Origin of the sequence: Algoriphagus ratkowskyi, from assembly GCF_002150505.1 — a bacterium.
Classification (GTDB): domain Bacteria; phylum Bacteroidota; class Bacteroidia; order Cytophagales; family Cyclobacteriaceae; genus Algoriphagus; species Algoriphagus ratkowskyi.
Genome location: NZ_MSSV01000028.1, coordinates 1 through 51347 on the forward strand (window position 1 = coordinate 1; position 51347 = coordinate 51347).

Genomic DNA, 51347 nt, shown 5'->3' on the forward strand with positions numbered 1-51347 from the left:
TCCAGTACACTTCTTACAACTGATCCCTTGCTGGATTCTTTGCTCCTTGATGAATTCAACACAGGAAACTTCGTCTGGGAACCGATTATTGAAATTGATAATATTCATGGTCAAAACCGTCTATTTTGACCTAATTTAAGCCGAGTTCAGAGCCTAAGAAAGCAATTGTCACCAACTGTCTGTTAGAACTTATTTGGCTACTGGTGTCATTGCGGATATACATAAAAAATATTAATAATTAGTTGCAATATTACCCCCCCCCACCTATATTGCTAGTGATCTTTTGGCCAAGTGATTAGGAAAACGAATCCGCCTACTCATAGGGATTTTTTCAGGTAAATTTTATTTAAGATGAAAAAGTTAAAGTTAATTGCATTAGGTGCTGGTATTATAGGACTAAGTGTTTTCGGAATGGCATATTCTGGTTCTTCAAATGCAGATGCTCAAGGGATTGCTAAATGTAATTGGAACGGCAGTGATTGTTTCGATCCTATTTCAGATGCCATGTGTGTATGTGAAGGAGGTCCAGTAGAGGATTAAATTACATCAAGTATCTAATTATTGAAGGAGATTAGATTTTAGTAGATTCAAGGCATTTGAAATGCTACTTAAAACGATCTCTTTCATTTTTAAAAATAAGAATGACAAAGCTTTATAACTTATTATTTATTGTTACCATAATCTCCTGTGACCCTAAGAATGTTACGAATGAAATAAACGCCTATACTTTTGAAACTTTAAAAATTCCTATTGAAGAAAACTTTGTTCCCAGTATAACCAGAAATCAATACATAGATAGTGATTCTGGAGAGTATTTGGCTCTGTACAGCAAAACTAGTCAGAGCTTGGAATTTTTTAATTTGGATACCAAACAAGCTACAAAAAGTATAAAAATAAATAGAGAAGGTCCCAATGGTGTCGGATCTTTCAATGGATTTACCATTGCCTCATTAGATTGTTTACTTCTTGCCTCAATACCTCCAAAAATTCAAGTACTTGACTTTAACGGTAATAAAAAAAGAAGTATACCTGTAACTGATCCTAAAAACAAAGTGAACTGGCTGGGGTCTACTAATTTAGTTCCATTTTTATTTAAAGGTGATACGCTGTTCGGTTCTCAACCATTTTTCTCAGATATTTTCAAAACATCAAAAGGCGATGCGAAACAATCTACGCCTTTTTTCCAATTGAATCTTTCATTAGGACAACCTGAAGTAGAATGGCTTGAAATTAGTCGACCAGAAGATGAATGGGATAAAGGGAAAAAAGACCCGAATCTATCTTGGGCTGATCGATATGATTCTATCATTGTTTCTCCTCTATCAGATCATAGACTATGGATTATTTCTAAAAACAAAGGAAAACTTCTTGGATACAAGGAAGCTAGATCATCCCATTTAAATCAGTTTAATATTTTGAAAGATTATCCAGTTGGGGATCAAGGAATGATTAAAGCATTAGAAGCGGGCAGATATGAAATTTTATTAAATGATCATTTCAGAGACGTGTTTTATCGTTTCTTCTTTGCAGGTATAGAATTGGAAAGCTACATTTTGACTCCTAGAGAATTATTCACCAACAAACCCAGAGTAGGTGTATTAATACTTAATAAAGATTTAGATGTAATAGGTGAACATGTATTTGAAGATCATTCCATAGAAAACTGGAACTCCTTCGTCGGCCGGAAAGGATTGTACGTCTCTACTAACAATCCAAATCGAGATGACTTTGATGAGAATTTTTTACGCTATGATATCATTAGATTTGAAGGATTAGAATATGAGGATTAAAGGAATTTTCTTCTTTTCTGCCTTCTTATTGACATTGGGATGTACTGGTAACAATAAAAATAGAGTTGCTGAGATTTTGGAAATTTCTCAACCAACAGATTGGATTTTAGTCATTCATCCAGAAGGCTGTAAAACATGTCTGGATCAACTCTATCAGGAATTGAGTGAATTTAAGACGACTAGAGGAGCAATAGTTATCGTGGCAAAAAATAATAAAATCATGCGATTCAATCCTTTGTTTGAGCAATCGTCTGTCCCTGTTTACTTGGATGAGGAAAAAAAATTGATTCAGAAAGGTATTGTTGATCTTCAAGATCAGATTCTTCTTTTTAAAGCCGACGGAGTTGAGACGTTTGAAATCTTGAATTATGAGTCACTATTCAACCGTATTGGCAACTTGTAAACCAAACCTTCCAGGTTTCAAAAACCTGGAAGGTTTCGTCTTTTAGTTCTGAGAAGTAAAATGGAATAATTCGGAATTCAATTCCGAATTATTCCATAAAAACCAAATCCCATAAGACCCTTTCATTCGCATCTCTTTCATCGACAGTTTTATCCTCTCAACTCTGCAGTTAAAATGCGTATAAATGCTGATTACTAAGTTCTTAAAAAAAATATTAATAATTAGTTGCAATATTACCCTCCCCCCACCTATATTGCTACTGATCTTTTGGCCAAGTGATTAGGAGAACGAATCCGCCTACTCAAAGGGATTTTCCATGCAAATTTTATTTAAGATGAAAAAATTGAAAATAGCTTCTGTACTTGCAATGGGACTAGTACTAAATTTTCTTTTGCCTTTCCAGTCAGGATATGGGCAAGATGCTTGTACAAGAACTGATTATTACAATGGATGTGGTGAATTATACTGGTCAACTGGAAGTTCAACATGTTCAAATGTTGTAATTGTATTTCTTGAAACTCAATGTGAGACCTAATTAAAATTCCAAGAAATTAAATTTGTGCATTCATTGAAACTTTTATACACAACCTAAACTCAAAATTAGGTTGTGTTTTACATTATTAAAACTTCAAAATCCTCAAATTGATTTTCCAAAATAAAAAGTTCCGATTCCGCGTTTGTGCTGTCACACTTGCTTGCATACTGATTTCTTTCTCTCCTACAAATGATCCTTTGGAGCGGATCATCACAGGATTTAAAAAATATATCACCGAGCTACCTCAGGAGAAAGTTTACCTGCACCTAGACAGAGCTCACTATGCCGCTGGGGAGACTATTTGGCTTAAAGCTTACCTGACCGCTGGCGCATACCACGAGCCTTCATTACTCAGTAATACGATTTATGTGGAACTGATTAATAGCACGGGTGAAATAATACAGCAGCATCAGCTTTTTTCTCCAGATGGTTTTGCCGCAGGTCAGCTAGAATTAGACGAATCACTTCCCTCAGGAAACTACCTAGTTCGATCCTACACCAACTGGATGCGGAATGCTGACGAAGCTTATTTTTTCCATAAGGATGTAAAAATCTGGAACACCCAAGACCCCGTCAATAATGTGCTGAGTGATGAAACTATAGCTCTACAGTTCTTTCCCGAAGGCGGGAATCTCGTCAACGGGATCATGAGCAAAGTAGGTTTCAAGGCTATCGGAACCAATGGCTTGGGCAAAGTGGTCAGCGGAAAAGTCTATGAAGAGGATAAGGAAGTTGCCACATTTGAAAGCAATCAATTTGGGATGGGTGTTTTTGGGTTGGTTCCCAAAGTAGGAATGCAATACACCGCGCTACTTGATAATAGCGATGAAATAGTTCAGCTGCCAAAAGCCCTTGATTCGGGGATAATTCTCTCTGTGACTAATTCGCCTTCTACAGCAGATATCCTCTTGAAGGTTCAAGCTTCAGAGAATTCCAACCTACAAACTGTCTATCTTTTGGCGCAAACACGTGGAATAGTCTGCGCTTCTAGCCAAGCTGATCTTTCTAAGAGAGTAAGCTTTACACGAATCTCAAAGAAAGAATTCCCCTCAGGGATCGCTCAAATCACTGTTTTGGATGAAAACGGAAATCCTCTGGCAGAGCGACTAGTTTTCATTGATCATCAAGATCAGGTAACTATCACAACTTCCATGAGCAAAACAGTTTTTGCACCAAGAGAACTAGTTCAACTTGATATCGAAGCAAAAGATAAAGAAGGGAATCCTGTAGTAGCCAATTTGTCTTTGACTGTTTTCGATGGCGGACAGGTTTCTTTAGACGAAAATAAGGAAACGATACATTCGTATCTTTTGCTTTCCTCAGAACTGAAAGGGCACATCGAATCACCAGGATATTATTTCAATCCCAACAATAAGAATCGGGAAAAAGACCTGGACATCCTGATGCTGACTCAAGGTTGGAGGAAATTCACCATCACGGAAGCCTTGAGCGAAAAGGTGTTAGATCCTGCGTATAGCGTTGAAAAAGGATTGACGATAAGAGGAGTGCTTACTGATGAGAAGAAAAATCAGCCAATAGAATCTGGCACGGTTTCCTACTTGTCATTATTTCCCTTTCCAGAATCTAAAACAACAATAACCAATTCAAGAGGTGAGTTTGAAATCCACGACCTCATCTTCTTCGACTCCACGAAAGTGATTCTTCAAGGGAAAACAAACAATGGTAGACCTGCTACTATATTGACAGATAAATCCTACAATTCACCTAGTCTTTTACAGCAACTCTCTAATGCTTTTACCCAGCCTATTGCTTTGGAGCAGAATTTCTTGAGCAAAGCTTTCGAGCGACAAGCGATTGAAAAAGCCTATAGTTTTGAGAACTCAGAACTGGAATTGGAGGGAATAGAGATTCGAGGAATTAGGATAGACGAGCCAACTCAGATCTCAAGTTCCTATGGTGCAGGAACTGTGCAGATGCAGGTATCTGGAAAGCCGGCACTGGAAAATCTGCTTCACCCACTAGACCTCCTGAGAGGCAGAGTGGCTGGTGTGCAAATAACGGGCTATGGAGCAAGTGCGAAGATTCTTATCCAAGGAGTGAATTCCATCGACAGCAGTATGGAACCTATGCTCATGGTGGATGACATTCAGGTCAGGTTAGAATCCTTGGTCACTATCCCCGTTCATGAAATCGAAGGCTACCGGGTGTGGAAGGGAGCCGACACGGCGATATTCGGTGCAAGAGGAACAAACGGAGTGATTGGATTTTACACTAGAAAAAACCTTGGTACTGATAAAAAACCAATCCAACAGGATGCCACATTGACCATGAAGGGCTATCAGGTGGAAGAGGAATTCTACTCACCCAAATATCCAGCAGATACCAGTTCACTTCCTAAACCAGATCGGCGTGCTACTCTTTTTTGGGCACCGAATATCCAGACAGATTCGTCGGGAAAGACCTCTGTATCCTTCTATAATTCTGATGCCGAGAATGTGATTTATGGAGAGATAGAAGGAATTAGTAAAGGTGGTAAACCTGGAACTTCAAGATTTAGCTACATTATTGAAAAGTAAGCGGATAAGTAAATAACCTTTTAGGTTTTTGAAACCTGGAAGGTTTCGACTTTTAATATTCTGAAGTAATGTGGAAAAGTCCGGAGTCCAATTCCGAATTTTTCAATAAAACCGAAACCCCTTAAGATTCCAGAAAAGACTTAGTCAGTTCAATCTCTTTCATCCTCAGTTTTATAAAGTTAATTCTGACGTTAAAATGCGTATAAATGCTGATTACTAAGTTCTTAAAAAAAATATTAATAATTAGTTGCAATATTACCCCCCCCCCCCACCTATATTGCTAGTGATCTTTTGGCCAAGTGATTAGGAAAACGAATCCGCCTATACAAAGGGGTTTTTTAATGCAAATTTTATTTAATATGAAAAAGTTAATTTTATTTTCAGGTGTATTAGCTATGAGCGCATTTGTATTTACTACCCCTTCAATGGCAGTTGAAGATTGTGTCAGATGCGACGAACAAACAATGACTTTATGTACTAGTGTTGTATATCAAGTATTTGAAAACGGAGAATGGCATGAAACAACAAAGTTTTTCTACGGTAACAAAAGTGAATGTGAAGTTTTGTAAAGTTTAATGAGAACCTCAGGCTGTCCTTTTTTTATAAAAGGATAGCCATTTTCAGTCATATTTACAACATACTCCATTATGAATAAAATATCATTATTTATTATCATTTCCCTTGTGATTTCCTGCACAAATAAGCAAAAAGAAGAGTTTATACAAACTCAGTTATTGAAAAATGGTAAATTTTTAAACAGTTCTCATCGCATTAATAGGTTACTGGATATTCATTTCATTGGCAACAAATACTTGATAAATGATCCTGACGGAAATTACCAGTTTAAAATTTTTGACATTAATAATCCAGAATATGAATTAAAAATAGCAAAAACTGGTGAAGGCCCTTGTGAATTTTCATTTCCAACGTTTTCGCAAATCTTGCCTAATGACACAAGTACAATTGGGCTGTACAATTCTAGACTATTTATGTATAGAGAAATTAAATTACTGGAAGACGACTACTACTGTACGAGTAAAGAAAAACAGAGAATCGCAAATAATTTCTATAGAGTTATAAAAGCAAATGACACAATCTTATTTGGCACTGGAATGTTTCAAAAAAAATATGCAGTAGAATATGAAAACCTAGCCGAATATCAACAGTTGGATATAAATTATCCCTTTACAGATCCAAGTTCAGAAGTTGAAAATTTTTCAATCACAATGAGCCAACAGGGACAATTATTTCTAAGACCAGATGGTAAATACATTTTAACGACTAGCCAATTCTCCCCAACTTTTGACATTCTTGAGATAACAAAGAAAGACATTAAATTAAAATATAGGTTTGAAGGTTGGCCTCCACAGTTTTCCGGCTCAGATAATCCCAACGTAATTACTGCATCCATGTCAGACAGTAATAAATTTGGATATATAAGTAGCTCTGTTTCAAACCAATATATTTATCTTCTGTTTTCTGGAAAAAATTTAAGTCAGAGCCCTTATTTAAGTGATATCATTCAAGTGCTTGATTGGAACGGAAACAAAATTAAAGAGCTAATTATCCCTATAAAAGTTAATCAAATTGCAGTTTCTCCAAATGATGATTTTCTAATAACCTATCATGATGATGGTAAACCTAATTTGACTCTCTACGAATTAGAATAGGTATCAAAAGTTATAAACCCTCCAGATTTTAAAATCTAGAGGGTTTTTTATCAAATATCCGAAGTAAAGTGAAACTCTATCTCAGGATAATTATCCATTACCATCTGAAGCCAAGCTTTTGATTCGGCCATAAAGACCAGCTTGCCGTCTTTATCATGGGCGATGTGACGGTTTTTGGAGCGTACAAATTCATCCAATTGCTTTTTGTCCTTGCTGGTGATCCAGCAGGCTTTGTACAGGTTCATCGGATGAAACTCTACCGTAGCATTGTATTCATTTTTCAATCGAAACTGGATTACTTCAAACTGAAGTTGACCAACTGTCCCGACTACTTTCCTAGAACCCATAGCAAAGGTGAACATCTGCGCGACACCTTCTTCCATGAGTTGCTTGAGACCTTTTTCCAGCTGCTTGGTTTTCATCGCATCCTTATTCACGACCTCACGGAAAATCTCCGGAGAGAAACTTGGAATTCCTACGAACTGCATGTCTTCGCCGTCAGTCAGCGTATCGCCGATCTTCAGGTTACCTGTATCATAGAGACCTACAATATCTCCTGGAAATGCCTCATCGATCATTTCCTTATCCTGCGCCATAAACTGTGTCACATTGGAAAAACGCAAAGGCTTTGGTCCGCGAACGTGATTGTAAGGCTTATTCCGTTCAAAAACACCTGAGCATATTCTCATGAATGCAATTCTATTTCGGTGATTCGGATCCATGTTTGCGTGGATCTTGAATACAAAACCAGAGAATTTCTTTTCGTCAGGCTTCACTTCCCGATCTTCCGTTCTACGGCTTTTCGGAGCTGGAGCGATTTTGATGAAAGTATCAAGCATCTCATTGATTCCGAAGTTGTTCACCGCGGAGCCAAAGAAAACCGGAGCTACTTTTCCAGCCAAATACTCCGTAGGATCAAACTCGGGATAAACACCCTCGATCAATTCTACATCCTCGCGAAGTTGCTTGGCATAGTTCGGCCCAATCAATCCATCCAATTCTGGATCATTCACATCTTCAAAGGACTTACGAACGTCAGATAGCTTTCGCTGAGATGGGGTGAAAAGATTGAGTTTATGATCAAAAAGATTGTATACGCCTTTGAAGCTTTTTCCCATACCAATAGGCCAGGAAAGCGGGTGACACTGAATGTTCAGTTTTTGCTCTACTTCTTCGATCAACTCGTACGGATCACGGCCTTCTCTATCCAGTTTATTGATAAAGCAGATCACGGGCGTATTTCTCATCCGGCAAACTTCCATGAGTTTTTCCGTCTGAATCTCCACTCCTTTCACGCAGTCAATCACCATAATTACCGAATCGACCGCTGTCAATGTTCGATAGGTATCTTCCGCGAAATCCTGGTGACCGGGCGTATCAAGCAAGTTGATTTTGATGTCTTTATATTCGAATCCCATGACAGAAGTCGCGACGGAGATACCTCTTTGCTTCTCTATCGCCATCCAATCCGACTTAGTTCCGGTGTCGATTTTATTCGATTTCACTGCGCCTGCCGTCTGTATCGCACCCCCAAAAAGTAACAACTTCTCAGTCAAAGTGGTCTTACCCGCATCAGGGTGAGCAATAATGGCAAAGGTTCTACGCTTCTGGATTTCTTCTTTCAAACTCATGGGAGACATCAAATTAAGGGTGCAAAGGTAGGGAAAAAATAGGTGGAAAGAATTTACGAATTACGATTTTGGATTTACGAGTTCAATTGGCACTTCGTTCTTTGCCTAAAAGTTTATCTTCTTTTATTTCTGAAAGTCTCTAAAAAGTCTCTGCAGATCGACACAGAAAAATAACGCAGATTCCCGCCAATCCTATCTGTCAATTAAGGTTGGCGGGAATTTGCATTTGTGAAGTTCTAATTTATGAATGTTTTATTTTAAGCTCAGAATTGTAATTGTCGCTCAGCTCTATCGAGGTTCTCGTAAATCGCATATCGTAATTCCTATATACCCAAAGTCAATACTCTAGAATTCCTTCCGTAATAAACTGCGACGCACCCTCCTGGCTTCCATGAAGTAAAATCCGGAAAGTAGTCCCTTTGCCTACTTCGGAATGTTTTACAAAGATCTTTCCTCCGTGGTATCCTTCCACGATGCGCTTCGCTAGCGTCAAACCTAGTCCCCAGCCTCGTTGACGGGTAGAGAATCCAGGGTTGAAAACACGTCGGTACATATTCTTCTCCATTCCTTTACCAGTATCCGTGATGTCAATAATTACAAACTTGTCACTGTCCTGAAGAATCTCAATGTCTATTTTACCTTTCCCTTTCATCGCATCGACGGCATTTTTGCAAATATTCTCAATTACCCATTCGAAAAGTGGCTTGTTCATCATAGCCTCCAGGTCCTTGGAATCTGCATAGATATTCATTTCTACTTTCGTAGAAATTCTAGGTCTCAGGTAATTGATCGTATCTTCTATCGTCTCATAGACATTCCCAGTCTGGATTACGGGCTTACTTCCTATGCTACTAAACCGCTCCGTCACCATCCGCAATTTCACTACGTCCTTATCCATCTCTAGAATGATTTCCTTGTTTTCATCCCAAACGGGAGAATTTCTCAGGTAATCAATCCATGCCATAAGTGAAGCTATAGGAGTTCCAAGCTGATGAGCAGTTTCTTTGGTCAGTCCCGCCCAAACTCTGTTTTGTTCGGCTATTTTACTTTGATTGAAAAGCGCATAGGCGAATGCTCCAAAAATCAATATAATCCCCAATTGCACATAAGGGTAGTATTTAAGATTTATGAGTAGCTCCGAATTCCTGTAGTAAACCAGAATATCAGCTTCAGGAAGCAAGATCGGCTCGTACTCAGCCCGCATCGTAGCAAGCTCTTTTGTAAGAGTCTTAGCAGAATCCTCAGCAGTAGCATCATTCCTAAAGATGATATTCCTAAATTCTATTGGATTTTCCGAATCATCCACCATGATGATAGGGATAGAATAATTTTGCTGGATAATCTCTTGATTTATGAATGTGAGATTTTCCATGGTGGTGGCAGCATATTCCAACGCACTGGAGAGCAGCTCTATCTGCCTTCTCTCTCGCTCGCGCAATTCCTCCACTAGACTGTTTGTGTACCAAATCGACCCTGCTCCTATGATTATAGAAGCAGCAACCACAATCCATTTAACCTGTTTCTTATTGGTATAAAACTCTAGGGAAGTAAGGTCTTGAAATTTTTTTTTCATTAATTAATGTTAATACGCTACCGATATTAACTTCCTAATCATATAGATAGTATGAGTTGGGTATAGATTTTATCAGTTGGGAAGGTAAAGCGCTAGTGAGTAAATTTAAACTTTAATTCAAGCAGAGAAAATTAAAGAACTGAAATATGAAATCGAGCATCTCTCTGGCATCACACACTTGGATGATCATTTTGCATGCAGGATTTCATATGACCATAGATTAACAAACAATATATATATGAAAATGAACGACATAGGATTAGAAATCAAAGAAAGTAAGGTTTTGGTGGAAAAGCTTAATGACCTACTTGCTAACTATCAGGTTTACTATCAGAATTTGAGGAATTTTCATTGGAATGTAACAGGTCCAAATTTCTTTGAGCTTCATGCCAAATTTGAAGAGCTTTATAATGCCGCTAATCTGGCCATAGATGAAACTGCAGAACGAATCTTGACTTTGGGGGCAAGACCTTTTTCCTCCTATCAAGAATATATCGAGACAGCTACTATCAAAGAAGCTAAAGAGATCTCCGATCCAACCAAAATGGTGGAGACTGTGAAAAGTAATCTAAATACCTTATTGCAACTGGAAAGAGAAACACTGGAAGCAGCTGCGGCATCTGGAGACGAAGGAACTGCCTCACTTATGAGTGATTACATCACTGCAAAAGAAAAAGTAGTGTGGATGCTATCAGCATACCTTCGATAGAAATCTCCTTGAAACCAATCAAAAATCCCGGCCATCTGACCGGGATTTTTTTTTAAAATTCGCTGTACTGCTTCTCATGAAGCCGTTCCTTTTTTTATAAAAGCTAATCTACCGGAATTGAGTAAATCATATGGAAAAGTAAAAGAGCTACTTGACTGAAGGAAAGAAATTAACTTGATGCCACTTCCCTCTCCAGTCTTGGATCTGCCAGAAGGTAAATCAAAGTAGTTCGAATTTAATAGCATCAAATAAATTCGAAACCGCTAATTATTCGTTCTTATCCACTTCCAAAGTGTTTTGTAGCTCGGCTTAGTACCATGCATCAAAATTCCAATTCGGTAGATTTTTCCTGCCACCCAAGTAGTTAATAGAAAACCTACGATCAAAAGCCCCATAGACAAGGCAAGTTCCCAGAAAGGAACACCATAACTCACCCTTCCCATCATTGCTATAGGCGAAGTCAGAGGAACAATAGAAAGCCAAAAAGAGGTGGTGCTATTCGGATCGTTTAGTATAAAAACAAACAGTCCCATATATGCTACGACCAGAGGAATAGTAACTGGCAACATAAATTGCTGTGCATCAGAAGGTGAATCTACTGCTGAACCAATTCCAGCGAATAAAGCTCCGTAAAGCAAATATCCTCCCAAGAAATAAAATACAAAACTGAGTGCAATCTGCACATAGTTAATTCCTGAGATCACCTGAAGAATCTCGCCCATGTCGGTATTTTGCATCAAACCTTGAGTCATTTCAGGATTAGCCATTTCCATTGCTTGCTGCTGCGGCATCTGCAACCCTAGAAAGCCTGTCACAATCGTTGTCAAGATACCAATGAGTAAAATCCAGATCAAAAGCTGGGTAAGCCCTACTCCCGCAATTCCTATGATTTTGCCAAGCATCAACTGGAAAGGCTTCAGTGAGGAAACTAAGATTTCAACAATTCTACTTGACTTTTCCTCAATCACACCCTGCATGATCTGATTGCCATAGATGAAAATGAACATGTAGATCATAATCCCTGCTACAAAACCAATCGCATAATTTACGGTAGCATCACTGACTGTCTCCGTGCCTTCTTCGTCAAGTGTGATAGATTTGATTGCAACTTGCGTACGAACATCATTAATGATTTGGGGGTCAATTCCACTTTCAAAAAGCCGTTGTTCTTCGATTTTCTTTCGTAGGTTATTTTCCAGGTAGCTAATCAAGTTCATACTTGGGTTCTTTTCCCCGTAGAATGAAATTCCCGTAGGTTCTGTAATATCAAACTTTGGAATATGCAGAAAACCATACCGATTACCTTCCTGAACGAGTTTTTTGGCTTCTTCTGGACTGGAGTCTGAAAACGAAAATGCGTATTGATCCGAGCTTTCTAAGAAGAATAATTTATTATCATCCACTACCTCTATTATCCGCAGTGATTGACCTCCTTCTTCTTCCATTGCTATCCACACAAAAACGCCCATAATAGCGGGGAATATCAGTGGCGTCAATAAGGTGACAAGTAAAAACGATTTCTTTTTGACGCGAGACACATACTCCCGCTGAATCACTAACCAGATCTTATCCATTTTCTGTTGACTTTACCTGGTGAATAAAAATTTCTTCCATACTCGGGATTAACTCTTGAAAGCGGTTTACCTGTCCGTATTGCATCAATTCATTAAGAAGTTCATTGGGATGCTTTCCACTCAATGGAAGCGTGAAGCTATAGCTACCTTCGTCTTCTTTCAATATCCATTCGGTGGGTAAATCTCTGGTCAATTGATCCAAAGTAATAGAATATACTTCTGGTCTATAAATGGACTTTACCTGTTTAATCGTGCCATCAAGGATTTTCTTTGAGCGATTAATCATCGCTACCTGATCACAAAGAAGTTCTACAGACTCCATTCTATGAGTACTAAGTATCACTGTAGTGCCTTTAGCTTTGAGTTCCAAAATCTCATCCTTGATAATTTCAGCATTCACTGGATCAAATCCTGAAAATGGCTCATCTAGGATCAAAAGTGGCGGATTATGAATCACGGTAGAAATAAACTGGACTTTTTGTGCCATCCCTTTAGACAGATCTTCGATTTTCTTATCTCTCCAAGTCTCCATTTCGAGTTTTTCCAGCCAGTATTTGATCTTAATTCTGGCGTCCGATGAGCTGAGCCCTTTGAGTCTGGCGAAATAAAGCATCTGATCCCAGACTTTCATTTTCTTATACAGTCCACGCTCTTCAGGCAAGTAGCCAATCAATTCAATATGCTTTGGAGCTAAAAGTTCTCCGCCGATGTAGACTTTACCACTATCTCCATCGATAATCTGGTTGATAATTCTGATTAAAGTTGTTTTTCCAGCGCCATTTGGGCCGAGAAGCCCAAAAACCAAACCTTCAGACACAGTCAAATCCACATCCGACAGCGCTTTATTGGCTCCATAGGATTTATTAAGCTTTTCAATTTTCAGCATATGGCAAAAAATAGTAATTATTCAACAGTTAATGAACCAACTCCGACATCCAGGATTAATTCCATCAATCTAGGATCTGCGGCATCATAGCCTTTTGTGATATATACACCCTTTTCCAAAGTTTTCAAATATTTTGGGAGAGATGTTTTGCACATCGCAGTTGTTCGCACTTTAATTTTTATGGGAAACGAGTCTGAAGGTAACCGTAAATAGATTGACCCTGCTCCCACAGCTGCGATCACATGACTTGCACTATGCATTCCATTAGAAAAGTTCAAATCAATTTTACCGTAATTGACCTCTAAAATCATCCGTTTAGCATTGGTGTAATTTGCATCATTTATTACCACAGTACCCATATTCAGCGTAACCAAAAGGGTATCCATTTGCACCTGATTTGGAGAATTGTCCCCATAGTGAATGAGTACGTCAGCACTCGCGCTTTTAACTTTCAGCTGATTGATGGTAAGATTTGCCAAGTCAAAATCTGACTTACCCATGCCCAAATTAAAATCTAAATGATACAGATAATTAGTGCTTAAAGCCACATTCCAGCTATGGTCAAAGCTATCTGAAGAGCTAGAAAAAAGTTTGGATGTGATGCTTTTGCCCAAGTTTTCAGATTCCACATTCTTATGAACTAAAGAGGTCTGAAGAATATTGTTTGAGATTTTCTGAGAAAATACTGGAAGGATATTCGTTTGATTAAGGTGTCCATGAATATAGACAGGGTCTGAAGATTTGGTTCGCTTAAGCTGAGTGCTACTTTTATAAGTAGTGAACTCAAGAGCAACCATATCGAAACCAGTTCTCTCTGTCGCTTTAAACTCCTTTACAAGTTGCGCCTTACTCACAGCTACCCATCCAATCATCATCACGAATAGTAGACACAAATTTCTAAGCATACGGTTAGGTTACGAGGCGACTTTGAAAAGGTTTTTTAAAAATATAAAAAAAGCCAGAATTGCTTCTGGCTTTTTTTATTAAAAGAACTCTTTCATCTTATCGAAGAATGATTTCTCACTGTTCCCTGGGTCGGGTTTGAAATTATCTGAATCCCGCAGAGCTTCTAAAGTTTCTTTTTCCTCTCGTGACAAATGGGTAGGAGTCCACACATTAACCATGATCAGCTGATCACCTTTAACATATCCATTAATATCCTTGATCCCCTTACCTTTTAAGCGTAGCATTTTACCACTTTGGGTTCCTTGATCAATCTTTATTTTGACTTTTCCCTCAATAGTAGGTACTTCAATGGATGCTCCAAGAGCCGCATCAATAAAGGAAACATATAAGTCATAGATAACATTGTTACCATCTCTCTGAAGAACTTTATCTTCTATTTCTTCTATTACAATAAGCAGATCCCCGGCGATTCCACCTGGTATTTCATTACCTTTTCCAGACATACTTAGCTGCATACCTTCAGCTACGCCCCCTGGAATATTTATAGAAATAACTTCTTCTTTCATTATAAGGCCTCTTGCATCTGCATCTGCAGGCTTTTTGTCAACGATCTGACCACTTCCACCACAGACTCCACACGTGCTAGCCGACACCATCTGTCCTAGCATAGTGTTAACCACCTTTTTCACCTGTCCAGATCCTTGGCAAGCAGAGCAAGGCTTGAAAGTAACCCCATCAGCGATTAAATGGCGTTTCACTTTAATCTTTTTCTCTACACCATTGGCAATTTCAGCAAGAGTCATTTTCATCTTCACGCGAAGATTTGTCCCTTTTTTGGTACGTCGGCCTCCGCCGCCGCCGCCGAAGAAAGAACCAAATCCTCCTCCTCCGCCTCCACCACCGAAGATATCGCCGAATTGGGAAAAGATGTCATCCATGTTCATCCCGCCTCCACCGTATCCTCCAGCACCGCCTACTCCTTGATGACCAAATTGGTCATACCGCTGCTTTTTCTCAGGATTACTTAATACCTCGTAAGCCTCTGCTGCTTCTTTGAATTTATCTTCAGCTTCAGGATTGTCAGGATTCTTATCTGGGTGATATTGAATCGCGAGTTTCCTGTACGCTTTCTTTATCTCATCCGCTGAGGCGGACTTGGTTATTCCTAAAACTTGGTAATAATCTCTTTTTGCCATAATACTATGCTCCTGTCACCACTTTTGCGTAGCGTACTACTTTATCTCCTAACACGTAACCATTCTCTATCACATCTACAACTTTCCCCTTCATCTTATCGCTTGATGCCGGAATCTGAGTAATAGCCTCCTGAGTATCTGCATCAAAAGGCTTCCCAACAAGATCAGTCATTGGTTTTAATCCCTTGCTTTCGAGTACTCTCAAAAAGATCTGGAAGATCAACTGATTTCCCTCTCTCACTTTAGAACCATCCTTTTCATTTTCGCTAGCTTTGAAAGCTCGCTCGAAATTATCCACAATAGGAATCAAATCTTTTAACACATCCTCTGATGCTGTGGAGATAAGATCCAATCGCTCCTTAGCAGTTCTTTTTCTATAGTTCTCAAAGTCTGAGTAAAGTCGAAGATATTTATCCTTCAAATCTGCTATTTCGAATTCTAACTTATTCTCTTCAGAAGAGACTTGATCTTCTACAGTTTCGGATGAAGTAGTATCAGTCATTTCTTGATTGAGATTCTCATCATTAAGATTCATTTCTTGACCGACTTGTTCTTTATTATTCATATTTGAAATAGATAATAGTTGGAGCTACAGGCTTATCAATATTGTTGCCATTGCACTTTATCTGACAAACTGACATCTTAACCCTCATGTATAGCCTGCCAGATTAGATCTTTGAGCCTGTCAAGATTGTATTGCGAGACGGAAGAGATGAAAACATGCGGAATTCCTTCTGGAACTTCCTTTTCCATTTCATTCACTAGCTCTTCGTCCAGCATATCCGTTTTAGAAATAGCCAAAAGTCTGCGCTTATCAAGTAGTTCTGGATTATATTTCTCTAATTCACCCAGCAAAATCCTGTATTGTTCTCCTATATCTGGCGCATCAGCAGGCACCATGAAAAGTAAAATTGAATTTCGTTCTATATGCCTCAGGAATCGAATCCCTAAACCTTTCCCTTCTGCTGCACCTTCAATGATCCCTGGAATGTCCGCCATAACAAAGGATTGATCTCCTCGATAGGCTACAACTCCTAGATTAGGAACTAGCGTAGTAAAAGGGTAGTCTCCTATCTCTGGTCTAGCTGCTGAAATAGAGGAAAGTAATGTTGATTTTCCGGCATTAGGAAATCCTACCAAACCAACATCAGCGAGAAGCTTAAGCTCTAAAATGATCCATTCTTCGATTCCCTCTTCACCAGGTTGCGAATAATGGGGTGCCTGATTAGTAGATGTTTTAAAGTGGTCATTTCCTAATCCACCTCTTCCTCCTTTTGTCAGTATTACTTCTTGTCCGATTTCTGTGATTTCAAAGCGTTTCTCCCCAGTCTCCGCATCTTTGGCGATAGTCCCTAGAGGCACTTCCAAAATCATATCTTTGCCGTCTGCACCAGTTCTCCTCCCGCCTTCTCCACTTTTACCAGCATCAGCGATTACGTGCTTTTTATATTTCAAGTGGAGCAAAGTCCACACTTGAGTAGTACCTCTTACTATAATGTGACCACCTCTTCCGCCATCTCCACCATCTGGACCACCTTTAGGTACATGCTTTTCTCTTCGAAAATGCGTTGATCCTGGTCCACCTGCCCCAGATCTGGAACAGAATTTTACGTAATCGATAAAGTTTGAATCAGCCATTTTTTATAAAGAAAAAAGGCTAAGCTTTAAAGCTTAGCCAAATATGAAATGCAAAATTAAGAAAATAAAGGCAATCAGTAGCTATCAATCACCGAAGTGATGTCTTTGAAAATTTGATCAATTTCACCTACACCGTTGATTTTCTGAAGCTTGCTCTGGGAGGCATAGTAATCTGCGACAGGAAGAGTTTCACCCAGGTACACCTTTATACGGGTATTGATTTTCTCATCATCTTGATCGTCCACACGATTGGAAGTCTTGCCTCTTTCTTTGATTCTAGTCCGCAATACATCCTCTGGAACGTCTAATGCGATCATGCCATTGATTTCAAGTTTATGATGTGAAAGCATTTTATCCAAAGCCTCCGCCTGAGCAGTAGTACGTGGAAATCCGTCAAAAATAAACCCATGAGCATCTTGGGTTTCATTAATTTTATCCTCAACCATCCCAATTACTACCTCATCTGGCACCAACCTTCCCTCATTCATATACTTTTTGGCAAGCTGGCCCAACTGAGTTCCCTCTCCAAGATGCTTTCTGAATAGATCACCAGTGGACAAATGCGTGAGTCCGTATTTCTCTATGAGTTTTTCACTTTGAGTGCCTTTGCCTGCACCAGGAGGGCCAAATAATACAATATTATACATTCGTAAGTCTATTATTAAAGGAGTACTGAGTTGATAAATATCGGGTAAATTCCTACCCAAACCATCGTAATCAAGGCCGTAACCGATCACAAATTTATTGGGAATTTCAAAACCGACATAATCTAACACGTAATTAAACTGAAAAGCATCCGGTTTATGCAGCAAGGTAACGATAGAAAGCTGGGCAGGATTATAGCTAGAAAGAGCCTTCAATAAATAATCCATGCTGATTCCTGTATCAACTATATCTTCCACAATCAATACATACTTACCTTCAATTTTTTCTTCCAAACCCAAAATAGAACGAACTTCCCCAGTAGATTCAGTGCCCGAATAACTGTTAATCTTTATAAAAGTGGCAGAAAGGGGTAAGTCAATATACCTACAAAGGTCAGCCATGAACATAAAGGAACCATTAAGAATCCCCAGAACAACTAACTCTTTCCCAGCAAATCCATGTGTGATTGCTTTTCCAAGCTCGGCAGTTCGTTTATTAATTTCCTCAGCACTGAGATAGATCTCAAATTCTTTGTCATTTATATTAATGTTCATTCCTAGTATTTAAAGTCTTTCTAATAAAAACGGATAAATATTCAACATCGCCTCCAAATCTGCCAACGACACTCTTTCATCAGGCGTATGAACATTTTCCTCTGCTGCACCAATAAAGCACCAATCTATAGCATAAGGAGAAAATTGCACTTCTCTACCATCACTGCCTCCGAATTCCTCAACTTCAAGTTGAAAGGGAATCCCACTCTCTTTTGCAAGCTTAATAATTCTGTCTATAAACTTTTTACGAGGTATATATTTGTCCCTAATGGAAATTACTACACCCTTATGGAACTGCACACCTTCAGTAATCCAAGTAATATCAGAAATCAAAGCTTGTCTAACTGGGGATGTATTTTGTATGAATTTGAGCAAAAAAGGCATACTTCCTCCACCATGTTCCTCATATGTGGAAAAAACTACCCAACCATCGGTAATAGTTTCGCAAAGATTCATTGCAGAATACACTCCTAGCCTATTGTCTAAATACGCTGCTTGAATGAAATCTTCATCTAATCTGACATTTTGATGAAAGGAAAGACTCGTGCCCGGATCTATTCCACGCGGAAAGTCATGATATATCTCATTCTCATCACCATGTAACTTGCATGTAATCTCACCTAAGGAATCACTTCCTACCAAGACTGAACCCTCTATTATCTCAGGCCCACCGATGCTAATGAGTTGATTATTATACCTTGTCATAAAACCGACGGTATCCATATGAGCAAAAACAGCGGTTCTCGGCTCACCAAACTTTAATAAAATACAGTCGTGGAAATTTTCGCCAGAATAGATAATAGGAATAACATTCCAATGATCTTTTCGTTGGTCAATATATTGCAGTATAGAAGCGGATACTGAAGATTCATCCCCTGAAACACTAATCTGTTTGAGGATTTCGAATAAGAATTTCATTTTGGCATAAATTATGTTAATATTTCAATAAATAATTTGAAAAAAGTTAAGAATTATTTTTTTCCCTGAATTGGGTTTAAAATATTTCAGCTAGATTTGTAGTAAATAAAAAGTTTATAAATTTGTAATTCACATCAATCAACACTTAAAATTTGAACAAAAATTTTTTGTTATGAAAAAACTAATACTATCAACAGTTATCGCAGGCGCTCTGGCATTCGGAGCAAATGCACAGGAACAGGAATTCGATAAGTTCTCTCTTGAAGTGGGCGGCGGTTTTAACAAACCTATGGCACCTCTTGCACCATCTTTCTTATCTCCTACTTTAAACCTTGGCCATGTAGAACTCGGCGCTAGGTACATGTTCAATGAGAAATTCGGTGTGAAACTGGATTACGGTTTTGGATCGATGAAAGAGGCTGGTGATGAAGAAGCCAATACTGGCTCATTCGACACCAAATACTATCGTTTGAATCTTCAGGCTGTTACTAATCTGGGGAGAATCATGAATTTTGAATCTTTCACAAGATCAGTTGGATTACTAGGCCATTTTGGTGCTGGAATTGGAAATGTGAAGCCTCAAGAAAATCTTTATAGTGATTTCACTGATGACGTTTACAACTTTATCGTTGGAATAACTCCTCAATTGAAATTGGGTAAAAGTATTGCTTTAGTTGGAGACATCAGTACTATCATCAACGGTCGTCAAACTGTTACATGGGATGGTTCTAAAGCTATCGGACCTAACGATCCAGGCTTCTTTGGAGCAAACAGTGTTTGGTGGACAGGTTCTATCGGTCTTCAGTTCTACCTAGGTAAAAACGAAGAGCATGCTGATTGGTACATTGCAGCTGACAAGTATGCAACCAAAGAAGAACTTGCTACTCAGATCAACGGTATCAAAGATATGTTGAAAGATTCTGACGGAGACGGTGTTCCTGATTACTTAGACAAAGAGCCTAACACTCCAGCTGGAGCAAGAGTTAACTCTGCAGGTACTACATTAGATTCTGACGGTGATGGCACTCCAGATCATATGGATAAATGTCCATTCATTCCTGGTCCAGCATCTACTAATGGATGTCCAGTAGAAGAAGTAAAAGAGGAAGTTGATTTCTTCAGAAAAGCAATCAATGACGGTTATGTAAATGTTTACTATGCATTTGATAGCTCTAAGCCACTTGGTTACTCAGCTAGCGCTGCTAGTTATGTATCAAACTTCTTGAAAAAGAATCCAGGAGTAAAAGTTGAGATTAAAGGTTATGCGGACGAATTAGGTCCAGAAGACTACAACATGAAACTTTCTGAGAGAAGAGCAAAAGCTGTTTATGATATCATCGTCTCTTCTGGAGTAGATGCTTCTAGACTTTCTTATAAAGGATATGGTGAAGATACAAGCGTTGACAAAGCATCTGCTGACGCTAGACAATTAGCAAGAAGAGCTAGTTTCGAAGTAAAGTAATTAGCACTACATTATTAAAAGGGTTCGATATAATATCGAACCCTTTTTTTTATGCCCATTTTTTTACGATAGTAGCAGCATAAAATTAAGTTATCTATAAACTAATAATTCACTATCAAATTGATTGACAGAACTATACACATTTGCAGGAATTCCATAACCAAGAGAAAGTTTTATGAAAGTGCAATCAAGTATTAAAATGATAAACATTAATATCACTTTATCTATCAAAAACTACCTTTTAACATTTTACATCTGATTATTTACAAAAATCGAAATATCTTATTACTAATTTCAAATTCAATAATAACGTACTTTGAAATCAACCCAGCTTAAACCTATAACTAAACAGGCACTTAATGTCCGCTATTAACCAATACAAACTGATTGGATTTCCTATTTCACTAGTGCTGAGCTTCCTTTTTTGCTTTTCTTCTATTGCGCAGCAGCCTAACAAAAGAGGTGAACTTAGTGGTATTATCCTTGAAAACATTACTAACTCTCCCTTGCAATTTGCCTCAATTGGCATTTACACAAGTTCTGACAGCCTGATCTCAGGAGGGCTTTCAGACGAGGAAGGCAAACTCCTTATAGATATTCCTAATGGCCAGTACTATGCTCTCGTAGAGTTTATGGGGTATAAACCATTCAAAACTGACTTATTCATAATTTCAAAAGACATTCCTTCACATGATTTAGGTCAGATTATGTTGCTCACTACCGCTGGAGATTTAGACGAAGTGGTAGTGCAAGGTGATAAGACAATCATGGAGCTATCTCTGGATAAAAGGGTGTTCAATGTTGGGAAAGATTTGGCAAATGCAGGTGGCACGGCAAGTGATATTTTAATGAATTTACCCTCCATTTCTGTTGATCCTGAAGGAAATGTCCAATTGAGGGGTTCTGCGAATGTGCGTATTCTGATTGATGGTAAACCTTCTGGACTAGTAAGCTTCAAAGGAAGTAGCGGTCTGCGTCAATTACCTGCCAATATGGTGGAGCGCGTGGAAGTAATCACAAATCCATCTGCCCGATACGAAGCAGAAGGGATGTCCGGAGTAATCAATATAATTTTGAAAAAAGAAAACCAAGAAGGTTTTAATGGATCCTTCGAAGTAATAGTAGGAACTCCAACGAATCTTGGGTTTACGGCCAATTTAAACTATCGGCATAAGAAAATTAATTGGTTCATAAATTACGGTTTATCTCATCGCCGGTCGCCAAATGTGGGTGAATTGTATCAAGAAGTTTATGGACAGGATACTACCTTTATTCTAAATCAGTCTAGTGAAGGCAATGTGAGCAGCATAAATAATAATATACGGGGTGGCTTGGATTATTATTTTAATGAAAACAGTATTCTCACTGCATCATATCTGTGGCGTAGAAGTGATGCGCACCGGATTACAGATATTCGCTACGAAGACTCTTGGAATACTTCAAAAAACTTACAGACCTATACGTTAAGAAGGCAGGACGAAACCGAGGAAGAACCAAATTCAGAGATCTCTGCAAACTATAAGCGAGCCTTCGAAAGAAAAGGGCATGAACTCACTACAACTTTCACCTATCTTAATTATTGGGAGAATTCTGATCAGCTTTTCACTCAAAGTACCTTTTCACCTCAAGGAGTCGAAGATATTCCACTCGAGCAAACCCAAACTTCTCTCAATGACGAATATGAAAACCAGTATTTGTTAATGCTGGATTATGTAAAGCCATTTGGAAAAGAAGGGAAGTTTGAGACAGGTTTCCGAACCAGTTTCAGACGAATGAAAAATGATTACATCGTACAAGAAAAAGGTGAAGATGACAATTTTTCTCCAATTCCAGGATTAGACAATATTTTCATATATAATGAGAATATCATGGCAGCCTACAGCATAATTGGCAATAAGAAGAATAATTGGAGCTACCAAGCTGGATTACGTGTGGAAAATACAGACGTAGAAACTATCCTAGAAGAGACTAATGAAGTGAATCCCAGAAAATACACTAATCTCTTCCCTAGTGCACATCTGACTTACAATGTGTCGCTGGAAAATGCATTTCAACTCAGCTATAGCAGAAGAGTACAAAGACCAGTTTATAACGATTTGAGCCCATATGTGACATTTTCAGATTCTAGAAATTTCTTTAGTGGGAACCCTGATTTGAATCCTGAATTCACCAATGCTTTTGAACTCGGCCACATAAAATATTTTGACAAAGGAACACTTTTCACCACAGTGTACTATCGAAGTACCGTTGACAAAATTGAGCGACTTCGCACAGTCAATGATGATGGTTTTTCAGTTACAAAACCATACAACTTGAATGGAGAAAATTCTTTCGGAGTGGAATTAAGTGGCGATTTTCGTGCAAACGAATGGTGGAAAGTAGATATGAACGTAAATTTCTTCCATGCAAATATCGATGGAAGCAACATTCAAGCTGGCTATACCGCCAAAACATATTCTTGGCTTTTCCGCCAAACCTCAAGATTTACACTGAACAATGGCTTGGATTTACAGCTCAGAATAAACTATGAAGCTAAACAAAAAACTGCTCAGGGCGTCAGAAAAGGCGTATTTTACATGGATCTTTCTGCTAGCAAGGACATCTTAAGTGATCGTGGCACATTGATTTTGAATGTAATCGATATTTTAAATTCTCGCATAAACCGATATATCACCGAAGGCGTGAATTTCTATACAGAGGGAAGCTCTCAGCGGCAGATGCGTCAAATCAACCTGACTATGAATTATAGACTTAAGCAGTAAATTTATGTCAAATTGAGTCTAATAACATCCGAAATATGTTTCAGTGCTCTAGAATTCCTCAATTATACCCATTGAATGAAACCTTCTAAATGCGTAAACTGCTTATAATTCTCTTTCTAAATTCATTTTTCGCAGAATCACTTTTCGCTCAGAAAATCAATGAATCTTACCGATTACCTATTCAAAAGACAAGCTCTACGATTGAAATTGATGGCGCTTTAACTGAACAAGCATGGCTAGATGCTGAAGTAGCTACGGATTTTTTCATGATCACCCCGATGGATACCAGTTTTGCGAAAGTGAGAACAGACGTGAGGATGACCTATGACGATGAAAATCTCTATTTACTAGTAGAGAACTTTCATGGAATTCCAGGCCCATACATGGTTGAGTCCCTTCGCCGTGATTTTAGCTTTGGCAAGAATGACAATTTCCTACTCTTCATGGACCCCTTCGATGATCAGACTAATGGTTTCTCTTTTGGAGCAAATGCTGCTGGTGCACAATGGGATGGGATAATGTACAATGGTGGAAGTGTTGATCTGAGTTGGGATAATAAGTGGTATTCCAAAGTCACTAACTATGATGACAAGTGGGTGTTTGAAGCAAAAATCCCTTTCAAGTCAATTAGATATAAAAAAGGAATCACAGAATGGGGAATCAATTTTTCTCGACTTGACTTGAAAACCACTGAGAAATCAGGCTGGGCGCCAGTTCCCCGACAATTCCCCTCTGCGTCCTTAGCTTACACAGGAATCTTGGTTTGGGATCAAGCACCTCCCCAAGTTGGAGCCAACGTTTCTATAATCCCATATGCTCTTGGAGGCTTTAGGCAAAATAGATCTGAAGGAGAAGATCCAGTATATAGAAAAGAAGTAGGTGTGGACGCCAAGATTGCCCTAACCTCCTCCCTAAATCTTGATTTAACTGTAAACCCTGATTTCTCCCAAGTAGAGGTGGATCGACAGGTAACTAATTTAGATCGATTTGAATTGTTTTTCCCAGAACGAAGACAGTTTTTTCTTGAAAATGGAGATTTATTTGCAAGTTTTGGCTACGAAAGAATACGACCCTTTTTCTCCAGAAGAATTGGTTTAAATGCTCCAATACAATTTGGTGCTCGAGTTAGTGGCAAGGTTAATAAGGACTGGAGAATCGGAGCAATGAACATGCAAACTGAAGAAGTAAATGAGGATGCACTTCCCTCCCAAAACTTCACCGTACTCGCGGCTCAGAGACGTGTCGGAGCACGATCCAACATAGGAGCCATTTTTGTCAACAAACAATCACTCAAATATAATCCAGACCCAAATTCAGAGAATCCGATTTATTCTCAATTCAACAGAAATCTAGGCTTGGAGTACAATCTTGCAACATCCAATAATCTTTGGACAGGTAAGGTAATGGGATTAAAAAGCTTTGGCCCTGACAATACAGACAATGGGTTTGTACAGGCTGCCAATTTTAAATATACAGCTGGAAATTTGACTTGGGAATGGCAACATGAATATGTCTCTGATAAATATACCGCTGAAGTAGGCTATGTCCCAAGAAATGGATATTTCAAAATCAATCCAAAAATTGGGTATCGATGGTTTCCAACAAGTGAAAAAATTCTCAGCCATGGCCCTGATGTAAGTAGCACTTCCTATTGGAATAAATCGGGCGAATTCACCGATAATACATCCTTCATTGCCTACAATGTGAAATGGCGTAGTCAAAGTACCTTTATGCTCTGGACAGCCTACGATTATGTGGAGTTACAGCGACCTTTTGATCCTACCAACTACAGCGGAGAAACACTTTCTGCCGGGTCAAAACACAAATGGTTTGCGTGGGGCACGGAATATACTTCCAAGCCTCAAAGTATTTTCACCTATGCATTCTCTACTCGGATGGGTGGCTACTATGCAGATGGAGAGCGATATAATGTCAGTGGAGAACTTGGCTACAGATTTCAGCCTTATGTGAGCATAGCTATGAATGCCAATTACAATAGAATTATTCTTCCAGAACCATGGTTTACGAATAATTTTTGGCTAGTTGGGCCGAGAGTAGATGTGACCATGACGAATACCCTATTTTTTACGGCATTCGTCCAATACAATGAGCAAATCGAAAACATTAACTTGAATACCCGCTTCCAATGGAGGTTTAAGCCTGCTTCAGATATTTTTTTAGTATATACTGACAACTACTTGCCGGCACCTTTTTATACCAAAAACAGATCATTGGTATTGAAGTTTACCTATTGGTGGAACTTGTAATCCTCCGTCAATAGAGTGATTGCAATCTACTTGCTCAATATTTGGATGCATGAGATTTACATAAAGCTCGTGATATTTCGAACTTTAGACTTTGCCCATAAGTCATAGTGATGACGTGAATTCCAGTTGATAAAGTAATCTAGAAGCAGATCAAGAACCATAATTTCTTATAAAGAGAAGTTAGGTAAACTCTATTGCTCTATAGATCTAGCTTCGAAAGCAACTACATTACCTTCTTCAAGTTCAACACGAATTTCAATTGGGTTACAGCACACTTCGCAATCTTCGATGTACTGCTGTTTCCGAATAGAGGGATCTATGAGCATCGAAATCTCTTCAAAGCAATAAGGACATTCAAAGTATTGTTCAAGCATTTTATAAATAAGGTAAATGATACTCAAATGACAATGTTATTTATAATTGAGTCTGCCAACTGACGATATTTACATTAATTGAGTCAGTTAACTGACGGTATTTACATTAATTGAGTCAGCTATATAGCTATATCAAAAGTTAATTCTCTACTATACACTGAAAATCAACGAGATAAAAGTGAAAAAAATATTCCCCGAGTATTACTAGCTCAGTTTAAAAGAAAGCTCAAACCAAATAAAGTCTTGATGCTCCTTGGGCCTAGACGGTCAGGTAAAACTGCGTTCGTCCAAGATTTTCTAAAAACTATAGATACTTCCCAAGCTTTGATCTTAAACGGAGAAGATGTTCTTGATTCAGCTTTGCTCCAAGAAAGATCTGTGTCAAATTATTCCCGATTGCTTTCTGGGAAAAATCTTCTGGTCATAGATGAAGCTCAGCATATTGCTGACATAGGGATGATCTTAAAACTGATCGTTGATTCCATAGAAGATATTCAGATCATAGCAACAGGCTCTTCGTCTTTTGACAATTAGAGTTCTCCAAAATCGAAGATTTCAAGACTACTATAGAAAAACGCGAAGAACGTTTGATTTTCGGAGGCTATCCAGAACTCATCCGCTACTCGGACTGGAAAGAGAAGGAAGATTACCTCTACCAGATTATGAACGATTATCTTTTGAAAGACATCTTGATGGTAGATGGCGTAAAAAATTCCGACAAACTCTATTCTCTGCTCCGATTGATCGCTTTTCAAGTTGGTAAGGAAGTCTCCCAAGAAGAGCTTGGTAAGCAACTTGGAATGTCAAAAAACACAGTCGAACGATACTTGGATCTACTATCCAAAGTATTTGTATTATTCAAAATCGGAGGATATAGTAGAAACCTCCGCAAGGAAATTGTAAAAAACAGTCGCTGGTATTTCTATGACAACGGAGTAAGGAATGCCATTATCCAGAACTTCAATAGACTAGATCTTCGTGCTGATGTAGGTGAGCTATGGGAAAACTATCTATCTGTAGAACGGATGAAATTCCAGAATTACAGCCAAATACACTGCAATAACTATTTCTGGAGAACATACGATCAGCAGGAAATTGATTGGGTGGAAGAAGAAGGTGATCAACTCAGAGCTTTTGAGTTCAAACACCAACTTTCAAAAAAGCCTAAAGCACCAGCCGCCTGGGGAAAAGCCTATCCCGAAGCAAGTTATAATGTAATTCATACTGGCAATTATCTGGATTGGATTGTTGGGTAAGTCTACCAATTTCCAATATAACCATACACAAATCTACATTTACCCACTGGGCGAAAGTAGTAACGAGAAATATCTCAGAAGTTAATGGCGATCAGATTTCTACACTAATTAGGATATAGGTCGGGAGGCTTGTAAACAATTAGCTGCTAAAGAAAATATAGCATAGCGTTCTCTAAGAAAGCTCCTTGCATTCCGTGGTCAAAAAAAAAACCCTCGAAGCAACTTGCTCCGAGGGTTTAACCATTTATCATTAACCTAAATTACACTTCTATTTCCGTATCTACATTTTTAAAGTAGACTTGATTATCTGCATCTAAATCCACAAGGACTGCAGAGTCATTTTTAATATATCCAGACAAGATTTGCTTTGACAACTCATTAAGCAATAAACGCTGCATCGTTCTCTTTAGCGGTCTGGCTCCGAAATTCGCATCAAAGCCAACTTCGCCAAGGTAATCAAGCACATCTTTAGTTGCTTCTATCTCAATTCCAGATTCCGACAATCGGTCCTGAATTTCCTTCCATTGAATATCTACAATCTTCCGAATGACCTGCTTGTTGAGAGGCTCAAACATAATTGTCTCATCTATTCTATTCAAGAACTCTGGACGAACAGCTTTTTTCAATAGCTCATAAACTTCCGTTTTGGTCTTTTCCAAAATCTCATCCTTATTCCATTCTTCCATCTCTGCGAATCGCTCTTGAATTAAGTGCGATCCAATATTAGTAGTCAGAATTATAATCGTGTTCTTGAAATTCGCTACACGACCTTTATTGTCTGTCAATCTACCATCGTCCAATACCTGCAGAAGAATGTTAAACACATCTGGATGCGCTTTTTCTATCTCATCCAGCAAAATCACAGAGTATGGTTTTCTACGAACAGCTTCGGTCAATTGTCCACCCTCATCATAACCTACATAGCCTGGAGGTGCTCCTACCAACCTGCTGACGGAATGTCTTTCTTGGTATTCAGACATATCAATTCTCACCATGGAATTCTCATCATTGAAGAGATATTCTGCCAAAGCTTTTGCTAACTCAGTCTTACCGACACCAGTTGTACCCATGAATATAAAACTACCAATCGGACGCTTTGGATCTTGAAGACCAGCTCGGCTTCTTCGTACGGCATCAGACAAAGCAGTAATTGCTTCTCTTTGTCCAGCTACTCTTCTGCCCAACTCATCTTCTAAATGGAGGAGTTTTTCCCGCTCAGACTGAATCATTTTGTTCATCGGAATTCCCGTCCATTTGGAGACCACTGCGGCGATATCCTCCTGGTCAACTTCCTCTTTAAGCAAGGGAGATCCAGCCTGCATTTCTTTTAGCTGGCTTTTGAAAGACTCAAGCCTCTGCTCTGCTTCCACGATTTTGCCGTATCTAATCTCTGCTACTTTGCCAAAATCTCCAGCACGCTCAGCTTGCTCAGCTTCAACTTTATAATTTTCAATTCTCTCTTTTTCACGTTGAATTCCTGTGATAACTGCCTTCTCAGACTCCCACTTTGCTTTTACACTGTCGCGCTTTTCTGCAAGTTCAGCAAGTTCTTTACTCAGAACCGTTTCTTTATCCTTATTCTTTTCTCTACGAATAGCCTCGCGCTCAATCTCTAATTGCATGATGCGACGATTCAATTCATCTAATTCCTGAGGCAAGGAATCAATTTCCATCCTCAATTTTGCGCCAGCCTCATCCATCAAGTCAATCGCCTTATCTGGTAAGAATCGATCAGAAATATAACGCTGAGAAAGCTCAACAGCCGCAATTACCGCGTCATCCTTGATACGCACTCCATGGTGCAACTCATATTTATCTTTAATTCCTCGCAGTATAGATATGGCATCTGCAGCATCAGGCTCATCTACGAATACAGACTGGAACCTACGCTCCAGAGCTTTATCTTTCTCGATATACTTCTGATATTCCTTCAGCGTAGTAGCTCCGATTGCATGGAGTTCTCCACGCGCCAAAGCTGGTTTCAACAAGTTGGCAGCATCCATCGCACCTTCTCCACCTCCACCAGCTCCTATCAGCGTATGGATCTCATCGATAAAGAGAATAATCTCACCCTCGGCATCCGTTACCTCCTTGATCACTGCCTTTAATCTCTCCTCAAACTCTCCTTTATATTTAGCTCCTGCAACTAACAATCCCATGTCCAAAGAAATCAACGTCTTTGATTTAAGGTTTTCAGGTACGTCTCCAGATACGATTCTTTGCGCTAGGCCTTCTACGATAGCAGTCTTACCTACTCCTGGCTCGCCCAATAAGATTGGATTATTCTTGGTTCTACGAGCCAAGATTTGGAGTACTCTACGAATCTCTTCATCACGGCCAATTACAGGGTCAATTTTACCCTTCTTAGCCATTTCGTTCAGATTTTTGGAGTATTTCTCCAATGCCTGATATTTGCTTTCCGCATTTGGATCAGTCACTTTATTTCCTTTTCTAAGTTCTTTTATCGCTTCAATCAAAGGTTTTTCAGCTATGCCCTGATCTTTTAATAGATGAGCTGCAGCATCTCCTGAGGCTAAGATAGAAAGCAATAAATGCTCAATTGCCACATACTCGTCACCAAATGTCTTAAGGTAATCCTTGGCTTTATTGAGCACTTGAGAAGTATAACTAGATAATTGTGGCTGTTGACCTCCGCTAACCTTAGGAAGTCGATCCAATATTTCATCTAATTTTTGAGAAATGAGTTGCTTACTTGTACTGAGTTTTTTAAATAAGAACTCAGTTACATTTTCGTCTTCAGAAATGATCCCCTTAAGCAAATGTGCTGGCTCAATATTCGGCTGTCCTGCAGAAGACGCCAGCTCCAAAGCTTTTTGAATCGCCTCCTGAGATTTTATAGTGAATTGCTTAAAATCCATATATACAGTTGATTGATAGTATTTTGAAAATAAACTTATTCGGCTTCAGAAATACATTATATCATCTAAGCCTCACTCTCTATCATCAAAACCACTTCCAATTACTTTTTTCGGTCACAATGGCTGAAAAAGTTAAGCTTTAAAGGATAAAACGGAAAATTTGACAGAATTTTATTCGGATTATGGCAATATCACGGCATTATGAGCAATTTCTACCATATGATTGATGAACTTTCTAAGCCAAGTTTAGGAGAACGAAAACAAATAGAATTAAAAAAGTAAACCCTGCCTCAAGCGAGAAACAGGGTTCACAATTTCTTAATTTATATAAGAAATCACTTTTGGCTAGCGGCGTAATCCTCTACATCCTTCCAAACTCTAAATACATTTTTATAGCAGATCTTCTCGATTTCCTCTCTTGTGTATCCACGCTTTAAAAGTTCCGCAATCAAATTTGGATACATAGAAACATCTTTTAATCCCGTTGGTAAGGAATCACCTACTCCATCGAAGTCAGAACCCAACCCTATATATTCAACTCCAACCAAATCTTTCACATGATCGATGTGATCTGCAACTCGCTGCACGGTAGGAAATGGATTATTTGAAGCTACATATTCTGCGGCATAAGCTTCGAAAGCAGAATCTGTTCTACTCATATTATTTTCAACCATGTAATTCACCAGATGCTCTCTTACTTTTGCAGTACCTGTCGCATAAGCCGAGTCAATAAAACTTCCACCAAAATTTATCATCATTACTCCACCATTCTTAGCCATGGCCTGAATAAGCTCATCACTCATATTTCTCTCAAAACCTGGAGTAAACTTCCTTACTGAAGAATGAGAGGCTATAATAGGAGCCTTGCTAACAGACAATGCATCTCTAAAAGTATTATCGGAAACATGGGATAAATCAACCATAATCCCTACTCGATTCATTTCTGTAACCACTTGTTCCCCAAATTCACTCAAACCACCATAAGTACTTGTGGTATCGTAGCTGGCATCTCCTATAAGGTTATCCGTGCCATGTGTAAGTGTGATATACCGAATTCCCCGCTTGTAGAAATATTCTACATTAGCAATATCATCTTCTAGTCCAGAGCCATTTTCCATTCCCAGCGGAAGTGAGATAATCCCTTTTTCAAAATTAGCCTCAATATCCGCAGGGCTATATGCCATCGCAAACTTGTCTGGAAATGTAGTAGTAAGTCTCTCTGTCATCATAATCAGCGAATCAGCCAATGCTTTGGAAGCTCCTGGAATACTCTGAAGACCCGCAGGAATATAGATTGACATAAAAGGTGCATCAAGACCACCTTCCTTTGTGCGAGGAAAATCAAAGTCTCCCCCGTCGGTTCGAACAGAAACATCCAAAATTTCCCGCTGTATGGTAAAACCCCCAACTTTCATACGATAAGGTAAATCCACATGCCCATCAACCATTATAGTCTCATGTGCAATTTTCTTGGCTACTTCCAGTCTCTCAGCATCAGAAAGTGTAGTATAATCAACGGTTGTTTCTTCTTCTTTAGGAGAACAAGCAATAGCCAAAGTGGCAATCATTACGGCACTTAAATATTTTTTCATAGGTCGGGGGATTGGTTTAACCTGTAAGTTAAGTGGTTTTTCTAATTGAAAATCCATTAATCCACCAATGGCATTATGAACATAATTTCCTAGATATTTAAAGTATTTAAAACCCTTGAAGGGCAATTATGAAGTGATAATCTGTAAATTCCAACACAAAACCACCCTCCATGAAACAAAACTTCTATTGCATCTTCTTATTCATATGTAGCTGGGCTTGCACACCATCCAATAATTCAAAAATTGAAATTGTAATCGACAAATCACTTGAAGCCGAGCTAAAAGCTGGTCGATTACTACTAATTTATTCTACAGACAGCACAACTGAACCGCGCTTCGGAATCAGTGACAATGTAAGCACCAATCAAGTTTTCGGGATGGATTTTGAAGACTTTGAAGCAGGCAAGCCTATTTTATTCGATAGCAGAAGCTTTGGATACCCAGTCGAAAGAATCTCCGAACTAAAAGAAGGCACATACTATGTACAAGCATTTATACAGAAACATGAAACTTTCAATAGAGCTGACGGACATACGATAAACCTACCTATGGATCAGGGAGAAGGGCGTCAATGGGCTCGAGCACCAAAAAATATATATAGCAAGCCAATTGCTGTAAACTGGAAAAAAGAGCAAAATCTGAGATTAACAATTGAAAATATTATTCCAGAAATCAAGCAGCCTGAAGACACAGACTACATAAAGCATATCAAAATCAAGTCTGAAAAGTTGTCGGAGTTTTGGGGAAGAGACATGTACCTTGGCGCCAATATTCTACTTCCAGAAGGCTTTGATGAAAATCCATCTCAGTACTACCCACTGATGATTTTCCATGGACACTTTCCTTCGGATTTTTCAGGGTTCCGAACAATTCCACCTGACCCTGACCTAGGAGAAGATGATTACAGCGACAGGTTTGGAATCTATGGTTATGCGAAACTGGAGCAGCAGGAAGCTTATGATTTCTATCAAAAGTGGATATCACCAGATTTTCAACGGTTTATCATTATTGAGGTCCAACATGCCAACCCCTATTATGATGATAGCTACGCGGTAAACTCTGCAAATCTTGGCCCCTATGGTGATGCAATTACTTATGAGTTGATCCCTCACATTGAGGAGCAATTCCGAGGTATAGGTGAGGGTTGGTCACGTTTTCTTTATGGCGGATCTACGGGAGGATGGGAAGCTTTAGCCGTGCAGGTGTTTTATCCAGATGAATACAACGGATGCTTTGCTGCTTGTCCTGACCCGATAGATTTCAGAGCTTATACATCGATTAATCTCTATGAGGATCAAAATGCCTATTACCAAGAGGGTGAATTTCGAAAGACCCTCCGTCCTGCTCATCGAAACTATCTAGGGCATGTATCTGCTACTGTAGAAGACATGAATCACAAAGAGCTAGCAATTGGAGGGAACAAAAGTAGATCAGGAGACCAATTTGATATCTGGCAGGCAGTGTATTCTCCTGCAGGTCCTGATGGCTACCCAAAACCAATATGGGATAAATATTCAGGTGAAATAGACTCAGAAGTGGCAAATTATTGGAAAGAAAATTATGACCTTCGATACATTATGGAGCGTGATTGGGCTTCCTTGGGACCAAAATTAGAAGGGAAAATAAATATCTTCTGTGGAGATATGGACAATTTTTACCTAAACAACGCAGTATATTTGACAGAGGAATTTCTTGAAGAAACTGAAAATCCTTATTATGATGGAACTGTATCGTATGGAGATCGAGCTGAGCATTGCTGGAATGGAGATCCTACACTTCCCAACTATATTTCCAGACTTAGATACAACACGATCTATTTGGATGCTATTGGGGATAGACTAATGAAAACAGCACCTGCAGGATTTAATCAATACAACTGGACTCTAACCAAAAACTGAAATGAATTTATCAAAACTTAAATTTGCACTGCTTGGCATTACAAGCATACTCCTTTTGACAAATTGTTCTTCTACAAAAACAGGAGAAATCATAGAAGGGGCAAAAGTAGAAGATGTCAAAATCCCTACTCTGACAAAAATTTGGGAAAGCGACACAACTTTAATTACTAACGAGTCCGTATTGTATGACGCTACCTCTGGTAAGATCTACGTATCTAATATTGAAGGCGACCCTAATGGGAAAGATGGAAAAGGATCAATATCCATTCTAGACAAACAGGGGAATATCCTGACTCAGGAATGGGTAAAAGGATTAAATGCTCCCAAAGGCATGGGGATTTCCAATGGAAATCTTTATGTAACTGACATTGATGTGTTGGTGGAAGTTAATTTGGAAACTGGTAAGATCAGCAAAAAATATCCGGTTAAAGACGCTGTATTTTTGAATGACCTAGCCACACATGGAGGAAAAGTTTATTTCACGGATATGAGAACTGGGAAAGTTCACCTTCTTGACAATGGCAAAATCTCGACACTGACGGAAGGTCACGAATCGATCAATGGAATTGCGGTTGCTGAAGACGGGAAAATCTATGGCTTGGATAAGTCTGGATTTAAATCGCTCAACGATGACGGAACATCTACTATTTTAAATAAAACTGTAACTGGAGGTGATGGACTTGTAATCTTAGGAGATGGCAATTATATCGCTTCACGATGGTCAGGAGAGATATACTTAGTAACTGCCGATGGAGAGACATTACTTCTCGATACAAAAAATGAGGAATCAAATACCGCAGACATAGGTTTTATCCCTGGCGACAATATTGTGTTGGTCCCAACTTTCTTTAAAAACAAGGTAGTTGCTTACAAACTGGAATATTAATTCTTACAATTTTCGCGCACTATAAGCCTTCTTACGAAGGCTTTTTTGTGCCTATTGAACTGAGAAGGGTAAAATTTCATTATCTTAAAGTGCAGGCTAACAGAAGAAATATAACTTGATTGAGGCCTATAAAGAGAAAGACATGCCAAAACCCCATGTTGTTCTCACCTAATCAACTGAATGTTGGCTACTTATGAATACCTAATCATTGATAGTATTTTTCTATCAGTAATTTGTCCATTTGTGAGTAAATTTGTCTTAATTCAAAACCCGACCGAGTTTTAACAATTCGGGCCTAAATTTATCCATGATGAAAGCAGGAGAAATAAATTACGAACTAGAAAAAAACTTAGAAGTCATCTCTCAACTGGATGGTCTTGTTGGCGAAGCGGTAGATAATATCCTAGTGGATCCAGACAAGTGCTGGCAGCCGTCAGATTTCCTTCCTGACTTTGGAGATCCAGATATTCATGACCAAATAAAGCAACTACAGCAAAGGTCTGAAGGAATTCCTGATACGGTTTTAACTTCCTTAGTTGGAAATATGATCACCGAGGAAGCCTTACCAAGTTATCAGACATATTTTAATCTTTTAGAAGGAATTAATCCGGAAAGAAGCCTGCTATCTCCTTCAGGATGGGTTAGATGGTCGAAATCTTGGACTGCTGAAGAAAACCGACATGGTGATCTTCTCAACAAATACCTCTACATGACAGGTAGAGTAGACATGAAGGCAGTGGAGCAAACTATTCACAGGCTACTTACCAATGGATTTGATCCAAATACTGGGGGAGATCCTTACCAGGCAATAGTCTACACATCATTTCAAGAAAGAGCTACCAAAGTTTCTCACGTCAACACAGGAAAATTAGCTGATATAGCCGGTGATCCTATTTTAGGAAGAATCTGTAAGCAAATTGCAGGAGACGAGGCTAGACATGAGAAAGCCTATAAAAGCTTTATGTCTGCCATATTTGAAATTGATCCAAATGGAGCAATCCTAGCTTTTGAAAAGTTAATGAGAAAGCAAATAGTGATGCCCGCAGTCCTGATGGGTACGGGAGGATCAAATCCTTCTTTATTCACTGAGTTTTCAGCGATTACGCAGAAAGTAGGGATTTATACCGGATGGGATTATGCTAGAATTATTGAACATCTAGTTGAGCTTTGGAAAATAGAAAGTCTAACAGGACTGAATGACGTAGCCTCCAAAGCGCAGGATTACCTAGTAAAACTTTCAGATAGATATATGCGAGTTGCCGACAGAATGAAAGCTCCAGAAGAAGTAAAACTTGCTTGGCTAAAGTAATTTTCATCGACATATGTTTAAATCCTTTCCTAAACGGAAAGGATTTTTTCATTGAACTCATTAGTATCATTAGCATAAAAGGAAAAATAAACCCTCGTACATTTATTGGTTCAATATCTAAGAACTAACATTCCACATCACCACGCTTCCTTACGATTAACATGGACAATACCCAAGCAGAAAATATAGCTTTATCATACCTACAACCTTCTGATTACAAAGATTTTAAAGCTGCCATGATCGAAGCGTACAGAAGTATGCCAGGATCTTTCTGGGCAGAAAGCCAGATTGACACATTGATTAAAAAATTTCCCGAAGGGCAAGTTGTCATCAAAATTAACGATCAGCTCGCTGGCTGCGCACTTTCTATCATAGTTAGTGATGCTGATTTGGAAGGCGAGCATACTTATAAAGATATCACTACAAACTTCACCTTTGATAATCATAATGACGATGGGGATATGCTTTACGGTATTGATGTGTTTATCAAACCGGAATTTCGCGGTTTAAGATTAGGTAGGAGGCTGTATGATTATCGTAAGGAGCTTTGTGAAAAGCTTAACCTAAAAGGGATTGTCTTCGGTGGTAGGATCCCAAATTACCACAAGTATAAAAAGGAGATGGGGCCAAAGGAATACTTGGAGAAGGTAAAGATGAAAGAGATTTACGATCCAGTATTGAATTTCCAGCTTGCCAATGATTTCCACCCAGCTCGAATTATGAAGAATTACCTAGAAGGTGATGCTGCTTCGAGCGACTTTGCGGTACTGCTCGAATGGAACAACATTTTCTATGAAAAGCCTAGTAAGTTAGCCTCCACAAATAAGACAATTGTCCGTCTTGGTTTGATCCAATGGCAAATGCGTTTATATGATGACTTGGATGAGTTGATGCAGCAAGCTGAGTATTTCATCGATGCTGTTTCTGGCTATCGTGCGGATTTCGCTCTTTTTCCAGAACTTTTCAATGCGCCACTGATGGCAGAATTCAATCATTTAAGTGAAGCTCAGGCTGTGCGTGGCTTGGCAAAATACACGGATGAAATCGTCAAGCGATTTGGTCAGCTATCAGTATCATACAACATCAATATTATCACTGGCTCAATGCCAAAATTGAATAATGACAAGTTGTACAATGTCGGATATCTATGTAAGCGGGATGGCTCTATAGAATCATACGAGAAGCTTCATATTTCTCCCTTAGAAGCTAAAGTATGGGGAATGCAAGGTGGTAATGTGCTGAAGGCATTTGACACCGACTGTGGCAAAATTGGTATTCTTATCTGCTATGATGTTGAATTTCCTGAATTAAGTAGACTTTTGGCTGATCAGGGAATGGACATTTTGTTTGTTCCTTTCTTGACAGATACTCAAAATGGCTATTCTCGCGTACGGAATTGTGCGATGGCAAGGGCTATAGAAAACGAGTGCTATGTCGCCATGGCTGGAAGTGTCGGTAATTTGCCAAAGGTTCATAACATGGACATGCAATTCGCCCAGTCTATGGTAATCACGCCATGCGACTTCCCATTTCCTAACAATGGCATCAAAGCTGAAGCAACACCAAATACTGAAATGACATTGATTGCCGATGTTGACATCTCCTTATTAAGAGAACTCAATCAGTTTGGAAGTGTCCATAACCTGAAAGACAGAAGAACTGACTTATTTGAACTTAGGCTGAAGGATATTCCTAAATAAGCCTAGTGAATATTGCTATTCGCAGAGTTTGACAACTCACAATATTTTCTAATAGCATGTGTCAATAGTTATTTATGTAACTACCCATCAATAATATCCTGGGAGATCAGCCGATAAATTTCAGCGACACTTTCGTTGTAACTCAAAAATCGATGATGATCTTCCAGGGTTTCATAATCCTCCCGGTAAGCAGGGCCAGTTTGTGCTGCCTTAGCTCCCAATTGTAAGCTTTTGGAAATAGTCTCAATGATCAAAGGCTTTAGCATCTCGAAGTCTAATCCTTGCCTTCTCATCACCTCCTCGGCGATTCGAATCATGTGATTTGAAAAATTGCTTGCAAAAACTGCTGCTATATGCATGGCTTTTCTATCCTTAGATCTTACTGTGTAAGTCAAGGGTGACAAACTTTTCGCAAGCTTCTTAAGCGTTTGCAAAGTCTCCTCGTCGTCAGATTCCAGCAATAGTGGCACTTCATCAAATTCGATTTTCCTGCCTTTAGTGAAAGATTGCAGAGGGTAAAATATGCCTGTATAAGATGCAGAGCTATAATTTAAAATGTCTAATGGCACAGATCCAGAAGTATGCACAAGAATACTATTTTCAGGAAGAATGACTTCATCTGCTACTTCTGGAATAGCTGAATCCTTGACAGCCAAAATAAAAATATCAGCCTCACTTGTAGAGAAATCGAGATCGTCCTTTGGCTCTCCAGCATAAACTCGATCGGTAATATGACCAGCACTTTTCAGGCTTCTAGCATATACTTCTGTAATAGTATGGCCTGCATCTTCCAAGGCTGAGGCCAAGTGCCAAGCAACATTTCCAGCACCGAGAATGGCAATTTTAAACTTCATGATCGAAGTAAACTATTTTTCCCCAAAAATAAAAAGCCATTCGAATCTCTCCGAATGGCTTTTTTATAAAATATATTTCTTACTTAAATATGAAGCGCTCGGTTGTCCGTTGCGGCAAGACAAGCCTCCTTAAAAGCTTCAGTATATGTCGGGTGTGCATGAGACATTCTTGCTATATCCTCTGCAGATGCTCTGAATTCCATTGCAACTACAGCTTCAGCGATCATATCCGCCGTTCTTGGACCAATCATATGAACTCCAAGGATCTCGTCCGTTTCAGCATCTGCCAAGACTTTCACTAAACCGTCGGTATCCATCGAAGCTCTAGCTCGGCCTGAAGCCATAAACGGGAATTTACCAGTCTTAAATTTGACTCCCTTTTCCTTCAACTGCTCTTCAGTATAACCAACCGCAGCCACTTCTGGCCAAGTATATACTACACCAGGGATCAGGTTGTAATTGATATGAGGCTTCTGCCCCAAAATAGTCTCAGCTACAAATACGCCTTCTTCTTCAGCTTTATGAGCAAGCATAGCGCCTTTCACTACATCACCGATTGCATAGATATTTGGGACATTGGTCTGTAAATGATCATTTACTTCCACTTGACCTCTATCTGTGATTTTCACACCCGCTGCTTCAGCATTCAAACCCTCAGTGTATGGCTTTCTACCGATAGAAACCAAGACGTAATCGCCTGTCACTTCAATAGTTTCTCCTTTGCTATTTTCAGCTTTGACAGTTACTTCTTTGCCTTTACTTTCTACGCCAGTTACTTTATGCTTTAAGAAAAATTCAAAACCAATTTTCTTTAGAGACTTCTGAAGCTCTTTTCCCATAGTGCGATCCATCGTAGGGATCAATGAGTCCATGTATTCTATAACAGAAACTTTCGATCCCATTCTAGCATAGACAGAACCTAATTCCAAACCGATTACTCCACCACCGATTACTACCAAGTGCTTAGGAATTTCTTTCAAATTCAAAGTTTCTGTAGATGTGATTACTCTGTCTTTATCAATTTTGATGAAAGGCAAAGTAGAAGGCTTCGATCCTGTAGCTATGATGATATTTTTACCCTGAATGTCTGAACTGGAACCGTCATCTTTAGTGACTTTAACAGTGGTTTTATCCACGAAAGAACCAAGACCTTGAAGAACATCAATCTTGTTCTTTTTCATCAAGTATTGAATCCCATCTGTATTCTGCTTTACCACATCATCCTTACGTGTGATCATTTGCTTCAAGTCAACTTTCAAATTGCTCAACTTAATTCCATGAGTTTCGAAGGTATGAGCAGCATTATGGTAATGCTCAGATGAATCCAAAAGTGCTTTAGAAGGAATACAACCTACATTCAAGCAAGTTCCTCCAAGCGTAGGGTATTTCTCAACAATGGCAGTTTTCAGACCGAGTTGTGCACAGCGGATCGCTGCAACATATCCACCAGGGCCAGAACCTATAACTATGACGTCGTACATTTTCTTAGATTTTAGTAGTAAGCAGCAAGTTCAAAACCTTCTCTTACTTATAGTTAAAATACTTTCGTATCAAGATTGGGAGCATTAACAATAAGCTCTTTTGAAAACACCCCCTTACTTGATACTTAGTACATTTTTCTCAGTACAAAATTAAACTCCAAACAACAATCTTGTCGGATCTTCGAGCAATTCTTTCACTCTTACCAAGAAGCTTACTGACTCACGCCCATCAATAATTCTGTGATCGTAAGAAAGAGCCAAATACATCATCGGAAGGATCACTACTTCACCGTTGACAGCCATTGGACGCTGCACGATATTGTGCATTCCAAGGATAGCAGACTGTGGCGCATTGATGATCGGTGTTGACATCATGGATCCGAAGATTCCACCGTTAGTTAAGGTAAATGTGCCACCAGTCATTTCTTCTATAGAAAGTTTGTTGTCTCTGGCTTTACCAGCTAGTCTAACCACTTCTTTTTCTATCTGATCAAAACTCATCGCCTCCGCATTTCTGATCACCGGAACTACCAACCCTTTCGGCGCAGATACAGCAATAGAAATATCACAGAAATCGTTGAATATCATTTCATTGCCATCAATCTTAGCATTCACAGATGGCCATTCTTGAAGTGCTACGCAAACAGCTTTGGTGAAAAAAGACATGAATCCAAGTCCTACACCATGCTTTTCTTTGAATTGCTCTTTGAATTTAGATCTTAAATCCATGATTGGCTTCATATTCACCTCATTGAATGTGGTGAGCATCGCTGTCTCATTTTTTACAGACACCAATCTTCTAGCAACAGTTTTTCTCAAAGAAGACATTCTTTCTCTTCTCTCATTTCTAGAACCTGCCACTGGTGCTGGCGCTGAAGACTCAGCTGGCTTGCTTTCTGATTTAGCAGGTGCAGCAGCTGGCTTTTGAGCAGACTGAGCATCTTCTTTGGTGATTCTACCGTCTTTTCCAGTTCCCTTTACAGACTCTGGAGAAACACCTTTTTCAGCTAAAATCTTGGAAGCTGCCGGAGATGCATGTCCAGTTGCATAGTTTGTATTTCCAGATTCAGTGTTTGAAACTTCATCAGAAGATTTTTCGGAGGAAGCTGAAGCTGGTTCTCCTTCTGTTACCTCAATTTTACATATCAATCCACCGATTTCTAGCACATCACCTTCTTGCGCCACATGGCGAAGAATTCCTGATGCTTCAGCTGGTAATTCAAATGTCGCTTTATCCGAATCGACTTCCGCAATAATTTCATCCAGCTTCACATAATCCCCATCTGTTTTGATCCAATTGGCTAGCGTAACCTCAGTGATCGACTCACCTACGGTTGGTACTACCATATCCTTTACTTCTCCGGAAGCTTTTGCTTCAGAAGATTTTTCTTCAGTTTTTGGGGCAGCTTCTGCTTTTGGCTTTTCAGCAGCTGTCTCAGATTTGCCTGCAGTTCCAGCTTCATCAATCTCACAGATCACAGCTCCGATTTCCAAGACATCACCTTCTTGAGCTTTAATTCTAAGTATACCAGCAGCTTCAGCTGGTAGCTCAAATGTAGCTTTATCAGATTCCAGTTCACATAGGACTTCGTCCATCTGCACTTCATCTCCGTCTTTTTTGAACCATTGGCCAATGGTGACTTCCGATATGGATTCGCCTACCGTAGGAACTTTAATTTCTTTGCTCATAAGTTTTTCTTTTTTTCTCTTTTATAGTCAAAAAGAGAGGAACAAAATGATACGATTATTTTGGATGTCTTATTGAAAAGAACTGTGATTATTTCAATTTAAGTGCTTGAGCAATAATATTTTTCTGCTCTTCGACATGAACTTTATTATATCCTGTTGCAGGAGAAGCACTGGCTTTTCTAGCGATTACATCCATTGGCAACTCTTTATACAGAAGTCTAAGAATGTAATTCCAGTAACCCATATTTGATGGCTCTTCCTGAACCCAAACCAGCTCGGCTTTTGGGTAGGCTGCTAGTGCTTCCATCATTTGCTTCTTTGGAAGTGGATGAAGTTGCTCTATACGGATAATTGCCACATCTTTTACTTTTTCTTTTTCTCTTACTTCATCAAGATCGTAAAAGATTTTTCCAGAGCAAAGTACCACACGTTTCACGTCTTTGGCATCTACAGTAGTATCTGGAAGAACCTCTCTGAAGGAGCCTTCTGTAAACTCAGAAAGAGGAGAAACAACTTTTGGATGTCTCAAAAGAGACTTAGGTGACATCACAATACATGGCTTTCTGAATTCCCAAGCCAACTGTCTCCTCAGTAAATGGAAGAAGTTCGATGGTTCAGTCACGTTAGCTACAATGGTGTTATACTCCGCCGAAAGCTGAAGAAATCTTTCGGGACGAGCATTTGAGTGCTCAGGCCCTTGTCCTTCATATCCGTGAGGAAGTAGCATCACCAATCCATTCATTTTCTGCCATTTGGTTTCGCCAGAAGTAATGAATTGGTCAATCATAGTTTGCGCTCCGTTTGCGAAATCTCCAAACTGAGCTTCCCAAATAGTTAAAGCATTTGGATTTGCCATGGCATAACCATATTCGAAACCAAGTACAGCATATTCAGAGAGTAGTGAATTGTAGATATAAAATTCACCTTTTCTATCCTTCATCTCCTTAAGGGAGTTGTAGGCTTTATTCGTGTTAGCATCATGGAGCACTGCATGTCGATGGGAGAATGTACCCCTTTGCACATCCTGACCAGTCAATCTAACAGTTTTTCCTTCCAATGTCAATGAACCGTAAGCAAGCAATTCTGCTGCTGCCCAATTCAAGGATTTAGTCTGAAAGAACATATCTTTACGCTGCTTCAATTGTGCTTCTATCTGCTTCAAAGGTTTAAATCCCTTAGGGATTACTGTCAATGCTTCAGCAACTTTTTCTATCAAATCTTGGCTAATTCCAGTTTGTGGAGACTGGTCAAAATCTTCCGGTTTAGACCTTCTTAAGCTGCTCCACTCCTCTTCAAACCGTGTTGCTTGATAAGGAAGTGGCTTTTCTTTTACCAAATTCAAGCGATCCTGAAGTAATTGTCTGAATTCCTCATCCATTTGCGAAGCCAATTTTGACTCCATGTCTCCACGTTCAGCTAGGCGCTTCACGTAGATTTCTCTTGGATTTGGGTGCTTAGAAATAATATTGTAAAGTTCTGGTTGCGTGAACTTAGGCTCATCAGACTCATTGTGCCCATGACGTCTGTAGCAAACCATGTCTATAAAAATATCCCGACTGAACTTCTGTCTGAATTCGCAAGCTAGTTTTGCAGCAAATACAACTGACTCAGCATCGTCTCCATTCACGTGAATAACTGGCGCATCAATAATCTTTGCTACATCTGTACAATAGATAGATGAGCGTGCATCATCAAAATCAGTAGTAAAACCTACTTGGTTGTTGATCACAAAGTGGATTGTACCACCAGTATTATATCCTTTCAAACTCTCCATTTGAGTCACCTCGTAGACAATGCCTTGCCCTGCGACAGCTGCATCTCCGTGAATCAAAATAGGAAGAGCCTTAGTGAAATCTCCTTTATATTCAGAATCGATTTTAGCACGAAGGAAACCTTCCACTACAGGATCCACAGCTTCCAAGTGAGATGGATTTGGTGCAAGTTTCAAATGAACCTTGTTTTCTGAAGGCGTTATAATATCGCTTGCATAACCCATGTGATACTTAACATCACCATCGCCCATTGTCAAATCCGGCTTTGCCGTACCTTCGAACTCAGAGAAGATCTGCTCATAGGTTTTGCCCATTATATTGGCCAAAACATTTAATCGGCCCCTGTGAGCCATACCTATCATTACTTCCCGTACTCCAAGTTGGGACGAGGTATTGATCACGGCATCTAAAAATGGAATTGTGCTTTCTCCACCTTCCAGTGAAAAACGCTTTTGACCAAGGTATTTGGTATGCAAAAAGTTTTCAAAAACGACCGCTTGGTTAAGCTTCGAAAGGATCCTCTTTTTCTCTTCGTGTGTAGGATTAAATGCTAATGCATCTTTTTCTACCTTGGTCTTAAACCAATCCAGCATCTCTGGATCACGAATATATAAGTATTCAAAACCCATCGAACCTTCATAAATGGTCTTCAGAGATTCTAAAATTTTTGAAAATTTAGCTGTCCCAATTCCAATCTCACTACCCGCTTGGAACTCAGTATTCATATCTTCCTGACCTAAACCAAAATCTTTAGGATCGATTAAAGCTTTTCTATCTTTTCGTTCTCTTACAGGATTTGTCTTGGATCTCAGGTGAGCTCTTGAACGATGCGCGTGAATCAAAGCTCTTACCTTAATTTCTTTGGGCAACTGCTCCATGTTCATAATGGTACCTGGAGTAGCTAAAGCTCCATTCTGAGCTGGTGAAGTAGTTGAAGCTGTTCCATTTACAGAGACCGCATTTTCATCTTCGCCGTAATTGGTTAGTGCGAAGTCAAACCCGTCAAAAAACTCTTTCCAACTAGGATCTATTGATTCTGGGTCATTCTTGTAAGAAGTGTAAAGCTCATCTATATAAGATACGTGAGCATTAGCGATATAAGAAAACTTATCCATATTTTAATCTTAAATGAGAAATCAAATCTAAGACCTAAAATCAATAATAAAAAATTGCTTAGTTGCTTTAGCAAATATAAATAAATACAAAAAAAAAGCGGCGTGAATTCACGCCGCTTATTACTATTATTAGTCTCTTCTACCGAAGGTTTAGAGGCCAAGGTTTTCCTTGGTTTGATTTTAATGTAGTAGTACCAGTTTCTCCATCGCCATTAAGCCATGTAAACACTAAATTATTAGCATCAACGCTTAATACAGTTAACGAATAACCTACACCGTATTTATCAGCACCTGACATAGACAGCCTACCACAGGCATCGTTAATACGGACTGCACCATTACCCCATGTGTCACCATAGCAATTCCATAGGCCAAAAGTCCCGTCAGAAACTGTATAGGCACCAGGAGAACTACTTACCGCTGTGAGGACAACTGAACCTGTGATGGTTCCAGGACAAGAACCATACGCAGAATCCATGTCTGTAGAAGTGTAAGTAAATGTACCAGCCAAATCAGATGGACAAACTACACTTACAAAATACTGAAATGGTGAGTCGAAAAACGGAGCACCGGCAATGTTGTTGGACACGTTACCTCTATTAAACGATCTTCCAAACTTATCAGTCAGAATCATGCTGAATTCAAATATATCACCACCAGCGATATCAGCTGCAGTTAAACCTACTTTTGAAATTGCCTCAGTTGCTGATATCTCAAAGGAGGTTCTCAAAAACCTGGACTTATCATTAGGTGCAAAATCAGCAAGCGGAATAGTCTTAATCAACACTGGACCAGCAGCTGGAGAGTACTTAAGACCAACTCCCGGAATCAATCTTCTATGCTGAACCATTATCTCCACTGTTTCTACAGAAGCTCCATCCTGTGCATCTACAGCTTCTAGTGTCAATGCAAACTTGGCGTTTGCCAAATCGAAGAAGTTAAAGGTAGTGCTCGTTCTAGCGATTGTTCTCAAATAGGCGCCAGTATCAAATTCCGAATAGGGAATATTAGGCTCTACGAAATCCCTACAGGAACTAAGGAAAACCAAAGCGCCTAAAAGGAATCCAAAACTATATTTTATATTTTTCATAGTATTTCGAATTATTAGTTTAGTAGATCCAACCATTTCCTGCAGGATTCTTATCCCAGAAAGTTTGAACACCTAGATTAGGCTTTTGGACTGCGTTGCTATTGGTAACTATGTAGTTATTAGGATACAGGAATGTTCGTGGAAACAATCCAGCATCTGGCTCTAAACCAGGCTGCATTTTAGAAGGCTGCCCTGTTCTTTTGTACAGATTCAGAGCTTCAACTCCATTTCCATATAAAGCCAACCAATATTCACGACCAATCAAATACATTTTATTACCAGCAGGTGCCAGATCATACTCATTTCCAACGTAGGCTATATACTCATTAACTTTTTTTGTTAAGTCTATATTTTCCTTAGCGAAGAAAGCTGAAACTTTACCGGACTCCTGAGAATTGTTGGCAAAATTTATGACATAGTTCATATGCTTTTTAATCCCGGCCAACATATATGTTTTTGCTGTTGCAGGATCATTATTGATAGTCAATGCAGCTTCAGCTAGCATGAAATCTACATAAGATGACAGCATGATTGGAAACAATCCTGCCCCCTGAGCTCCTAATGTAGGGTTATTTACAGGAGTTGCGGAGTTATCATCAAACCTTCCACCTGAAGGATATAAACCCCAAACTGTTCTAAGCAAACCATCTGGTGGTACTCCATCTGGATCTAGGTGATCACGACCCCAATAACCTCTGGTACCAGGAAGACAGTAAATGAAGTTCTGAACCAAATATTGTGGGGGCGCTATAATCGTAAGACATTCAATTAGAGCAGGATCCTTAGGATTAGTTGTCACCTGTCTGTACCAGTAGAATCTAGCACGAGGATCATCAAAACCTTTAGCCTCGGTCATATGCCACATATAGAACGTAGAATGATAAGTACCTCCGCCCGAAGTATAAGATCCTGCATAACCAGGATGTCTTGAATCTGGATCTGCGGAATTTGTACCAAATCTAAATGCAAAGTCATCACCTTCTTTCAAAAGATTCCCCTCAGCTATTAAAGCGTTTATAGCAGTTTTAGATCCAGCTGCATTCACCAATTTGAGATTCAAATGATATCGAAGTTTCATGGTATTAACCAGTCTGATCCATTTCGTATAATTCCCTGCGTAGAAATAATCATTTGGTGATCCAGCTGAAGTTGCCGCAAAATGTGCACTTGCCTGATTCAAACTTTCCAAAGCAGCCGAATATACTGACTCACCTGAATCTGTCTTAGGGAAGAAATTTCCTGCATCCAAAGCCTCTGACAAAGGAACATCTCCATAGGAATCTACCAAATGGAAAAGCACCATTGCTTTTATCGTCTTTGCAATACCTAGATGTCGCTGAAAATTCGCTTGCTCTGCAAGTGGCTCAAGAAATTGAATGTCAGCTAAAATATTAGCATAGGCAGTCGACCAATACGCATTCGTAGAAGATACAGTATACGCACTCTCATACTGTGCACTACCCTGATTGATAATTCTCGTTAGCTCCATTCCGTCATTACTGACACTATTATATAGATTCTTGTAATCTAGCTGTATGCTATTCAACAGGAAGTCTGGAGAAGCTGTAGAAGCTGTCACTGCGTTTGGGTTATCCAGCAAATCAAGATCGCAGGAAGTCGCAAAGCACAAGGTGGAAGCCGCTAACAAACTATATATTATTCTTTTCATTTTAGTTCAGTTTTAGAATTAGAATGTAAGGGTTAATGTACCGCCAAATCTCTTAGAGCTAGGACCAGTCACAAAATCAAAACCTAATCCATTACCCACACCAGTTCCCAATACATCCACATCATAATTCATGTTTGGAGGGAAGTTCAATGCTAAGAACCAAAGGTTGGTTCCACTCACTGCTATCGAAGCTCTTGCGAATGGTGATTTAGCCATCAATTTGGATGGTAGCGAATATGCAAGTGAAACTTCACGAAGTCGAATCATTGAACCATCAAATATATTTGGCTCGTCGGTTCTACCTTGGTATCCTGAAAAGAAATAATCTGATGCCGAGATCTGAATATCATTCTTAACATATTTAGGGGTACCATCTGCATTTTCACCATCCTGTCTTACCCCAGGCATAATGAAAGAAAGCTCTCTATCTGCAACAGGATCTTTAGTAACACCTCTGGCCAAAGTTGCAGTAACAGTATTGGAGAATACATCACCTTTATGTCTATACTCTAGCATAGCAGATAATGTAAATCCTTTATAAGAGAAGGAGTTAATCCATGAGCTATTCCATTTAGGATTTGGATCACCCAAGATTTTAAGCTCAGGATCTGCCTGATAAACACCATCAGAAAGAACTATAGGATTACCATCCGGATCTCTAGCGAAACCTATTCCCTTGATCACATTGAAAGGTTCACCTGGTATCGCAAAATTTCCTAGCGTAGTATAACCTGCCACTACTACTTCAGTAAGACCAAATCCCAACTCAATAGTCTCAGATCTATATAGTCCCCAGTTGATAGTTGAATTCCATACAAACCCAGAGGCTGTGGCTACTGGTGTTACTGTCGCCTGAAATTCTACTCCACGAGTTCTGATTTTACCAATGTTTATCAATGTCCTAGTAAAACCTGTAGAAGGGTCAATAGGAGCATCCGTGATCAAATCATTCGTATTTTTCTCGTATAAAGATAGATCGAAAGTCAATTTATTATTGAACATCGAACCCTCAACTCCAAATTCCAATTCTTCAATTAGCTCAGGTTTAAGGTTTGGATTTCCAAGCGTATTTGAAACGGAGTGAGTTTGAGTCACCGATCCATCCCTTACAAACGCTCTTGCACTTTGATCCAACGTATTTCTCGTTCTGTATGGAGAAGGGAAGCCGGCAGATGTACCATAACCCATCCTCAATTTAAGATTATTTAAAGTAGAGGAATTCCAATTAAATGCACTTGTAGGTATGAATGAAACTGAAGCTCCAGGATAGAGAATTCTTCTATTCTCTTTTTCTACTGTTGACGTCCAGTCATTTCTAGCTACTAAATTCAAGTATAGAAATCCATCATAATCTAACGTGACGTTAGTATAAATACCCAATCTTCTTTCCTCTTGCGTCCTATTCATGGTGTTACCAGAATATGCATCATTTGAAGAGGAATTTGTGAAGTTAGAATGACGGAAAAGGTTGTAAGCAAGCTGACCTTGTGAGGCAACACCATCTTGAGTGTAGTTATCATACCTAGAGTTACCTCCTAGTAATATATTCATTCCCAATTTGTCAGATATCTCTGTTTTCCAATTGAAAATCAAATCCTGATTCCAGATAGTATTTGTTATGTTAATAGTTCTGTAATATCCGGTTTGGGTTGCAAGACTTGAAGAAGGTCCCCCTTTATTGTATCTCAATTCTTGTTTTTCAGAATAAGTATCAAGACCAAATCTGTAAGTCACAGAAAGGTTGTCTGAAAAGTCATAAATCAAAGAGGTCGCGTTGAAATAACGCTTAACATCAGACGCATTTGTATAGTTATTGACCAACCAAATAGGGTTGACAATATCGTTACCAGATCTATAATAAACTGAACTGTTGTCCACAGGATTGTTCCACGGCAAACCAGCCAAATCAACAGATCTTGGCGTATATAGCACGTGAGCAAAAACAGATGGAATACCTCCAGAAGGTCCAGAACCTGAAGCAGCATTTACCGGTGGCGTCAACAAATCTGTGATCGCAAAAGTAAATGAGGAATTAATAGAGAATTTATCAGATATGGCAGAATTTATACCAAGTCCAAAGTTATATTTCTCCAATTCGTTACCAGGCGTAAATCCTTCGTCATTGGTGTAACCAAAACTTGCATTGAATCCTGTCTTGTCAGAACCTCCAGAAATTTGTACCGAAGTATTCGCAACAAGACCCGTTCTGAAAAAGGCAGTAGAAGGATCTTCATAGGCCTTGTACTCATAAGGAGTAGGTTTGCCACCTACAATACCATCTACCCAATATTCGGGGAAAGCATTTCTAATACCTGCTACCGAAGACTTAGCAATAGGATTGTCAATAACAAGCCCCTGATCCAATCTAGGTCCAAAATTGGAGAAGAAGAATCCTGGCGCCTGCTGGAAACCATTGCCATACTCCGTACCATATGTAGGTAGAGACGCGGCCTTATTAGTGAAGAATGATTGATTGATTGTTACCTCAGCTGCACTTCTTTTAGAAGCCCCTGATTTGGTAGTAATCAAAATCACACCATTTCTTCCCTGATCACCATAAAGTACAGTCGCAGATAGACCTTTCAATACTGAGATATTCTCAATGTTGTTAGGATCAATATCTAGAAAGCGTGAGGAAGTGGCTGCACCACCCGTGGTAAATCCATTGGTATTATTAGTGCTTGTATTGAATGGAACACCATCTACTACAAACAACGGCTGGTTAGAACCAGTAGCAGAAGAATACCCTCTGATTACCATATTCGTACCTGACCCAGACATACCATTGGTGGAAGTGATATTTACACCTGGCACTTTTCCTTGCAATACGCGTGAAACATCCTGCTCTGGGCGATTTTCTAGCTGATCGTTACCCACTGTGGATACCGCATAGCCCAAGGCTTTTTTCTCTCTTTCCACACCAACTGCGGTCACTACCACTTCGGATAGCTGGGCAGCATCTGTCATCAAAGTGACATTAATAATAGTTCTGTTTCCAATTACTTCTTCAGAAGATTTTAAACCTACAAAAGAATAAACTAGGACATTAGAACCTGCTGGTACTGTAAGAGAGTAATTACCATCGATATCGGTGGTAATCCCCACTGTAGTACCTTTGACGAGTACGGTTGCCCCTGGCAAACCGAGCCCATCTTCTTCGGAAATTACCGTTCCGGTAATTACCCGTTGTTGAGCCGACACCTCAAACGTGAGAGTCATCATGACGAGCCCAACAACTAAGAGTAAAGCTTTTCTCATAAGTTACATGATTTAGTTGATGAGTAAATAAAACCGCTTTCAAGTCAATATCAAAATGCCAACTAATATAGAGATTAAGTTATTTTAATTATATTTTAACTGGTATTATTTCAATTTAATTAAATAAACCACATCTAGAACTATAATTTCACAATATTTAACATTGAATATTTACATTTTAAAATTCAACGGGAGTTTATTAGTTTAAACGGCGGTTTCGAGTGATAATTTGGTATATCAGTGGAGCACCTACAAAAATATCATCATTATGCTACCCACAACTCTTAAACAGAATTAAATTCGCATTGTTACTCATTTTAAAAAACTTTTAAAAACATAAAAAAAATTGCCTTAATTCTTCACATGGTTTCAAAAAATAAGTTTCTTCAACATTTTTCAGTATTTAAAAATTTTTTGGCTCTACAATCCACAGGATTTAACTGAAAACTACCCAATTGTTACTACTGTAGTTTAAATTTCACATTTTAATTAATATCTAACTATAAAATTATATTTTGATACATTTAAAACTCCTATGACTGTTTTTAGAATGAAAACACAGAGTTGACATATTAAAATTGCACCAAATCAACACACCATTGTGGTTTAAGAAGATAGTCAATGGTATAGCTGAAAAACTAAGATATTGATCAAAGATTCTTAATAGATTATGAAGTCCAAAAGGTTATTTCCTGAAAATGGAAATAGAATAATTGCCTCTCACTGAAAAGCGTTAAAAGCAACCAAAAAATCTATCGAAGTATTAGGTAGATTTAACTCCCTGTTTAAACTTCAACTGAAGTGATAACCCTGGTTCTGATCACCAACTTTAACCACAAACAAATTTATTCAACTTCCATTAGAAAAGG

36 protein-coding genes and 2 pseudogenes are annotated in these 51347 nt (G+C 39.0%); 16 read left to right on the forward strand and 22 right to left on the reverse strand.

Going from position 1 to position 51347, the window contains the following annotated elements:
- Nucleotides 1-108: pseudogene (locus BVH02_RS21595) on the reverse strand (IS1595 family transposase); the annotation flags it as partial.
- Between the two features lie 243 nt (nt 109-351).
- Here BVH02_RS21595 and BVH02_RS19705 point away from each other — a divergent pair.
- The 6 genes from BVH02_RS19705 to BVH02_RS19735 all read left to right on the forward strand — a co-directional run bounded on the left by BVH02_RS19705 (nt 352) and on the right by BVH02_RS19735 (nt 6935).
- A complete protein-coding gene (locus tag BVH02_RS19705) occupies nt 352-540 on the forward strand; it encodes a hypothetical protein (RefSeq protein ID WP_086503193.1) in 189 nt (62 codons plus the stop codon).
- Nucleotides 541-641: 101 nt separating this feature from the next.
- A complete protein-coding gene (locus tag BVH02_RS19710) occupies nt 642-1790 on the forward strand; it encodes a DUF4221 family protein (RefSeq protein ID WP_086503194.1) in 1149 nt (382 codons plus the stop codon).
- The gene (locus BVH02_RS19715; RefSeq protein ID WP_086503195.1) at nt 1780-2193 is read left to right on the forward strand and encodes a hypothetical protein; all 414 of its coding nucleotides are present in this window, start codon (nt 1780-1782) and stop codon (nt 2191-2193) included. The genes BVH02_RS19710 and BVH02_RS19715 overlap by 11 nt, the downstream gene beginning before the upstream one ends.
- Nucleotides 2194-2835: 642 nt before the next feature.
- A complete protein-coding gene (locus BVH02_RS19725; RefSeq protein WP_086503197.1) occupies nt 2836-5265 on the forward strand; it encodes a TonB-dependent receptor in 2430 nt (809 codons plus the stop codon).
- Nucleotides 5266-5624: 359 nt separating this feature from the next.
- A complete protein-coding gene (locus tag BVH02_RS19730; RefSeq protein WP_086503198.1) occupies nt 5625-5834 on the forward strand; it encodes a hypothetical protein in 210 nt (69 codons plus the stop codon).
- Nucleotides 5835-5912: 78 nt separating this feature from the next.
- Entirely contained in the window at nt 5913-6935 is a 1023-nt protein-coding gene (locus tag BVH02_RS19735; protein ID WP_086503199.1) for a BF3164 family lipoprotein, read from the forward strand.
- A gap of 50 nt (nt 6936-6985) precedes the next feature.
- Here BVH02_RS19735 and BVH02_RS19740 read toward each other — a convergent pair whose 3' ends face one another.
- Both BVH02_RS19740 and BVH02_RS19745 read right to left on the reverse strand, forming a co-directional pair.
- A complete protein-coding gene (locus BVH02_RS19740) occupies nt 6986-8566 on the reverse strand; it encodes a peptide chain release factor 3 (protein ID WP_086503200.1) in 1581 nt (526 codons plus the stop codon).
- Between the two features lie 337 nt (nt 8567-8903).
- Nucleotides 8904-10139 (reverse strand): sensor histidine kinase, encoded by a 1236-nt coding sequence (locus tag BVH02_RS19745; protein ID WP_086503201.1) that lies wholly within the window; start codon nt 10137-10139, stop codon nt 8904-8906.
- 238 nt (nt 10140-10377) lie between these two features.
- On the opposite strand from BVH02_RS19745, the gene BVH02_RS19750 reads away from it, so the two are divergent.
- The gene (locus BVH02_RS19750) at nt 10378-10848 is read left to right on the forward strand and encodes a Dps family protein (RefSeq protein ID WP_086503202.1); all 471 of its coding nucleotides are present in this window, start codon (nt 10378-10380) and stop codon (nt 10846-10848) included.
- Between the two features lie 263 nt (nt 10849-11111).
- On the opposite strand, the gene BVH02_RS19755 is transcribed toward BVH02_RS19750, so the two are convergent.
- From BVH02_RS19755 to BVH02_RS19790, 9 genes and pseudogenes are all read right to left on the reverse strand, one after another.
- A complete protein-coding gene (locus tag BVH02_RS19755; RefSeq protein WP_086503203.1) occupies nt 11112-12422 on the reverse strand; it encodes an ABC transporter permease in 1311 nt (436 codons plus the stop codon).
- Complete coding sequence (locus BVH02_RS19760; RefSeq protein ID WP_086503204.1) at nt 12415-13308, reverse strand: ABC transporter ATP-binding protein; 894 nt, start codon at nt 13306-13308, stop codon at nt 12415-12417. The genes BVH02_RS19755 and BVH02_RS19760 overlap by 8 nt, the downstream gene beginning before the upstream one ends.
- Before the next feature lie 17 nt (nt 13309-13325).
- Nucleotides 13326-14213: a hypothetical protein gene (locus BVH02_RS19765; protein WP_223271928.1), complete on the reverse strand. Its 888-nt coding sequence runs from the start codon at nt 14211-14213 to the stop codon at nt 13326-13328.
- A gap of 78 nt (nt 14214-14291) precedes the next feature.
- The gene (dnaJ, locus tag BVH02_RS19770; RefSeq protein WP_086503205.1) at nt 14292-15410 is read right to left on the reverse strand and encodes a molecular chaperone DnaJ; all 1119 of its coding nucleotides are present in this window, start codon (nt 15408-15410) and stop codon (nt 14292-14294) included.
- Between the two features lie 4 nt (nt 15411-15414).
- Nucleotides 15415-15975, reverse strand: coding sequence for a nucleotide exchange factor GrpE (locus BVH02_RS19775; protein ID WP_086503206.1), 561 nt, complete (start codon nt 15973-15975; stop codon nt 15415-15417).
- Between the two features lie 77 nt (nt 15976-16052).
- Entirely contained in the window at nt 16053-17048 is a 996-nt protein-coding gene (gene obgE / locus BVH02_RS19780; protein ID WP_086503207.1) for a GTPase ObgE, read from the reverse strand.
- A gap of 74 nt (nt 17049-17122) precedes the next feature.
- Nucleotides 17123-17695 carry an adenylate kinase gene (locus BVH02_RS21680; protein WP_205635763.1) on the reverse strand — a complete coding sequence of 191 codons (573 nt, stop codon included), beginning with the start codon at nt 17693-17695 and terminating at the stop codon, nt 17123-17125.
- A 39-nt stretch (nt 17696-17734) separates the two neighbouring features.
- A pseudogene (gene hpt / locus BVH02_RS21685) lies at nt 17735-18247 on the reverse strand (hypoxanthine phosphoribosyltransferase); the annotation flags it as partial.
- Nucleotides 18248-18256: 9 nt separating this feature from the next.
- Nucleotides 18257-19165 (reverse strand): aminopeptidase, encoded by a 909-nt coding sequence (locus BVH02_RS19790; protein ID WP_086503209.1) that lies wholly within the window; start codon nt 19163-19165, stop codon nt 18257-18259.
- A gap of 172 nt (nt 19166-19337) precedes the next feature.
- Between BVH02_RS19790 and BVH02_RS19795 the strand changes: the two genes are divergently transcribed.
- The 3 genes from BVH02_RS19795 (at nt 19338) to BVH02_RS19805 (ending at nt 25656) form a co-directional block, all read left to right on the forward strand.
- On the forward strand, nt 19338-20627 hold the full coding sequence (locus BVH02_RS19795) for an OmpA family protein (protein WP_086503210.1): 1290 nt from the start codon (nt 19338-19340) through the stop codon (nt 20625-20627).
- A 359-nt stretch (nt 20628-20986) separates the two neighbouring features.
- Complete coding sequence (locus tag BVH02_RS19800) at nt 20987-23389, forward strand: outer membrane beta-barrel family protein (RefSeq protein ID WP_086503211.1); 2403 nt, start codon at nt 20987-20989, stop codon at nt 23387-23389.
- 89 nt (nt 23390-23478) lie between these two features.
- On the forward strand, nt 23479-25656 hold the full coding sequence (locus BVH02_RS19805) for a DUF5916 domain-containing protein (RefSeq protein WP_086503212.1): 2178 nt from the start codon (nt 23479-23481) through the stop codon (nt 25654-25656).
- A gap of 191 nt (nt 25657-25847) precedes the next feature.
- Here the strand turns inward: BVH02_RS19805 and BVH02_RS19810 are convergent, their stop codons facing one another.
- A complete protein-coding gene (locus BVH02_RS19810; protein WP_086503213.1) occupies nt 25848-26030 on the reverse strand; it encodes a CPXCG motif-containing cysteine-rich protein in 183 nt (60 codons plus the stop codon).
- A gap of 246 nt (nt 26031-26276) precedes the next feature.
- Here BVH02_RS19810 and BVH02_RS22100 point away from each other — a divergent pair, with 246 nt between their 5' ends.
- Both BVH02_RS22100 and BVH02_RS22105 read left to right on the forward strand, forming a co-directional pair.
- A complete protein-coding gene (locus BVH02_RS22100) occupies nt 26277-26564 on the forward strand; it encodes an ATP-binding protein (RefSeq protein ID WP_425320757.1) in 288 nt (95 codons plus the stop codon).
- Nucleotides 26565-26617: 53 nt separating this feature from the next.
- Nucleotides 26618-27286, forward strand: coding sequence for an ATP-binding protein (locus tag BVH02_RS22105; RefSeq protein WP_425320756.1), 669 nt, complete (start codon nt 26618-26620; stop codon nt 27284-27286).
- A 260-nt stretch (nt 27287-27546) separates the two neighbouring features.
- On the opposite strand, the gene clpB is transcribed toward BVH02_RS22105, so the two are convergent.
- A complete protein-coding gene (gene clpB, locus BVH02_RS19820; protein WP_086503214.1) occupies nt 27547-30165 on the reverse strand; it encodes an ATP-dependent chaperone ClpB in 2619 nt (872 codons plus the stop codon).
- 335 nt (nt 30166-30500) lie between these two features.
- The gene (locus BVH02_RS19825) at nt 30501-31757 is read right to left on the reverse strand and encodes a dipeptidase (protein ID WP_086503225.1); all 1257 of its coding nucleotides are present in this window, start codon (nt 31755-31757) and stop codon (nt 30501-30503) included.
- A gap of 170 nt (nt 31758-31927) precedes the next feature.
- On the opposite strand from BVH02_RS19825, the gene BVH02_RS19830 reads away from it, so the two are divergent.
- The 4 genes from BVH02_RS19830 (at nt 31928) to BVH02_RS19845 (ending at nt 37550) form a co-directional block, all read left to right on the forward strand.
- Entirely contained in the window at nt 31928-33655 is a 1728-nt protein-coding gene (locus BVH02_RS19830) for a hypothetical protein (RefSeq protein ID WP_111357090.1), read from the forward strand.
- 1 nt (nt 33656) lies between these two features.
- Nucleotides 33657-34541, forward strand: coding sequence for an SMP-30/gluconolactonase/LRE family protein (locus tag BVH02_RS19835; protein WP_086503215.1), 885 nt, complete (start codon nt 33657-33659; stop codon nt 34539-34541).
- 307 nt (nt 34542-34848) lie between these two features.
- On the forward strand, nt 34849-35850 hold the full coding sequence (locus BVH02_RS19840; protein WP_086503216.1) for an acyl-ACP desaturase: 1002 nt from the start codon (nt 34849-34851) through the stop codon (nt 35848-35850).
- A gap of 161 nt (nt 35851-36011) precedes the next feature.
- Nucleotides 36012-37550, forward strand: coding sequence for a carbon-nitrogen hydrolase family protein (locus BVH02_RS19845; RefSeq protein ID WP_086503217.1), 1539 nt, complete (start codon nt 36012-36014; stop codon nt 37548-37550).
- A gap of 80 nt (nt 37551-37630) precedes the next feature.
- On the opposite strand, the gene BVH02_RS19850 is transcribed toward BVH02_RS19845, so the two are convergent.
- From BVH02_RS19850 to BVH02_RS19880, 7 genes are all read right to left on the reverse strand, one after another.
- Nucleotides 37631-38404, reverse strand: a complete 774-nt coding sequence (locus BVH02_RS19850) for a Rossmann-like and DUF2520 domain-containing protein (protein ID WP_086503218.1) — start codon at nt 38402-38404, stop codon at nt 37631-37633.
- Between the two features lie 83 nt (nt 38405-38487).
- Nucleotides 38488-39885, reverse strand: a complete 1398-nt coding sequence (gene lpdA, locus BVH02_RS19855; RefSeq protein ID WP_086503219.1) for a dihydrolipoyl dehydrogenase — start codon at nt 39883-39885, stop codon at nt 38488-38490.
- Nucleotides 39886-40035: 150 nt separating this feature from the next.
- Nucleotides 40036-41574, reverse strand: coding sequence for a 2-oxoglutarate dehydrogenase complex dihydrolipoyllysine-residue succinyltransferase (odhB, locus tag BVH02_RS19860; RefSeq protein ID WP_086503220.1), 1539 nt, complete (start codon nt 41572-41574; stop codon nt 40036-40038).
- Between the two features lie 88 nt (nt 41575-41662).
- Nucleotides 41663-44461, reverse strand: a complete 2799-nt coding sequence (locus tag BVH02_RS19865) for a 2-oxoglutarate dehydrogenase E1 component (RefSeq protein WP_086503221.1) — start codon at nt 44459-44461, stop codon at nt 41663-41665.
- A gap of 139 nt (nt 44462-44600) precedes the next feature.
- On the reverse strand, nt 44601-45551 hold the full coding sequence (locus tag BVH02_RS19870; protein ID WP_086503227.1) for a hypothetical protein: 951 nt from the start codon (nt 45549-45551) through the stop codon (nt 44601-44603).
- A gap of 19 nt (nt 45552-45570) precedes the next feature.
- Complete coding sequence (locus BVH02_RS19875; protein ID WP_086503222.1) at nt 45571-47220, reverse strand: SusD/RagB family nutrient-binding outer membrane lipoprotein; 1650 nt, start codon at nt 47218-47220, stop codon at nt 45571-45573.
- Nucleotides 47221-47238: 18 nt separating this feature from the next.
- Entirely contained in the window at nt 47239-50478 is a 3240-nt protein-coding gene (locus tag BVH02_RS19880) for a SusC/RagA family TonB-linked outer membrane protein (protein ID WP_086503223.1), read from the reverse strand.
- Nucleotides 50479-51347 lie beyond the last annotated feature (869 nt).

What these genes read in the sequence shown, in the direction of transcription:
- BVH02_RS19705 (WP_086503193.1), top strand. Translation starts at nt 352, where the DNA reads ATGAAAAAGTTAAAGTTAATTGCATTAGGTGCTGGTATTATAGGACTA.
- BVH02_RS19710 (WP_086503194.1), top strand. Translation starts at nt 642, where the DNA reads ATGACAAAGCTTTATAACTTATTATTTATTGTTACCATAATCTCCTGT.
- BVH02_RS19715 (WP_086503195.1), top strand. Translation starts at nt 1,780, where the DNA reads ATGAGGATTAAAGGAATTTTCTTCTTTTCTGCCTTCTTATTGACATTG.
- BVH02_RS19730 (WP_086503198.1), top strand. Translation starts at nt 5,625, where the DNA reads ATGAAAAAGTTAATTTTATTTTCAGGTGTATTAGCTATGAGCGCATTT.
- BVH02_RS19735 (WP_086503199.1), top strand. Translation starts at nt 5,913, where the DNA reads ATGAATAAAATATCATTATTTATTATCATTTCCCTTGTGATTTCCTGC.
- BVH02_RS19740 (WP_086503200.1), bottom strand. Translation starts at nt 8,566, where the DNA reads ATGAGTTTGAAAGAAGAAATCCAGAAGCGTAGAACCTTTGCCATTATT.
- BVH02_RS19745 (WP_086503201.1), bottom strand. Translation starts at nt 10,139, where the DNA reads ATGAAAAAAAAATTTCAAGACCTTACTTCCCTAGAGTTTTATACCAAT.
- BVH02_RS19750 (WP_086503202.1), top strand. Translation starts at nt 10,378, where the DNA reads ATGAAAATGAACGACATAGGATTAGAAATCAAAGAAAGTAAGGTTTTG.
- BVH02_RS19755 (WP_086503203.1), bottom strand. Translation starts at nt 12,422, where the DNA reads ATGGATAAGATCTGGTTAGTGATTCAGCGGGAGTATGTGTCTCGCGTC.
- BVH02_RS19760 (WP_086503204.1), bottom strand. Translation starts at nt 13,308, where the DNA reads ATGCTGAAAATTGAAAAGCTTAATAAATCCTATGGAGCCAATAAAGCG.
- BVH02_RS19765 (WP_223271928.1), bottom strand. Translation starts at nt 14,213, where the DNA reads ATGCTTAGAAATTTGTGTCTACTATTCGTGATGATGATTGGATGGGTA.
- dnaJ (WP_086503205.1), bottom strand. Translation starts at nt 15,410, where the DNA reads ATGGCAAAAAGAGATTATTACCAAGTTTTAGGAATAACCAAGTCCGCC.
- BVH02_RS19775 (WP_086503206.1), bottom strand. Translation starts at nt 15,975, where the DNA reads ATGAATAATAAAGAACAAGTCGGTCAAGAAATGAATCTTAATGATGAG.
- obgE (WP_086503207.1), bottom strand. Translation starts at nt 17,048, where the DNA reads ATGGCTGATTCAAACTTTATCGATTACGTAAAATTCTGTTCCAGATCT.
- BVH02_RS21680 (WP_205635763.1), bottom strand. Translation starts at nt 17,695, where the DNA reads ATGTATAATATTGTATTATTTGGCCCTCCTGGTGCAGGCAAAGGCACT.
- BVH02_RS19790 (WP_086503209.1), bottom strand. Translation starts at nt 19,165, where the DNA reads ATGAAATTCTTATTCGAAATCCTCAAACAGATTAGTGTTTCAGGGGAT.
- BVH02_RS19795 (WP_086503210.1), top strand. Translation starts at nt 19,338, where the DNA reads ATGAAAAAACTAATACTATCAACAGTTATCGCAGGCGCTCTGGCATTC.
- BVH02_RS19800 (WP_086503211.1), top strand. Translation starts at nt 20,987, where the DNA reads ATGTCCGCTATTAACCAATACAAACTGATTGGATTTCCTATTTCACTA.
- BVH02_RS19805 (WP_086503212.1), top strand. Translation starts at nt 23,479, where the DNA reads ATGCGTAAACTGCTTATAATTCTCTTTCTAAATTCATTTTTCGCAGAA.
- BVH02_RS19810 (WP_086503213.1), bottom strand. Translation starts at nt 26,030, where the DNA reads ATGCTTGAACAATACTTTGAATGTCCTTATTGCTTTGAAGAGATTTCG.
- BVH02_RS22100 (WP_425320757.1), top strand. Translation starts at nt 26,277, where the DNA reads ATGCTCCTTGGGCCTAGACGGTCAGGTAAAACTGCGTTCGTCCAAGAT.
- clpB (WP_086503214.1), bottom strand. Translation starts at nt 30,165, where the DNA reads ATGGATTTTAAGCAATTCACTATAAAATCTCAGGAGGCGATTCAAAAA.
- BVH02_RS19825 (WP_086503225.1), bottom strand. Translation starts at nt 31,757, where the DNA reads ATGAAAAAATATTTAAGTGCCGTAATGATTGCCACTTTGGCTATTGCT.
- BVH02_RS19830 (WP_111357090.1), top strand. Translation starts at nt 31,928, where the DNA reads ATGAAACAAAACTTCTATTGCATCTTCTTATTCATATGTAGCTGGGCT.
- BVH02_RS19835 (WP_086503215.1), top strand. Translation starts at nt 33,657, where the DNA reads ATGAATTTATCAAAACTTAAATTTGCACTGCTTGGCATTACAAGCATA.
- BVH02_RS19840 (WP_086503216.1), top strand. Translation starts at nt 34,849, where the DNA reads ATGATGAAAGCAGGAGAAATAAATTACGAACTAGAAAAAAACTTAGAA.
- BVH02_RS19845 (WP_086503217.1), top strand. Translation starts at nt 36,012, where the DNA reads ATGGACAATACCCAAGCAGAAAATATAGCTTTATCATACCTACAACCT.
- BVH02_RS19850 (WP_086503218.1), bottom strand. Translation starts at nt 38,404, where the DNA reads ATGAAGTTTAAAATTGCCATTCTCGGTGCTGGAAATGTTGCTTGGCAC.
- lpdA (WP_086503219.1), bottom strand. Translation starts at nt 39,885, where the DNA reads ATGTACGACGTCATAGTTATAGGTTCTGGCCCTGGTGGATATGTTGCA.
- odhB (WP_086503220.1), bottom strand. Translation starts at nt 41,574, where the DNA reads ATGAGCAAAGAAATTAAAGTTCCTACGGTAGGCGAATCCATATCGGAA.
- BVH02_RS19865 (WP_086503221.1), bottom strand. Translation starts at nt 44,461, where the DNA reads ATGGATAAGTTTTCTTATATCGCTAATGCTCACGTATCTTATATAGAT.
- BVH02_RS19870 (WP_086503227.1), bottom strand. Translation starts at nt 45,551, where the DNA reads ATGAAAAATATAAAATATAGTTTTGGATTCCTTTTAGGCGCTTTGGTT.
- BVH02_RS19875 (WP_086503222.1), bottom strand. Translation starts at nt 47,220, where the DNA reads ATGAAAAGAATAATATATAGTTTGTTAGCGGCTTCCACCTTGTGCTTT.
- BVH02_RS19880 (WP_086503223.1), bottom strand. Translation starts at nt 50,478, where the DNA reads ATGAGAAAAGCTTTACTCTTAGTTGTTGGGCTCGTCATGATGACTCTC.